This window comes from Streptomyces sp. NPDC046821 (assembly GCF_040645335.1).
Lineage (GTDB): Bacteria > Actinomycetota > Actinomycetes > Streptomycetales > Streptomycetaceae > Streptomyces.
The window spans coordinates 1-57,671 of sequence record NZ_JBEYYB010000017.1 but is presented as its reverse complement, the minus strand read 5'-3'; the positions used below and the strand labels follow the sequence as shown (position 1 = coordinate 57,671).

49 protein-coding genes (1 of these 49 running past the window's edge) are annotated in these 57,671 nt (G+C 68.1%); 13 read left to right on the top strand and 36 right to left on the bottom strand.

Translation table 11 applies throughout. The features are described from left to right. From ABZ893_RS30870 to ABZ893_RS30845, 6 genes are all read right to left on the bottom strand, one after another. Positions 1-790, bottom strand: the 5' portion of a protein-coding gene (locus ABZ893_RS30870; protein ID WP_361410357.1) for an NAD(P)-binding domain-containing protein. 323 nt of this gene lie to the left of the window's left edge; 790 of the gene's 1,113 nt are visible here — the first part of the coding sequence; its start codon is at positions 788-790; the stop codon falls past the left edge of the window. 119 nt (positions 791-909) lie between these two features. After that, positions 910-2,091, bottom strand: a complete 1,182-nt coding sequence (locus ABZ893_RS30865; RefSeq protein ID WP_361410354.1) for an LLM class flavin-dependent oxidoreductase — start codon at positions 2,089-2,091, stop codon at positions 910-912. Between the two features lie 2 nt (positions 2,092-2,093). Continuing rightward, positions 2,094-3,137 (bottom strand): ABC transporter substrate-binding protein, encoded by a 1,044-nt coding sequence (locus tag ABZ893_RS30860; protein ID WP_361410351.1) that lies wholly within the window; start codon positions 3,135-3,137, stop codon positions 2,094-2,096. Positions 3,138-3,177: 40 nt separating this feature from the next. Further along, positions 3,178-3,948: an ABC transporter ATP-binding protein gene (locus ABZ893_RS30855; protein WP_361410348.1), complete on the bottom strand. Its 771-nt coding sequence runs from the start codon at positions 3,946-3,948 to the stop codon at positions 3,178-3,180. Continuing rightward, on the bottom strand, positions 3,921-4,760 hold the full coding sequence (locus tag ABZ893_RS30850; RefSeq protein WP_361410589.1) for an ABC transporter permease: 840 nt from the start codon (positions 4,758-4,760) through the stop codon (positions 3,921-3,923). The genes ABZ893_RS30855 and ABZ893_RS30850 overlap by 28 nt, the downstream gene beginning before the upstream one ends. Positions 4,761-4,943: 183 nt before the next feature. Continuing rightward, on the bottom strand, positions 4,944-5,027 hold the full coding sequence (locus tag ABZ893_RS30845) for a putative leader peptide (protein WP_349817350.1): 84 nt from the start codon (positions 5,025-5,027) through the stop codon (positions 4,944-4,946). Positions 5,028-5,130: 103 nt separating this feature from the next. On the opposite strand from ABZ893_RS30845, the gene ABZ893_RS30840 reads away from it, so the two are divergent. Continuing rightward, positions 5,131-5,553, top strand: coding sequence for a secondary thiamine-phosphate synthase enzyme YjbQ (locus tag ABZ893_RS30840; RefSeq protein WP_361410345.1), 423 nt, complete (start codon positions 5,131-5,133; stop codon positions 5,551-5,553). Between the two features lie 220 nt (positions 5,554-5,773). Here ABZ893_RS30840 and ABZ893_RS30835 read toward each other — a convergent pair whose 3' ends face one another. The 8 genes from ABZ893_RS30835 to ABZ893_RS30800 form a co-directional block, all read right to left on the bottom strand. Continuing rightward, entirely contained in the window at positions 5,774-7,636 is a 1,863-nt protein-coding gene (locus ABZ893_RS30835; RefSeq protein ID WP_361410342.1) for a family 20 glycosylhydrolase, read from the bottom strand. Between the two features lie 290 nt (positions 7,637-7,926). Continuing rightward, on the bottom strand, positions 7,927-8,253 hold the full coding sequence (locus tag ABZ893_RS30830) for a DUF202 domain-containing protein (protein WP_361410340.1): 327 nt from the start codon (positions 8,251-8,253) through the stop codon (positions 7,927-7,929). Then, positions 8,250-8,633 (bottom strand): DUF202 domain-containing protein, encoded by a 384-nt coding sequence (locus tag ABZ893_RS30825; protein WP_361410337.1) that lies wholly within the window; start codon positions 8,631-8,633, stop codon positions 8,250-8,252. Before ABZ893_RS30825 ends, ABZ893_RS30830 begins: the two co-directional genes overlap by 4 nt. Before the next feature lie 104 nt (positions 8,634-8,737). Beyond that, on the bottom strand, positions 8,738-9,601 hold the full coding sequence (locus ABZ893_RS30820; RefSeq protein ID WP_361410334.1) for a 3-hydroxybutyryl-CoA dehydrogenase: 864 nt from the start codon (positions 9,599-9,601) through the stop codon (positions 8,738-8,740). Between the two features lie 279 nt (positions 9,602-9,880). Beyond that, positions 9,881-10,873 (bottom strand): LysR family transcriptional regulator, encoded by a 993-nt coding sequence (locus ABZ893_RS30815; protein ID WP_361410331.1) that lies wholly within the window; start codon positions 10,871-10,873, stop codon positions 9,881-9,883. Positions 10,874-10,882: 9 nt separating this feature from the next. Then, positions 10,883-12,127 (bottom strand): acyl-CoA dehydrogenase family protein, encoded by a 1,245-nt coding sequence (locus ABZ893_RS30810; RefSeq protein WP_361410328.1) that lies wholly within the window; start codon positions 12,125-12,127, stop codon positions 10,883-10,885. A gap of 17 nt (positions 12,128-12,144) precedes the next feature. Continuing rightward, positions 12,145-13,332, bottom strand: a complete 1,188-nt coding sequence (locus tag ABZ893_RS30805) for a CoA transferase (RefSeq protein WP_361410325.1) — start codon at positions 13,330-13,332, stop codon at positions 12,145-12,147. Beyond that, complete coding sequence (locus ABZ893_RS30800) at positions 13,329-14,684, bottom strand: MFS transporter (RefSeq protein WP_361410322.1); 1,356 nt, start codon at positions 14,682-14,684, stop codon at positions 13,329-13,331. The genes ABZ893_RS30805 and ABZ893_RS30800 overlap by 4 nt, the downstream gene beginning before the upstream one ends. A 779-nt stretch (positions 14,685-15,463) precedes the next feature. Here ABZ893_RS30800 and ABZ893_RS30795 point away from each other — a divergent pair. Together ABZ893_RS30795 and ABZ893_RS30790 are read left to right on the top strand one after the other, a co-directional pair. Next, positions 15,464-15,601 carry a hypothetical protein gene (locus ABZ893_RS30795; protein WP_361410319.1) on the top strand — a complete coding sequence of 46 codons (138 nt, stop codon included), beginning with the start codon at positions 15,464-15,466 and terminating at the stop codon, positions 15,599-15,601. A gap of 731 nt (positions 15,602-16,332) precedes the next feature. Beyond that, the gene (locus ABZ893_RS30790) at positions 16,333-16,893 is read left to right on the top strand and encodes a hypothetical protein (protein WP_361410316.1); all 561 of its coding nucleotides are present in this window, start codon (positions 16,333-16,335) and stop codon (positions 16,891-16,893) included. Positions 16,894-17,105: 212 nt separating this feature from the next. Here the strand turns inward: ABZ893_RS30790 and ABZ893_RS30785 are convergent, their stop codons facing one another. Then, positions 17,106-17,996: an aminoglycoside phosphotransferase family protein gene (locus tag ABZ893_RS30785; RefSeq protein WP_361410586.1), complete on the bottom strand. Its 891-nt coding sequence runs from the start codon at positions 17,994-17,996 to the stop codon at positions 17,106-17,108. Between the two features lie 159 nt (positions 17,997-18,155). On the opposite strand from ABZ893_RS30785, the gene ABZ893_RS30780 reads away from it, so the two are divergent. After that, entirely contained in the window at positions 18,156-18,284 is a 129-nt protein-coding gene (locus ABZ893_RS30780; RefSeq protein WP_361410314.1) for a hypothetical protein, read from the top strand. 523 nt (positions 18,285-18,807) lie between these two features. Here ABZ893_RS30780 and ABZ893_RS30775 read toward each other — a convergent pair. Genes ABZ893_RS30775 through ABZ893_RS30755 form a run of 5 tightly spaced genes read right to left on the bottom strand, consistent with a single transcriptional unit; the run spans position 18,808 to position 23,779 of the window. After that, positions 18,808-19,932: an acyl-CoA dehydrogenase family protein gene (locus tag ABZ893_RS30775; RefSeq protein WP_361410311.1), complete on the bottom strand. Its 1,125-nt coding sequence runs from the start codon at positions 19,930-19,932 to the stop codon at positions 18,808-18,810. 1 nt (position 19,933) lies between these two features. After that, positions 19,934-20,743, bottom strand: coding sequence for an enoyl-CoA hydratase-related protein (locus tag ABZ893_RS30770; RefSeq protein WP_361410308.1), 810 nt, complete (start codon positions 20,741-20,743; stop codon positions 19,934-19,936). A gap of 20 nt (positions 20,744-20,763) precedes the next feature. Beyond that, positions 20,764-21,708, bottom strand: coding sequence for an acyl-CoA dehydrogenase family protein (locus ABZ893_RS30765; RefSeq protein ID WP_361410305.1), 945 nt, complete (start codon positions 21,706-21,708; stop codon positions 20,764-20,766). Then, positions 21,705-22,634 carry an acyl-CoA dehydrogenase family protein gene (locus ABZ893_RS30760; RefSeq protein ID WP_361410303.1) on the bottom strand — a complete coding sequence of 310 codons (930 nt, stop codon included), beginning with the start codon at positions 22,632-22,634 and terminating at the stop codon, positions 21,705-21,707. Before ABZ893_RS30760 ends, ABZ893_RS30765 begins: the two co-directional genes overlap by 4 nt. A 2-nt stretch (positions 22,635-22,636) precedes the next feature. Beyond that, positions 22,637-23,779: an acyl-CoA dehydrogenase family protein gene (locus ABZ893_RS30755; protein WP_361410300.1), complete on the bottom strand. Its 1,143-nt coding sequence runs from the start codon at positions 23,777-23,779 to the stop codon at positions 22,637-22,639. Between the two features lie 307 nt (positions 23,780-24,086). Here ABZ893_RS30755 and ABZ893_RS30750 point away from each other — a divergent pair, with 307 nt between their 5' ends. The 3 genes from ABZ893_RS30750 (at position 24,087) to ABZ893_RS30740 (ending at position 27,789) form a co-directional block, all read left to right on the top strand. After that, complete coding sequence (locus ABZ893_RS30750; RefSeq protein WP_361410297.1) at positions 24,087-25,652, top strand: class I adenylate-forming enzyme family protein; 1,566 nt, start codon at positions 24,087-24,089, stop codon at positions 25,650-25,652. A 145-nt stretch (positions 25,653-25,797) separates the two neighbouring features. Further along, positions 25,798-26,853, top strand: coding sequence for a TIGR03617 family F420-dependent LLM class oxidoreductase (locus ABZ893_RS30745; RefSeq protein WP_361410294.1), 1,056 nt, complete (start codon positions 25,798-25,800; stop codon positions 26,851-26,853). 192 nt (positions 26,854-27,045) lie between these two features. Further along, a complete protein-coding gene (locus ABZ893_RS30740; RefSeq protein WP_361410291.1) occupies positions 27,046-27,789 on the top strand; it encodes an FCD domain-containing protein in 744 nt (247 codons plus the stop codon). Positions 27,790-27,898: 109 nt separating this feature from the next. On the opposite strand, the gene ABZ893_RS30735 is transcribed toward ABZ893_RS30740, so the two are convergent. Continuing rightward, complete coding sequence (locus ABZ893_RS30735; RefSeq protein ID WP_361410289.1) at positions 27,899-28,777, bottom strand: cyclase family protein; 879 nt, start codon at positions 28,775-28,777, stop codon at positions 27,899-27,901. An 85-nt stretch (positions 28,778-28,862) separates the two neighbouring features. Continuing rightward, positions 28,863-29,156, bottom strand: coding sequence for an SDR family NAD(P)-dependent oxidoreductase (locus ABZ893_RS30730; RefSeq protein ID WP_361410286.1), 294 nt, complete (start codon positions 29,154-29,156; stop codon positions 28,863-28,865). A 200-nt stretch (positions 29,157-29,356) separates the two neighbouring features. Here ABZ893_RS30730 and ABZ893_RS30725 point away from each other — a divergent pair, with 200 nt between their 5' ends. After that, entirely contained in the window at positions 29,357-30,928 is a 1,572-nt protein-coding gene (locus tag ABZ893_RS30725) for an AMP-binding protein (protein WP_361410283.1), read from the top strand. Positions 30,929-31,281: 353 nt separating this feature from the next. Then, a complete protein-coding gene (locus ABZ893_RS30720) occupies positions 31,282-32,346 on the top strand; it encodes an SMP-30/gluconolactonase/LRE family protein (protein WP_361410280.1) in 1,065 nt (354 codons plus the stop codon). 691 nt (positions 32,347-33,037) lie between these two features. Here the strand turns inward: ABZ893_RS30720 and ABZ893_RS30715 are convergent. Beyond that, entirely contained in the window at positions 33,038-33,595 is a 558-nt protein-coding gene (locus ABZ893_RS30715; RefSeq protein ID WP_361410277.1) for a hypothetical protein, read from the bottom strand. A 100-nt stretch (positions 33,596-33,695) separates the two neighbouring features. On the opposite strand from ABZ893_RS30715, the gene ABZ893_RS30710 reads away from it, so the two are divergent. From ABZ893_RS30710 to ABZ893_RS30700, 3 genes are all read left to right on the top strand, one after another. Next, entirely contained in the window at positions 33,696-34,187 is a 492-nt protein-coding gene (locus ABZ893_RS30710) for a GNAT family N-acetyltransferase (RefSeq protein ID WP_361410274.1), read from the top strand. A gap of 246 nt (positions 34,188-34,433) precedes the next feature. Beyond that, positions 34,434-35,339 carry an arginase family protein gene (locus ABZ893_RS30705; RefSeq protein ID WP_361410271.1) on the top strand — a complete coding sequence of 302 codons (906 nt, stop codon included), beginning with the start codon at positions 34,434-34,436 and terminating at the stop codon, positions 35,337-35,339. A 970-nt stretch (positions 35,340-36,309) separates the two neighbouring features. Next, entirely contained in the window at positions 36,310-36,546 is a 237-nt protein-coding gene (locus tag ABZ893_RS30700; protein ID WP_361410583.1) for a UBP-type zinc finger domain-containing protein, read from the top strand. Between the two features lie 217 nt (positions 36,547-36,763). On the opposite strand, the gene ABZ893_RS30695 is transcribed toward ABZ893_RS30700, so the two are convergent. Next, complete coding sequence (locus ABZ893_RS30695) at positions 36,764-38,437, bottom strand: FAD-dependent monooxygenase (protein ID WP_361410268.1); 1,674 nt, start codon at positions 38,435-38,437, stop codon at positions 36,764-36,766. Between the two features lie 229 nt (positions 38,438-38,666). Next, positions 38,667-39,059: a DUF2267 domain-containing protein gene (locus ABZ893_RS30690; protein WP_361410265.1), complete on the bottom strand. Its 393-nt coding sequence runs from the start codon at positions 39,057-39,059 to the stop codon at positions 38,667-38,669. Positions 39,060-39,510: 451 nt separating this feature from the next. On the opposite strand from ABZ893_RS30690, the gene ABZ893_RS30685 reads away from it, so the two are divergent. After that, a complete protein-coding gene (locus ABZ893_RS30685) occupies positions 39,511-40,020 on the top strand; it encodes a VOC family protein (RefSeq protein WP_361410262.1) in 510 nt (169 codons plus the stop codon). Between the two features lie 850 nt (positions 40,021-40,870). Here the strand turns inward: ABZ893_RS30685 and ABZ893_RS30680 are convergent. The 11 genes from ABZ893_RS30680 to ABZ893_RS30630 all read right to left on the bottom strand — a co-directional run bounded on the left by ABZ893_RS30680 (position 40,871) and on the right by ABZ893_RS30630 (position 57,541). Beyond that, positions 40,871-44,668: a beta-propeller fold lactonase family protein gene (locus ABZ893_RS30680; protein WP_361410259.1), complete on the bottom strand. Its 3,798-nt coding sequence runs from the start codon at positions 44,666-44,668 to the stop codon at positions 40,871-40,873. 544 nt (positions 44,669-45,212) lie between these two features. Further along, on the bottom strand, positions 45,213-46,586 hold the full coding sequence (locus ABZ893_RS30675) for a tryptophanase (protein ID WP_361410257.1): 1,374 nt from the start codon (positions 46,584-46,586) through the stop codon (positions 45,213-45,215). Between the two features lie 58 nt (positions 46,587-46,644). Next, positions 46,645-47,814, bottom strand: coding sequence for a tryptophan dimethylallyltransferase family protein (locus tag ABZ893_RS30670; RefSeq protein WP_361410254.1), 1,170 nt, complete (start codon positions 47,812-47,814; stop codon positions 46,645-46,647). Positions 47,815-48,171: 357 nt separating this feature from the next. After that, a complete protein-coding gene (locus ABZ893_RS30665; RefSeq protein ID WP_361410251.1) occupies positions 48,172-49,521 on the bottom strand; it encodes a cytochrome P450 in 1,350 nt (449 codons plus the stop codon). Continuing rightward, on the bottom strand, positions 49,518-50,123 hold the full coding sequence (locus tag ABZ893_RS30660; RefSeq protein ID WP_361410248.1) for an ATP/GTP-binding protein: 606 nt from the start codon (positions 50,121-50,123) through the stop codon (positions 49,518-49,520). The genes ABZ893_RS30665 and ABZ893_RS30660 overlap by 4 nt, the downstream gene beginning before the upstream one ends. Beyond that, positions 50,098-50,481: a DUF742 domain-containing protein gene (locus ABZ893_RS30655; RefSeq protein WP_361410245.1), complete on the bottom strand. Its 384-nt coding sequence runs from the start codon at positions 50,479-50,481 to the stop codon at positions 50,098-50,100. Before ABZ893_RS30655 ends, ABZ893_RS30660 begins: the two co-directional genes overlap by 26 nt. Next, positions 50,478-50,876: a roadblock/LC7 domain-containing protein gene (locus tag ABZ893_RS30650; RefSeq protein WP_361410242.1), complete on the bottom strand. Its 399-nt coding sequence runs from the start codon at positions 50,874-50,876 to the stop codon at positions 50,478-50,480. Before ABZ893_RS30650 ends, ABZ893_RS30655 begins: the two co-directional genes overlap by 4 nt. After that, positions 50,873-52,075, bottom strand: a complete 1,203-nt coding sequence (locus ABZ893_RS30645; RefSeq protein ID WP_361410239.1) for an ATP-binding protein — start codon at positions 52,073-52,075, stop codon at positions 50,873-50,875. Before ABZ893_RS30645 ends, ABZ893_RS30650 begins: the two co-directional genes overlap by 4 nt. A gap of 849 nt (positions 52,076-52,924) precedes the next feature. Then, the gene (locus tag ABZ893_RS30640) at positions 52,925-54,253 is read right to left on the bottom strand and encodes an acyltransferase (protein ID WP_361410236.1); all 1,329 of its coding nucleotides are present in this window, start codon (positions 54,251-54,253) and stop codon (positions 52,925-52,927) included. Positions 54,254-54,515: 262 nt separating this feature from the next. Next, complete coding sequence (locus ABZ893_RS30635) at positions 54,516-56,240, bottom strand: styrene monooxygenase/indole monooxygenase family protein (protein ID WP_361410233.1); 1,725 nt, start codon at positions 56,238-56,240, stop codon at positions 54,516-54,518. 80 nt (positions 56,241-56,320) lie between these two features. Then, positions 56,321-57,541: a styrene monooxygenase/indole monooxygenase family protein gene (locus ABZ893_RS30630; RefSeq protein WP_361410580.1), complete on the bottom strand. Its 1,221-nt coding sequence runs from the start codon at positions 57,539-57,541 to the stop codon at positions 56,321-56,323. Between the last annotated feature and the right edge of the window lie 130 nt (positions 57,542-57,671).

Genomic DNA, 57,671 nt, shown 5'->3' with positions numbered 1-57,671 from the left:
GCGCCTTGCGGATCGCGTCGTTCAGCGGCAGCCCCGTCACCGAGACGACGCTCTGCGGAGGCAGCCCCGCCCGGACGCGTTCGTCGACCAGGGCGACGGCGGCGCGCCCGCGGATCTCGTCGAAGGGGCCCTCGTTGTAGACGGGCGGACGGCGCGTGACCCAAGTCGTCTCGGCCGCGTACGGCGCGATCTCCATCAGGTGCTGCGTCCCGGAGGCGCCGCCTCCGACCACGATCACCCGCTGTCCGCGAAACGTTTCAGGGCCCGGGTAGATCGCCGTGTGGAGCTGACGCCCGAGGAAGGTCTCCTGCCCCGGGTAGCGCGGCCAGAACGGCCGGTCCCAGGTCCCGGTCGCGTTGATCAGAGCCCGCGCCGACCACACCCCGGCGGAGGTCTCGACGAGCAGCCGCCCGCCGTCCCCCTCCCGCACGGCACGCACATCGACGGGACGCCGAACGCGCAGGTCGAAGGTCTCCTCGTACGAGGTGAAGTACTCCGCGATCACCTTCGACGACGGGCGGGACGGATCGGCGTCGGTCAGTTCCATCCCCGGCAGCGAGTGCATTCCGTGCACCTTGCCGTAGGTCAGCGACGGCCAGCGGAACTGCCAGGCGCCACCGGGGTGCGGCGAGTGGTCGAGTACGACGAAGTCCCGGTCAGGCTCGAAGCCGGACCGGCGCAGGTGGTAGGCGCTGGACAGGCCGGCCTGGCCCGCGCCGATCACGACCACGTCGATCTCATGCACGTCTGCTGTGTCCTGCACCGTGTCCTGCACCCCGATATCGTTCACGCTTCCACTAACTCCACCGGGGTCGTGGATCTTCCCGCGCCCTCCGCGAGCGCGGAACGGGACCCGTCGCAGGACGGCGAACGGCCTCAGCGCCCCCCCCCGCAGGACAGCGAACGGCCTCAGCGACCCCCCGCCACCAGCAGTGGCGCCCCCGCCGAGCCAGGCCGGGGAAGCGGCGACGGAGCCACCCCCGGCAACAGCCCCCGCGCCGCCAGATCCGGAATCACGCCCTCACCGAACCAGTACGCCTCCTCCAGATGGGGATAGCCCGACAGGACGAAATGTTCGACGCCGAGCGCGTGATACTCCTCGATCCGGTCCGCCACCTCCGCGTGGCTCCCGACGAGCGCCGTACCCGCGCCACCCCGCACAAGCCCGACCCCCGCCCACAAATTCGGCGAGATCTCCAGCCCCTCGCGCGAGCCCCCGTGGAGCGCGAGCATCCGCTGCTGGCCCACGGACTCACTGCGGCCGAGCGCCTCCTGCGCGGCAGCGACCGTTTCCGGCGACAGATCGTCGAGCAGCGCGTTCGCCGTGGCCCACGCCTGCGCCGACGAGTCACGCGAAATGGTGTGCAGCCGGATCCCGAACCGGACCGTGCGCCCCTCCCGCTCGGCGAGCGCCCGGATCCAGTCGATCTTCTGCTTCACCTGCTCCGGCGGCTCACCCCACGTCAGATACACATCGGTGTGCCGAGCCGCGACCGGACCGGCCGCGGCAGACGAACCACCGAAAAAGATCTCCGGGAGCGGATCCGGCGGCAGCGCGGTGAGCCCGCCCTCCACCTGATAGTGCTCACCGGCGAAGTCGAACGGCTGCCCGCCCCACACACCCCGTACGACGGAAAGGAACTCGTCGGTCCGCGCGTAGCGGCGGTCGTGGTCCAGGTGGTCGCCGAAGCGCCGCTGCTCGATCGAGTCGCCGCCGGTCACCACGTTCAGGAGGAGCCGACCGCCCGTGATGCGCTGATACGTCGCCGCCATCTGCGCGGCGAGCACCGGCGAGATCACCCCGGGCCGGAACGCCACGAGGAACTTCAGCCGCTCGGTGTGCTGGGCGAGAGCCACCGTCGTCAGCCAGGCGTCCTCGCACCACGTGCCCGTCGGCGTCAGCACCGCCTCGAAGCCCAACTGCTCGGCTGCCTTGGCGATTTGGATCAGATAGCCGATGTCGGGAGCCCGTACGCCGCTGACCGGAGTGATCCGCGAACGCCGGACGCCTCCGTCGGTGTAGGCGTGCCGGTCCACGAGGGTGCGGCCGTCGCCGCCGGTCGGCAGGAACCAGTGAAGGTGGACGCTCATGGTCAGGACTCCTTGCCGAAGGTGCGGGGTGCGGTCGTCGAGGCGGGCAGGTCACCGTTGAACCGGGTGTCCACGAACGAGCCGAAGTCGACCTTGCGGGGGATGAGCTTCAGGTCCGTGAACGCGTCGGCGATGGCCTGCTCCGACGCGATCGCGGACTTGTCCACGGCGACGGAGACACGAGTTCCGTTCGACCGCTTCACGGCGTCCAGGGCGACGTCGTAGGGCAGTCCGGTGTCCTTCGACCACACCTTGGCCCAGGCGTCGGGGTGCTTGAAGACCCAGTCCTGGGCGCGCCGGAGCCGCTTGAGGTAGTCGCCGATCGCAGCGGACTTCCGGGCGTCCTTGAGCGACGCGGGCGCCGCCACCTGGAACCCGAGCCCGTTGGTGATCCCGTCCCCATCAGTGATCACCCGCCCCTGCTTCCCGCGCAGCACCTGCGAGGTGTACGGGTCCCAGACGGCCCATGCGTCGACCTTGCCGCTGGTGAACGCGGCGAGCGCGTCGGCCGGCTGGAGGTACTTGACCTGGACGTCCTTCAGGGACAGGCCGACCTTCTTCAGGGACGCCACCAACTGGTAGTGCGCGGAAGACCCTTGAGCCACGGCGATGGACTTGCCCTTGAGCTCGGCGACCTTCTTCAGCTTCGAGTCGTTCGGGACGAGGATGGTGTCGCCCTTCGCGGCTCCATGGGTGGCCGCGACCACCGTGATCTTCGAGTCGGCGCCGGCCGCGAAGACGGGCGGGGTGTTGCCGACCCCGCCGATGTCGACGGCCTTGGCGTTGACGGCCTCCAGGAGCGGGGGACCGGACGTGAAGGTCGACCAGTGGATTTTGTAGTCGAGGCCGTCGAGCTCTCCGGCGGCCCGTAGTACGGCTTCCGAACCACCCTTCTGGTCACCGACGTTGAGGGTGACGTCCCCCTTTCCGTCGGTCCCGCCTCCGGATCCGCCGCCGAGAGACGTGTCGGCGGAGGAGGAGCCGGAGCAGGCGCTGAGCAGCAGAGCCAGGGGAAGCAGCAGGGCGGGAGCGAGGCGTCGTCGCATGACGATTCCGTTCGTGAGAGGTGTATAGGTATGTGGGCGGTCAGGCGGTGGGGGAGGGTGCTTCGACCCCGAGGCGGCGCAGCAACTCCGCACGTATCTCGGCGAACCGCGGGTCGGAGATCCCGCGCGGACGCTCCAGGTCGATCTCGGTCTCGTACGCGATGACGCCCTGGTCCATCACGAGTACGCGGTCGGCGAGCAGGACGGCCTCCTCGACGTCGTGCGTGACGAGCAGGACGGCGCAGCCGCGCCGCTGCCACAGCTCGTCGACGAGACGCTGCGCCTTGATGCGGGTGAGCGCGTCGAGTGCGCCGAACGGTTCGTCGAGCAGCAGTAGATCGGGCTCGCGCACGAGGGCACGGGCCAGCGACGCGCGCTGGGCCTCACCGCCGGACAGGGTTTTGGGCCAGGCGTTCGCACGATGCCCGAGGCCGACTTCCTCCAACGCCCGCTCTGCGACGGCCCGTTCCGGCTTTCCGGCAAGCCCGAGCAGTACGTTGCGCCACACCCGCTTCCACGGCATGAGACGCGGCGCCTGGAACGCGACGGCCTTGCGGCGCGGCACGAGCACGGTGCCGTCGATGTCACGGTCGAGCCCGGCGAGAACACGCAGCAGAGTCGACTTGCCGCAGCCGCTGCGGCCGAGCAGCGCCACGAACTCGCCCGGACGGATGTCCAGATCGAGCCGGTCGATGACGGCCCGCCCGCCGAAGGAACGAACAAGCCCCTCGACGTGCACAGCCGAACTGACATGTGTGGCCGTCGACTTGGACTCGACGATGTCTACCGGCCGGTGAATGTCGGTCGCCATTGCAGCAGCAGCCTTTCGAGAGTACGGACGACGAAGTCGGCGAGCAGGCCGAGGAACGCGTAGACGACGAGGCAGACGACGATGACGTCGGTCCGCAGGAAGTCGCGGGCCTGCACCATCAGGAAGCCGATGCCGGCGTCCGCGTTGATCTGCTCGGCGAACACGAGGGCCAGCCAGGCCACCCCGAGCGAGAACCGCAGCCCCGTCATGGCGCCGGGCAGCGCACCCGGCAGGACCACATGACGTACGAGACCCCAACGCGACAGCCCCAGCGACTCGCCGGCCTCGATCAACTGGGCGTCCACACCACGGATTCCGGCGTACACGTTCAGATAAAGCGGGAACGAGACGCCCAGCGTGATGATGGCGATCTTCGGCGCCTCACCGATCCCGAACCAGATGATGAACAGCGGGATGAGCCCCACGAACGGCACGGTCCGCAGCATCTGCACGCTCGCGTCGACGAGGTCCTCGCCGACCCGGAACAGCCCCGCCGCGAGCGCGAGCCCGGTCCCGACGACGACACCGAACAGCAGGCCGACGGCGACGCGTTGCAACGAGACAGCCATGGCGTTCGGCAGCGAACCATCGGCGATGAGATCGCCGGCGACGCGGGCGATCGTGCCGGGCGACGCGAGCACGTCAGCGGTCAACACCCCTGTACTGCTGAGGAGTTGCCAGACGGCAAGCAGCAGAAGAGGCCCGGAGGTACGCCGCAACCAGCGCGGGACGCGGGTACGGCGAGTGGCGGAGGCGACGAGACGTTCGAGTTCGGGAGGCGAGGTGTCCAGCGGCGGCGGGGCATGACTGATACTCACGGGTGCTCCACGCGGAGGGTAGAAGGCAGCACTGCGCGACGGCGGAGGTGCGCAGGTGAGGGGGAAGCGGGTACGCGTAGGCGTCAGCGCCCCCGCGCGAGGTCACGCGGGGTGGAGGCGTACGGGTACAGGGCTACGAGACGTGGGCGTAGCCGGAGAAGAAGTGGTGAAAGGGCGTCAGCAGCCGCGGCGACACGCGGCGGAGGCCACCCGCAGCAGGTCGATGTGACCGCGCGTGGTGAGAAGGGCTGAACGCAACATGCAGCAGAAACTAGCCACCTTGTCGGCGCATGGTCAACGCCGTCTCGCTGGATGGACGCGCCGGACGGGCGCGGACGACGCCCGATGCGTGAGGATGGGGCGCATGTCCACCCCCTTCACCACGCGCGTGCTGAACGTCTCGACCGGCTCCGTGGAACGGGTCGTCGACCTGACCCGCGACTGCGAGAACTTCCTGAGCGAGGTCGCCGCGGGCCGCGACGGCCTGCTCAACATCTTCGTACCCCACGCGACGGCCGGCATCGCCGTCATCGAAACGGGCGCGGGCAGCGACGACGACCTACTCGCCGCCCTCCACACCCTGCTCCCGGCAGACGACCGCTGGCAACACCGCCACGGCACCCCGGGCCACGGCCGAGACCACGTCCTCCCAGCCCTCGTCCCACCCCACGCAACGCTCCCGGTCATCGGAGGCACACTGGAACTGGGCACGTGGCAGTCGGTTTGTTTGGTGGATACCAACAAGGACAATGCGCGTCGGGAGGTTCGGCTGTCGTTCCTTGGATGATGACGGTGCCCGACTGTAGGTCGGAAGTCCGGCCGGACCAAATGAGCCTGGCTTGAGCCATGCGTTCCGCGCGTGACGAGGGCTGGGAGGTGTCGGTCTTGGGTGGGTGATCGAGACGCCCGTCTCCTCGACGCCGCTCCTGCTCCTGTCCGTGTGCCCCATCCGCCATTCATCCGCCGCGCTGCCGCTCCAGCCTCAGCTCGCTCTCCGGCGCCACGGGTCAGCCCTGCGTGAGGGTCCAGGTCGTGGGAGTCTCCTGGTCGGGCGGGTACTGCACGAGCCGCGCGTCGGCTGTTGCGTCCAAGGTCATGCGCGTGATCGCGCTGGTGATGCGGTAGCCGGCGTCGGCGCGGGTGAGCTGCCAGCGCTGGAGGGTGTCCTTCGGGTCGCAGGTCTCCCAGGTGACGGCGGATCCGGGCTCCAGGGGGACGTTGAGGGTGAGCTTCCCGCTGTGTGTCGCCAGGCACGTGGTGCCGTCCGCGGAAGCGATCGTCACGTAGCCGTCGGGGGTCCGTGCCAGCCGGGCGCCGGCCGGTGCCGTGCGGTGGCCGCGATCGGCGAGGGTGTACGTCCCGTCGGCGACTGGTATTCGGGTCGTGTCCCGCCATCCGGGCGCGTGGCCCACCGCCTCGGCGCGGGCCGTGAACTCGGCGTAGGTGGCGTCGGGATGGGGGTCTCCCCAAGTGACCTGGGCGATGTGGTTGAGCGGCATGAAGGCGGCCGTGGCGACCTCGTTCTCGGTCTCGCCGCGCCCGTTGTCCGGCCAGAGGCTGATCTTCGCGCCGGTGATGCCGTCGCGCGAGGCAAGCTTCTCCCCCTCGAAGCTGCGCGGGTCCCACTGCTCGTCGTACAGCTTCCGCGTGTTGGTGTGGAAGCCGCCGCGGACGAGGTAGAGGGAGTACGCGGCGTTCATCACGGGGTGGCCCTGCGCGATGAGCTTGCTGGGGGGCACCTTGACGTTGAGCCAGTGCTCCACCGTCGTCCCGGGTGTGACGGGCACGGTGTTGGCGCCGGTCAGGCCGTCGTTCCAGATCCGCAGGTGCTTGCCCTTGCTCGCCGCGTAGTCCCCGACGCGGTTCACGAAGTCGACGAACGCGTCCTGGGGTGTGGCGTTCTCCCCGTACCTGGCCTTCGCGTAGGCGAGGACCTGCGGGTACCGGGCGAAGTCGGAGCCGAGCATGTACTCGTCCGCGCCCATGTGCCACCACTTGGCGGGGAACACCTCGCCGTACTCGTCGATGAGGCTCTTGTAGTAGGCGAACGCCTCGGGCTTGGTGATGTCGAGGCGGGAGGGCTGTGCCTTGCCGTCGGTGTCGACGAGCTGGAGGTCGGGCCTGTGCTGGATCCAAGGGTCCATGTGGCCGGGGGAGTTGATCTCCGGGATGATCGTGACGTGGTACTTCTCGCCCAGGGCGACGAGCTGCCTGATCTCGCTCTTGGTGTAGTAGCCCCAGGAGTTGGCCTGGGGGTGCGTGTCGCTCTTCACCTTGATCTCGACGAGCAACTGGTTGAGTTTGCGGTACGCCATGTCGCGCACCAGGTTCTCCAGCCAGTCCGTGGAGATGTGGATGTAGCAGGCGCACACACCGACGCCGCGTTCCGCGTACTGCGGCACGTCGACCGTGCGTCCCGCGGGTATCTCGGCGCTGTGAGCGAGGAGTTGGAGGAGCGTACGCGTGCCGTAGAAGGCCCCGGTCTCTGCGGCTCCGGTGATCTCCAGGCGCTTCCCGGCCCGCAACTCGTAGCCCTCCGCGCCGAGCTGCTTCCGTGCGGGCTCGACGTCGATGACGATGTCGCCCGTACGGGACGGGCCGCCGGTGACGGGCACCGCGCCCTTGCCGGTGGAGCGCAGGTCGTCGGCGAGGGTACGGGCGACGCGCCGGGACGCGGCGTCGTCGGCGACGAGACGGGCTCCGGGGCGGTACGCGTAACTACCTTCTCCGGGCGACCAGTTGGTGAGAGCCGGCACGGTTCGCGGGGTCGCGGCAGGCGAGCCGTCGGCGTGTGCGGCGGAGACCGGGACCGCGGCGAGCAGGAGGGCGAACGCGGCGCCGAGCAGCCGGCGTCTTCGGTACCAACTCATACGCAGAGCACCCCTTTGATCCGGACTGAAGCCTGGAATTCATCGGAGGTCTGATGATGGTGGGGGTACTTGGAGGCGTCAATGGGTCGCGCAAGGGTGAAGGGCGGTGGAGTGATCCGACGACTGCTCGACGGTGCGGTCATCGCCACCGATTCGACCACGCGAGAAGGGGCGCTCGACGATTCGGAGGGAGGAGGCGTCGTGCGGGGCTGGACCTCGTGGCCAGGCGGCACGGCAGGCCGGTGGTGTGCGTCAAGCTCCGGAGGTGCTGATGATGTCGTCAGGAGTTCTTATCCATGAGAGAAAAGAACGATGAGTTCGACCATGCCTATGGCCGCGGTCAGGCAGGCCACCGTTGCTGGAAGCGTGGAGGCAGGCAGGGCACGCTGGGCATGCAGTGCTTGCTCGGCGCGGGTGTAGCGGCGGCGGGCCACGACGATCAGCCACGGCACCACCGTCACCGACGTGAAAGCAAGCGCCGTGGCGGCGACCGATGCGTCCGCCATTGCGACCCGCGAGGTCAGCAACGCCGCGACGAGCAGCGAGAGCAAGGTCCGCTGCCAGGCGAGTGCGGTGCGCTCGTTCTGCAGGCCCGGATCCCAGAGGCGGTCTGTCATCGCACGACCACTGCTACGAGCAGTGCGGCGCCGAGCAGGGTGAGTCCGTAGGTGAGCACCGGCGCTGCGCCTGGCGTGGGCAGGGGGCGCTCCAGCCGCAGCGCCCGCTCACTGCTCAGCCAGCGCCGGAACGCAAGGGCGCTGCAGAGGATCCCGAGGCCGACCATGGCGCCGGCGAGCGTACGACGCGGGGTGTCCCCGAACGACGTGGCGAAGGAGTCCAGCGCGACGCCGAGGGCCATGAGCGCGAGCGCGGTGCGGATCCACGCGAGGAACGTGCGCTCGTTGGCGAAGGTGAACCGTGGGTCGGGGTCGTTGCCGACGGCGTACACCTTCCGAGGACGGCGGCCGTCGAAGAGCGCGTCGGGTTCTCCGATCATCACAGGGTCCTGTCGGTGAGGTTGCTGCTCATCTGTGTGTTCGTCTCCGAGAGGGCGGGTGAGGGGCAGGGCAGACAGATGGCCTGGGCATTGCGGGAACGTTGTCATTTGTCGTAGGGGTAGAAGCCCCGGCCGGTCTTGCGGCCGAGCGTGCCGGCGGCGACCATGCGGCGGAGCAGCGGAGGCGGTGCGTAGAGCGGCTCCTTGAATTCCTCGTACATCGAATCTGCTACGGACTGTGCAGTGTCCAGGCCGATCAGATCGAGCAGGCGCAGAGGTCCCATGGGGTGGGCGCAGCCGAGAACCATGCCGTTGTCGATGTCCTCCGCAGAGGCCGATCCGGACTCGAGCATCCGGACCGCGGAGATCAGGTAGGGGATCAGGAGTGCGTTGACGACGAAGCCGGAACGGTCGCGGGCGCGGATCGCGGTCTTGCCCAGGCTGGTGGTGACGAACACGGAGGCGCGTTCGTCCACGTCGTCGGAGGTGAGCTGAGTGGGGATGATCTCGACGAGCCTCTGCACCGGGACGGGGTTGAAGAAATGCACGCCCACGACGCGCTCCGGTCGCTGGGTGAGCGCCGCGAGTTCGATGATGGGAATGGAAGAGGTGTTGGAGGCGATGATCGCGTCCGGAGAGCGGAGAACCTTGTCGAGGGCGGTGAGGACGGAGGCCTTCACCTCGAGCCGTTCGGCAACGGCCTCGATGACCAACTGGCAGTCGGCGAGGTCACCGAAATCCCCTGTGAAGGTGAGCCTTGAAAGTGCCGCGGCCCGATCGTCCTGGGAGAGCTTTCCGCTGCGCAGCCCACGGTCGAGGGAGGCGGTGATACGAGCTCGGCCGACCGCGGCGGCATCGGTGTCGATTTCATTGACAACGACGTCGAAGCCCGCACGGGCGCAGACCTCGGCGATTCCGGAACCCATCAGGCCGCAGCCGACAACTCCTACTTTGGTGATCTCACCCATCGCGCGGGCAGTCCTTTCTCGTGGACGTGACGGCCGGATCGGCCGGTATCACGCGGGCTTACCGTTTATCGCCGCAGGGGATCTCACAGGGTCAGAATTAGTTTTCCGCAGGCCGGTTCCCCGCATCTCAGGCGAAATCCTTCGCTCAGGTCGATGGGCCTCGGCCGCGCCGATGAGTGCTGGATCCACTCCACTTCATCGACAATTCAGGAAGGCGACAAGGGGGAATTCCGTGTCACCGTCATAGCCAGAGGCAATGAATCAGCGGCTGCCGTGGTTCTACTCGGTGCCCTTTGTCGTGATCGGGCGATGGACGTCGTCGTAGGAAGCGTCTGCCGCGTCAATGAGGCCGGCTCCCTCGGCCTGGCGGCTGCGGATGGCGGCGTACCAGGTGTCGAGGGTGGCCTTGCACTCGCGGATCACTTCCTCGGCCGCGGGGCTCAACGCCGCGCGGCGGTGGAGCACGCCGAACGGTACCGACACCAACGGGTCGGTCTCGATCACGACAGCCCCGAGCCGCCGTGCCTGCACAGCCATCCGGAGAGGGAGGAAGGCGTGTACGCCTCCGCCGAGAACGAGCGTGAGCTGTGCATGGCGATTGGGCATGCTCGCCATCAACCGCGGCTCGACCCCGGCGTCCCGCAGGGCCGATCCGACCCGGTCGTTCTCCCGCTGGGCGAGTGAGGAGACCGTCAGAGGCATGTCGCCGAGGGCGTCGAGCGGTAGCCGCCCCGCCTCCGGTGCCGGCGACCCAGGAGGCATCACCAGCAGCAGTCGTTGTACGCCGAGCTGGACGAAGTCGAGCGCGTCCGTGGGGACGGGCTGGGTGGTGAAACCGAGTTCGCATCGACCGGCGACGACCTCACCGCACAGTTCCCGGACGCCGGCAACCTCGGTGATGTCCAGCCGTACGTCGGGATTCCGGGCCCGGAACGTCGTGATCCAGGAGGCGACCGCGTCGCTGGACATCTCCGGCATCGTGCCGATCGAAACGGAGCTGGTCCTGAGAGCCCGAGCCCGGCTCATCGTGTCACGCGCGGCGACAACGCCGTCGAGGATCGCCTGGGCCTTCGGGACCAGGAGTGCCCCCGCGGACGTCAGGACAAGATTGCGCCGTGCCGCACGCTGGAACAGCGCCACACCGAGCTCGCGCTCGAGGGACTGGATGGCCTGCGAGACGGTCGGCTGGGAGACGTAGAGGCGTTGCGCGGCCCGGTTCAACCCCTCGTGCTCGACCACAGCCAGGAAGTACTCGAGCTGGCGCAGTTCCATCGTCACTCCTCAGGTCGTCCGGCCGCCTCGCGGCTCGTCGGACGACGCGTCCCGTACGCGGTAGCTGTCCGGAAGTACCCCCTCCGCAGCGACCGACCGGACCATCGCGCGGCCCAGATTACGCTCGTGGACCGCCGAGGCGCCCTCGTAGATGCGCAGCGTACGGACGTCGCGCCACATCCGCGGGACAGGGTGCGGGCCGACGATGCCCTCTCCGCCGAGCAACTGCACGCACCGGTCGGCAACCCTGCCGACCATCTCCGAGCAATACAGCTTCGCCGCCGAGATCCGCTGGCGGGGAACGGTCCCGCCGTCGAAGGCGCGGGCGGCGTCCAGGGCAAGGGCCCGTCCGGCCTCCATCTCCGCGTAGCAACGGCCCAACTCGGCCTGGACGACACCCAGATCGGCGAGCGGGGCACCGAACTGGTGCCGCTCGGTGACATGACGGGTGGTCTCCTCGAGCATCCGGTTCGCCTGTCCGACGCAGGTGGCGGCAACGTGGAGCCGGGCGTGGTTGATTCCGCGCATGGCAGCCGCGAGCCCGGTGCCGGGAGTGCTGCCGAGCAGTCGGTCGCCGGGTACGGCCACTGACTCGAGGTCGATCTCGGCGACAGGTCCCTCGGCGTGGCCGTTCATCAGGTCCGGGATCCGCGTCGACACGCCGGGCAGGGTCGTGTCGACGACGAACGCCGAAATCTCGGGGGCCTCGGCGGGGCTGCCCTCCGTGCGCGCGAAGACGATCAGAGTGTCCGCCCAGTGGGCGTTGGTGATGTAGCGCTTCGTTCCGTCCAGGACCCATCCGTCCCCGACGCGCCGGGCGACGGTCTGGACGTTGGTGGCGTCGGACCCGGCCTCCGGCTCGGTCAGTGCGAACGAGGTCACCCGTCGGCCGGCTGCCATGGCCGGCAGCATCTCGCGGCGCTGCTCCTCCGTGCCGTGGTCGAGAATCGCCTGCGAGCAGAGTCCGATCACCGTCGAGAAGCGAGACCGGTAGACGCACGACGCCCTCGTGAACTCGAACGTCAGGAGCACCTGCTGTTCCATGGTCCAGCCGAGCCCGCCGTAGGCCCGCGGGACGGAGATGCCGAACAGCCCGAGCTCGGCCATGCGTTGAACGATCTCGTCCGGGACCCCGCCCGAGGTGACCATTTCCGGCTCGCCGGGGATCAACTCGTCGTCCGTGAACGCGGCGATCATCCGCAGATAGGTGTCGAAGTCGACAGCGGCGAGCGCATGGTCGGCCGTCACAGTCATGGTGTCTCCCTTGATGGTCACGATTGCTTCGAGAGCGCGACGACGCCGCTGTCGACGAGCCGGTCGATCTCGTCCTCGCCCCGCCCGAGTTCGCGCAGTACGTCCCGGGTATGGGCGCCGAGGCTGGGGGCGGCGGACGTCCGGCCGCGAGCCGCGCCGTCGACCCGGAAGGGCGCGGCCGGGGCGTCGAGCCCGAACTCGTCCAGCTCGACGATCAGCCCCGACGCGGCCAGGTCGGCGTCCTTCACGAACTCGTCGAACGACCGCACCGAGCCACAGACGATCCCCCGCGAGGCCAGCAGCTCTATGCACTCGGCGCGGGTGAGGTGGCCGAGAGCCGCATCGAGGGCTTCCTTCAGCGCCGCCCGGTTCGCGACTCGCGCCGCGTTGTCGACGAAGCGTGGGTCGGCCTCGAGTTCGGGCCTGCTGATCGCGGAGCACAGCGCGGACCACTTGGCCGCGGCGTAGGCGGAGACCACGACAGCACCGTCGATGGTCTCCACGAGATCCGCGGCCGGGGCCACCGCCGGCTGGCCGTTGCCCGTCCGCCGGGGTGACTCGCCCGTGAGCCGGTAGCCCGCCCACTGGGTGGCCTGGGCCGCGACAACCGCCTCCATCAACGAGGTCTCGACGACACCGCCGACCCCGGTCCGGCCCCGCCGGACGAGGGCGGCCAGCACCCCGGCAGCCAGGGCGTTCGCCGCCAGGACATCGGCCACGGTGAAGCCCACGCGTTGCGGATCGCCGGCGGCCTCGCCAGTGGTGTGCATGATCCCGAACTCGGCCTGCGCCGCGATGTCCAGGCCGGCCCGGTCGGCCGACGGTCCCCGGCTCCCGAACCCGGTGACGAAGCCGTAGACGAGGTGAGGGTGACGCGACCGCATCTCCTCGGGGCCGATCCCGAGGCGCTGGGCGGAGCCGGCGAGGAAGTTGTGCAACAGCACGTCCGACTCGGCGCACAGCTCGTCGAGGATGCGCAGGCCCTCGGGATGCCGCAGGTCGATCGCGATGCTGCGCTTCCCGCGGTTGTTGGCGTGGATCATGGCCGTACCGAACGGGCCGACGGATCGCGCCTGATCACCCGTCAGGCTCTCTGCCTTGATCACATCGGCGCCCAGGTCGGCGAGCTGCTGGCCTGCTCCAGGAGCGGCGATGTACTGGCCCAGGTCGACCACCCGGACTCCGGTCAGCGGAGCTTCGGTCACGACGTCCTCCCCGCCGTTGTCGCGGCGTGCAGGCGGACCGTATCCGCCTCTAGGCGCCGACGGGCCCCCTCCGGGTTCAGCAGGCACCCGCCGATCGCGGCGAACACACAGATGGCCACGCCGACAAGGAGGAATCCGTGCGCATAGCCCTGGGAGGCCGTCGCTCCGGCCTCGACGACGATCCCCAACACGTACGGCGCGACGATCCCCGCGACGCTGTACACGGCGATGACGCACCCGAAGAAGGCTGCGCGCTGACGCTGCGGCAGGAAGTCGGACGCGCCCGCGAAGGCCACCGAGAACGCGACGCTGTTGATCGAGAAGGTGCAGATCACCAGCACCAGCTGCAGCGGGCCCGGCTCTACCAGAGTGAAGGCGATCATGCTGAGCCCGGCGAAGACGAGCAGTGCCGCAGTGAAGTAACTGCGCGCGGCTCGGGAGCTCCAGCCCCGCGCGAGAAGTCGGCCCGAGAGATATCCGGAGGAAAGGAGAACCACGACCGCCGTGGCGTACGGCACCGTGACCAGCCAGCCGACGGTGCTCGGCGCATAGCCGAGGCCCTCACCGAGGAAGGCCGGCAGCCACGCGACCTTCAACGAGGTGATGAGGTAACCCGCGAAGGACAGCAGGCTGAGCCCCCAGAAACTCGGCAGCCGCAGCAGTCGGCGGAACGGGACGTTGATGTGGCCGTTCGGGTCCTCCGTCGCGACGGCACGTTGCCCGTCCACCGGGCTCTTCCGCAGGGGCTGTCGCTCGACGTAGAGCAGCCACACGACCAGCCAGGCCAGTCCCACCACGATCAGCACGCGGAACGACATGTGCCAGGAGTGCGAGACGATGACCCAGGTCAGTGCCGGTGCGGAGAGCAGCGGGCCCACCGACGAGCCCGCGTTCACCATTGCCCCGGCGAACGCGCGCTTCTCTTTCGGGAACCGGTCGGCGACGACGCTCTGACACAGGGCGTGTGCCGGGCCCTCGAAGAAACCGAGGGCGATCCGGGCCGAGAGCATCACCCCGAACGTGGTGGGCATCGTGAGTGGCAGCATGCTGGCGAGCCAGGTGACCATCAGAATGGCCGCCGCCCACTTGTAGGAGATCCAGCGCATGGCGGCTGACAACCCCACCGCGCCGACGGCGAACAGCCAGAAGAACGCGCTCCCCACCAGACCGAATTCTCCGGCGCTCAGACCGAGATCCCGGCGAATCTGCTGCGCTGCCAACCCCACGGCCGCCTTGTCGGCGAAATTGAGGGTGAAGAAGACGAAAAGCAGGATGACTACGCCCCAGGCCCTACGATCCGGGCGGGTGAGTTCCGGTGACGCTATAGGCGTCCCGATTTCGGCTGATGCCATGTGAGCCTCCCTCGGCGGACTTGACCTCACTGATGTGCGCTGCGCCACACCCAACTTCATCGAGAATTCATGAGGCCAACAAGGGCGAATCCCGTGTCACGGTTATAGCCAGAGCCAATGATCTGCGGACCTGCCGCGGCTTGATCGCGGTGCGGGGCCCGGAGCCAGGCTTGGGCTGTGTGGAACTCGGTATCTTCCTCCGAGGTACTCGCCGGTTCTGTTGCGCCGCCCACCTCCGAAGCCCGGCAGGCCGAGCATCGGCCCGGCGAGGCGGGGACGGGATCGGTGATGAGCGGCATGACGCTGGAGATCAGTTCATTGGCCCGTCGGTTCTCCTCCCACGTGGAATGGCCAGGGGAGGAGTAGCCGTGTGCACCGGACCGGGCGGACAGTGCCCGCCGGGATTCCTGCACCACGAGACGTGCTTTCTGCCTCGTCCGAGACTTCGGGGACATGTACGAGGAGTGCGTGCAACCAGCCGAGATGACGCACGACCGGATAGTGCGAATCGGGGTCCGGCTCCCAGAGGCTCAAGGCAATAAGGGAGATGGTCGCGAACCGGGTGCCGAGGGCGGCGACGAGCTCTTCGGACGCGAGCCATTCCCGGGGCTGTCCGAGACGCAGGGCCTCGCTGGGGTTGAGGAGGAACCGCCAGGTTTGCCTGCTTGCACGCTCCGCCCAGGCGGCAGCGGAGCGGCAGGGCCACGCTGCGCCCGCCGCCGGACACATTTGCGAAAGCTAGATTGAAAAGCTCAGTTGTGAAAGTTCGCCTTCCAATCATGGTTGATGATCTGGATGTGGGCGTGGTCGCCTCGGAGTTGCAGGCGAGCCTCGGTCTGTTCGTGCGGCGGCTTCGCCAGCCGGTCCAGGGCGAGCTCACACTTCCCGACGTGTCGGGAATGATGTCTTCGACTTGATTGGGCAACTTCTGAGTGAATGTGCTCGCTTCAGTATCTGGTTCGGTTCTGAGGGTAAAAGAAATGCTCCCTCGCCCAAAGATCTGGCCGTGATGTCTCTCACTCAGAATGATCAGCTTCAGCGTGTTTATGAAGCCTGGGTGTCATATTCGAATGCCCACAGAAGGGCCGGTGGAAAGATGGGTGAATTCGATATCGAGGAAGGTGTGCTGAAGCAATCTCTGCTTGACGCGATCAGTAATTTGAAAGCTGCCCGGAGGCGTTTCAATCGCAGCAGTTGAGAGGGGCAGTGCAAGTGATGACTTGTGTTGGCTCGCCGTGTCTGCCCCGGGCACCGGCTGTCGTATGCCCGCGCTGGCGCACCCGGCTGCGGGCTCCGAGACAGGACGGGGACTGATCTTTGCCCACGGACTCGCGGCCGGATGGTCTGTCGGGCCATGTGCCGTCCAGGGCGAGACGGTTGTCGCGAGGGCCTCCCGCTGCACAATGATGGGTGACGCAGGTGTCACCGAACTCACGATCAAGGTGCCGGAGCCCTTGTCAGCCCGCCACCGTGAAGGACGCGGAGGCGGAAGGGGTAGCCGCCAAGGCGGCCGAGTCGGAAGGGGCCGGCTGTGCGCACAGCTTCTTGCCTTGTACCACGGTGCGGTTGGCGGATGGCTCATCCAAGCCGATCAGGCAGGTCAAGGTTGGCGACACGGTCCTGGCCACGGATCCGCAGACCGGTGTGAGTGCTCCGGAGAAGGTCCAGAGGGGCATCTTCACCACGACGGACAAGGACTTCACCACCCTCACCCTGGACACGGCCCCGGCCCGCGTCCCACCCCAGCACCAAAAGACCGACGTCCAGACCCTCACCACCACCTGGCAACCACCCCTTCTGGGACGCCACCCACCACCGCTGGACCGACGCCCACAACCTCACCCCGGGCACCAAGCTCCGTCAGCCGGACGGCACGACGGTCGTCATCCGCGGAGTGCGCAACTTCCAAAGGCACAGCACCACATACGACCTCACCGTCGGCACCCTCCACTATGTGTTGGCGGGCGAGGCGCCACTGCTCGTCCACAACTGTCCGACGGGGTGGTGCGGGCGATCTTCCAGACTTCGAGCCGAACGGCATCCCCCGTCACCAACCGGGTGCGCAGGCCAGCCGGAGCGGTCAACCCTCGGCGGAAGCGGAGGCTACGAGCGAGGAGGGCGCGGAGCGGTCCGAGCGTACGCAGGGGGCCGTAGAGGAGGCGGGTACTGTCGCCGGGAGCCGAGACAGCAGGCAGGTGTCACGGCGTGAGACGACCTGAGAACGCCCAGGTCACTGCGTCGCTGCATGACACGGAAGCTGAGAGTCTACATCCGGTCGGGGCCGATCTTGCGGAGCCATACGTCGAGCTGTCGTACGTGGATGCAGCACGGGAGTGTCCTCAGCTGATCTGTTCACGTTGGTGCTGTTTCGGTGGGGGCGGCAAGCGATCGTCTCTGTCACGGCCTCCGATCGGGGCGACATTACTTCGTCGACTCCAGAATGCGGTCGAGCGTCCGGCGTCCCAACCTGGTCATTGTCGGATTGCTCTCGACGTAGTACCAGACAAGACCCATCGCCTGTTCGAAGGCCCATGCCTTGCCGCGCTCCCACTCCAGATCGTCGCAGGCCAGTGTCCGCCGGAGCACTTCCCGCGGGCCCGGTTGCAACAGGTGCCAGGCGCTGACCAGATCCAGCGCGGGGTCGGCCGGGCCGAAGCCACCGGTGTCGAGTACGCCGCTGAGCCGGTCTCCCGTGACCAAGACGTTGCCGGGAATCAGGTCACCATGGTTCATCACGTCGGCAGCCGTGCGTGGCAACTCCCGGAAGTGATTCCACACTTGGCGAAGCCGGGGCACGTCGAGCAGCCCCTTGCTCTCCTCGAAGCACTTCGCCATCCAGTCGTCGTGGTGAGCGAGAACGCCGCCACGGTTCTCGCCGCTGAAACGCCGCCCCCGCGTTTCGGCGTCCCGCAGGGCTGCGATGAAGGCCGCAAGGTCCTCGGCGAAAGCGTCCGACCCACTTGGGTCGGCATCGACGGCGACCGTTCCCGGCAGCCATGTCTGGACCGACCACGGCATGGGGTAACCCGCTCCAGGCTTCCCCAGGGCGACGGGTTCCGGAACGGGGAACCGAGACACCTGTGCCAGCTCCGCGCTCGCCTGGGCTTCCCGCTCCAGAACCGCCAACGCCTCCGCGGCATCGGTCAGACACAGCGGAAAACGCGCGGAGAGGTCGTCCCCGATACGGAAGATGGCGTGGACCGTCCCGGTCGACGACAGGAGTTGGATCGCCTTGCCGCTCCACTGAGGGAATTGTTCTTGGATCAAGGTCGCAACGATGTCGGTGGTCACGTCCACTTGGTCATCGTGCATGGTCAATCTCGAAGGCCCTTCCACTAATCCAGTTCGAAACGACGGAAGCAGTCCAGATCAACTGAGACGACAGCCAGTATTCAGACGCCAGGTTCCAGATCAACTGAGATTTTTCGGCCACCCAGGAATCTCAACCGCTCTGGTCGCCCCAGGAGAACGGTGAGGGACCAGGACGCCTGGCTGTGCTTCGAGGACGAGGCCGGCCAGTCGTTGCGAAAGGGCTCCGGCGGGGTCAGCCTCGCCGGTCTGGTCTGGTCTGTACCCGGCCCGGCCACCGCACCCGCCTGATCTACCGGACCCTGGTCCACCACGGACGCATGAACGAGAAAAGGGCTTCAAAGAGCCGACTTCGCGGCTCTGCTGGATGCCGCGCACCGGCAGCTCGGCGGATCGATCGTGCTGGCGTGGGACAGCGACACCCAGCACAAGGACGCCGTGATGCGCGAGCTGCCCCAGACGCGAAGCGCGCGGCTGACCGTGTTCCGGCTGCCCCCGTACGCGCGCCGGACCGCAACCCCAACGAGGGTGTGCGGGCGCACTTGAAGAAGTCCTTGTCCAACCTCGTCGCCTGCACCACCAACCAACTCGCCACGCTCGCCCGGACCCGACTGAAGGAGATGCAGTACCGCCCCAGCCTCCTCGACGGTTTCATCGCCGAGACTGGCCTGATCATCAACCGCCGCCCCTCACCCCGACCAGACAACCTCAGAAGTGGTGCAGGGCTCGTTCTCCCGAGGGGCTTGTGGGAGAGCGAGCCGTTCAGCCGAACCGGGAACTCCTCTCCCGTGTCCAGCAGTTGTGCGATGACCGTTCAGGCCTTGCTCTCGAGGCCGAGCGCCTGTCGTGCGACGAGCCCGCGCATCATCTCCGACGTCCCGCCGCCGATGGTTTCCAGAATCGCCTGCCGCCACATGAACTCGACGTCGGTGCCTTTGACGAGCGCCTCGGGCGATCCGAACTCCATGGCGGAACGCGCGATCTCCTGGACGAGGAGTGTGCCGGCCAGTTTGTGATAGGCCGCTGGAACCGCCGATGGCTCCCCGTCGGTGATGTCACCGAGCAGTGCCAGCGCCAGCGCCTCCACCTCCGCCACCTTCACGGCGAGGTCGGACAGCCGCCGACGGACGAAGGGATCTCGGCTCAGACCCGTCGTCTCCACCCAGGTGATGAGGTCCTGAAGGTCACGCCGTAGCCGCTTCGGTGGGAACTGGACATGCCGTTCGACCGCGAGCGCGGAAGCGACCACCTGCCATCCCTCGTTCTCGTGGCCGACGCGATTCCCGACGGGCACCCGCACCCCGTCGAAGCGGACCTCGTTCAGGCGCCCGCCGTCATGAGTCGGGATCGGGGAGACCGTCACCCCTGGATGGTCCAACGGAACGATCAGGACGCTGAGTCCACGCGACCTGCTGTCCAGGGGGCCGGTCCGGCAAAGCAGCCAGATGCAGTCGGCCCAATGAGCATTGGACGTCCAGCACTTCGCGCCGTCGATCACGTACTCGTCGGAGATCAGCCTCGCCCGGGTGCGAACCGCCGCCAGATCAGAGCCGGCATCCGGCTCCGAATAGCCGAGCGCGAAGTTGATCTGCCCGAGCCGCAGCCCTGGAAGAAGACGTTCGCACTGCTCGGCCGTACCGTGTGCCATGAGCGCCTTGGCGACCAGACCGGGACCCATCGGTGGTCGGGCGACCCGCGCATAGGCCATCTCGTCCCACAGAATGAACTCATAGGCAGGCGGTAGTCCCATGCCACCGAACTCCACCGGCCAGGAGAGCGACAGCCAGCCACGTTCCCCGAGCACCCGGTAGAGCTTCCGCACACCCTCCGCCGTGTTCTCGCCACGATGGAAGTACCCGTTCAGTCCCTGGTGGGCCGCCAGGAACTCCAGTACCTCGCTGCGGAACTCCTCTTCCTCGCGGGTGAATCCGAAGTCCATGTCAGTCTTCCTTGCGGGCAGCCGTGGTCCACTTCGGTTCGCGCCGCTCGCTGAAGGCCCGGGGGCCTTCCTTGGCGTCGGGATGTGACCAGTGCATGCGCAGGAGCGACCACCCGTACTCGCACGCCTGGGAGTACCCCATTTCCAGTGACCCCCAGACGGCCTGCTGCGAAAGCGACACCGCGGCCGGCGAGTTCTTGACGATGCAGCCAGCCATTTCCTCCGCGGTGGCCATGAGCTGATCCGGAGCGACCAGTTCGTCGACCAGTCCCAGCTGGTACGCGCGATCCGCGGGCATCCGGTAGCTCTTGCCCATCAGAGTCATGCGCAGCGCGGACCCCAGCGGCAGACGTTTGGCGAGACCGATGTTCTCCATGGCGCCCACCAGGCCGACATTGACGTGCGTGTCCATGAAGCTCGCCCGGTCCGAGGCGACCACGATGTCGGCATCGACCACGAAGTGCAGCCCGGCTCCGGCCGCCAGTCCGTTGGCCGCGCAGATGACCGGCTTCCACACGCGATTCTGCCGCGGCGACCAGAAGACCTCGTCGGTCAAGGGGCCCGTGCCGGTGCTCATGCCTCCCCGGCCGGCGACGACGTTCACATCCGCGCCCGTGCAGAAGTGCCGGTCACCGGCGCCCGTGACGATGGCCGCGCGGATCCAGGGGTCGTCGCGGACCTCTGCCCACACCGCTTTCATCTGCGGCATCATGGTTCCGGTCAGGGAGTTCCCCTTGTGCGGCCGGTTGAGCGTTATGTAAGCGACGTGTTCGCGCTTCTCGAAGAGCACCTCAGGCTGCTCGGCGTCCACCGCTCGATCCTGGTCGTGTGTCATTCCTGTCCTCTTTCCGAGTACATCGCCAGTGCCTTTTCCCTCATGTCGTCCGCGTGCGCGGGCAGCAGGGAGAGTTGCCTGATGCGCTGTGCGATGTGGCCGATCGGCCCTTCGACGGAGTAGCCCAGCGCACCATGTGTCTGGTGCGAGACGAAAGCTGCTTCCATCGCCGCTCGCGATGCCGACAGCCGCGCCGCGACCGCGAGACCGCAGGCCTGAGGGTGCTGGTGGTCGATCGCCTGTGCGGCCACCTTGATCAGTTTGTCCGCGGCCTCGAGTCCGAGGCCGGCGTTCACGATCGGATGTGCGACGGCTTGGAAGGAGCCGAGGGCACGCCCGAACTGATGCCGTGTGCGTGCGTGCTCGACCGTGGCGTCCAGCACGCGCTTGCCGGCACCCCACAGGTAGCCCGCGAGCGCCATGTTCGAGAAGTTGGTTCCCTCCTGCACACGTTCCAGCGGCAGGACACGCTCCAGCGAAACCCGTCCCCAAGGCTCGTTGCCCAGGGTTTCCACCGGCTCCACCGTGCCGGTGGCCTGGGCGAGCCAGGCCCGGTCGCCGTCCGACTCGATGAACAGGTCGGCGATCGGTGCCCACGGCATCAGTGGTGGACGTCCGACCGAGACCAGACCCGCTCCGCGGGCGACGGTACGTGCGTGCGGTTCCGGCAGGGTGCGTGTCGCGAAGAAGGTCCCAGCCAAGGGTCCGGGGGCGCAGGCCCGTCCCAATTCCATGGACACGGCGGAAATCTCGCCCGCGCCGCCACCCTCCTCGGGTATCGCCAGCGACAGCACGCCGAGACCGGCCAGCCCTTGCCAGAAGGGCCGCGGGAACGAGCTGGAATCCGCACGCTGAACTTCTTCCGTGCACCTGGACCGGCAGTAGCGCCGGACGGACTCGGCGAGTGCTTCCTGTTCCGGGGAAAAGGCGACACTGCTCATGCTGCTGATGCTCCCCAACGCGACGTCACCACGGCACGCCGGTGTTCGCGCAGGCCCCCGAGCTCGGCTCTGAGCGCTTGCAGGCGAAGTGTCCAAAGGTGCAGGTCGTGTTCTCGGGTCAGCCCGATGGCGCCCATGATCTGATGGGTTTCCCGCGTCAACCGGTGCAGTGTGGCCATCGTGTGCGCGGCGGCGACAGCCGAGGACTCCGTGGGAGCGCCCCGGAACGCAGCCTCGTAGGTGAGCCAGCGTGCCCCTTCCAGGAGCACGCTCAGCTCGGCCAGGCGATGCTGCAACGCCTGGAACGAACCGAGGGCACGCCCGAACACTTTGCGGTCCTTGGCGTATTGGACGGTGAGGTCGAATGCCTTCTGCATCATCCCGAGTGCCTCGGCACAAACGCCGACACGCCACCAGTTCGTCAGGTTCGCGGCTGTTCCGGGAGCCAGCTCCTCCGGATGGCGCGGTACCACCCGGGCCAGCGGATAACCGTATGCCGACGGAACCGGTGTCGCCTCGTTCGGACGCAACTCCGCGACGGTGCACCGGTCCGCGCCGGGGATGAGGATCTGGCGGGCCTCGCCGCCGTACCGTTCGGGGCTCGAGTCCTTGCCGGTGGCCAGGACGACCGGGCCTTCGGGTACCGGCAGCCCTAGGGCGGGCAGCACCAGAAGATGCGGCACCGAAGTGATCGCGCCGAGCTCGGCGCCGATCTGTTCGACCACCAGGGTGGCTTCCAGCGGTCCTGCGCCGGCGTCGCCGAACAGGTCGAGGAACCCACCCGCGCGCAGCTCGGACTCGAGGGCCCGGTCGTACGCCCCGCGTTCGGTGAGTTCCCTGCACCGCTGCGTCCCGGCATGCCGGCTCAGCAACGTTCCCAGTGCGTCCAGCAGCGCGCGCTGCGTATCCGATCGTTCGAAATCCACGTCTATTCCTTCGGGAGTTTCAGGATCAGCCGGGTGATCAGGTTGAGCTGAACTTCGTAACTGCCCGCCGCGATGCCGGCGCCGAGCGAATTGCGGAACTGGGCATCGCCCAACGATTCCTCGACCAGAGCCTCGCTTCCCATGACGTCGAGGGCGAGGTCGCCGACCGCACGCTCGGCCTGGACCATCGCCGCCCGGGCCTGATTGGCCATGGGGGAGGGCTCCTTGGCCTTGGCCCGCTCGTCGATGACCCGGTAGACAAGGACCCGGGCGGCCTCGCACAGGGCTCTGGCGTTGCCCAGCTGTTCCTGGATCCCCGGATCAGTGAGCAGGCCGGCCGCTCGGCACCAGTCGGCGAGTCCGTCGAGAACCAGGGCCGCACGTGCGTAGCGCGGGGCACCGACCCGCTCGTACGCGAGTGTCCGGCGGACGATCTCCCAGCCCTTGTTCTCCTCGCCGAGCAGGCAGTCCTTGGGCACCCTGACGTCGGTGAGGAACAGTTCGTTGAACGAGTGCTCGCCGACGAACCCCTGGATCCTTCTGACCTCGACGCCCGGCGTCTTCAGGGGCAGCAGGAAGACGGAGATTCCGTCCCGGCCGTCCGACACCGAACCGGTGCGTGCGAGGAGGAAGCAGTAGTCGGCCGCGTTGGCATAGGACGTCCAGATCTTCTGGCCGTTGAGGACATAGCCGTCACCGTCCCATGTCGCGCGTGTCCTCATGGACGCAAGGTCGGTCCCGGCCTCCGGCTCGGAGAAGCCCTGGCACCAGAAGACCTCGCCTCGGGTGATCGGCGGCAGGAGGGCCTTCTTCTGTTCTTCCGTGCCGTACTTGATGACGGCGGGGCCGACCCAGTTCACGTTCATGTACTGCGGTCCGCGCGGCTCCCCCCGCTTCCACATCTCCTCGCCGAGCACGAAATGCTGCCACGCTCCCTGGCCGCCACCGCCGTACTCCTGTGGCCAGTGGGGGGTGAGCCACCCCTTGGCGGCCAGCTTGCGCACGAACTCTCTTGAGAAGTCGGTGTACACCGCACTGCCGAGACCGAACTCTGAACGGTCCCAGGCTTCGGGCAGTTCGCGGTCGAGAAAGTCGACGAGGTCGCTCCGAAATGCGGCGTCCGCTTCGCTGTGGGCGAACTCCATCAGTTCCTCCGTGTGATGCGGTCATGCGTCTCCAGCAAGGCGCCGCGATGAGGCGCAGCAGGGCTGGCCGTCCATCGAATCGATGAAGGTCCTTCGTCAAAAGAGTACACTCTTTCGCGTTGCTGGCAAGGTGCGTCGCACTCCCGGCGTGAGGCTTGGCATTGTTGCCGATACACCGACTGTTAGGTGCGGTGTCGATGCCCCTCCGTGATGGCCGCGGGGTGCCGCATCATCCATGAAATGGCGGATGAGTGTACTCAAATCAGTGTCGGGGCGATAGCCTGCGAGGGAACTCCTCGCACGGGCTGTGCCGGCCGACGACCAAGGGAGCAACTTCGTGGGCGATGAACTGACCCTGCCGCACTGGCTGCGAACGATCGGCGCCCAACGGCACGGGGCGCATCGGAGGGCACTTCGGGACGACTTCGGTCAACTGACGTTTGCCGAGCTGGTCGACACGATGGACACCGTCGCCGCCGGGCTCCGGCAGGCAGGTCTGAGCACGGGCGACCGAGTCGTGACGGCAATGGAGCCGTCCATTCCGCACACCGCGGTCATCCTCGGCGCCCTGGCCGCCGGTATGGTCGCCGCGCCGCTCAACGTGCGCCTGACCGGGCCGGAAGCGCGCGCTTACCTGGCCACACTGAATCCGAGTGTCGTGATCGCAGACCCCACCCATGCGGCCCTTGCCCGGGAGGCCGGCTATCGGGTCATCGAGCTGCCGGCGGCCGGCCGCGTGCCCATCGCGGACCGGATGGCCCCGCTGATCGGCCGCGGCGAAACCTTGCCGGCCCCGGCCGAGGACGCTCCGGCCATCGTCTTCGCCACCGGCGGGACGACAGGAACACCCAAGGGCGCCTTCCACACACATCGCAGCCTGTGGCTCTGGCTGAACACCTGCGCACACGGCAACCCGCGCACGCCCGGCGACATCGAACTGTTCTTCTCGCCGTTCTTTCACATCACTCTGGGGACGAACCTGCTGGCCCCGCTGTTCGCGGGTGGAGAGGTCTGGATCCAGCGCCGGTTCGACGCCGCCTCGGCGCTCGCGGCGATCGACGGCGGCGCCAGCCGTCTGATGGGTGCGCCGACGATGTTCACCGCGCTCCGCGCCGACCCGGCCTTCGCGACCACCCGCCGCGAGAACATCACGGCGATCCGCTTCGGATCCGCTCCGTCGACAGACGGCTTCGTGCGGGACCTGCTGCGAGACTTCCCCAACGCGAGAATCCGTGCCGGGTTCGGCGCCACCGAGTTCGGCTCGGTCATGGGGTTCGATCACGAGGACCTTCTGGCAGGCCGGTTCACCGGTGTGGGCACGCCGCTGCCGGGGGCGATCGTCCGGATACTCGACGAGGACGGGCACGACGTCCCCGCCGGTACCGTCGGCGACCTCGTGGTTTCCTGCCCCTGGCAGACCCATGGCTACTACGGACTGCCGAAGGAGAGCGAGGAGACGTTCCGGGCCGATGGCGTGCACATCGGTGACCGGGCCTCACGTACCGAGGACGGCTGGGTGTTCATCGCCGGCCGCAAGAAAGAGATGATCATCAGCGGTGGTGAGAACGTCTACCCGCGCGAGGTGGAGGAGGCCGTTCTTCATCATCCGGATGTCGGCGACGCCATCGTGTACGGCCTGCCCGACGAACACTGGGGGGAGCGCGTCGAGGTCGGCGTCGTGCCCGTCCCGGGCGCGACGGTCGATCTGGAAGGAATACGCAGCCTGTGCCGGGCGAGTCTGGCCGGCTACAAGATCCCCAAGAGCCTGCGCCTGCTCGACTCCGTCCCCCTCACCTCGAACAACAAGCCGGACCGCCGAAAGGTGCGCGCGGATGCCCTGGCCGGCGACGCGAACGCCCCCGCCGATCGCTGACGACCGGCCGCCGGTCCCTCGCCCCCATGCCCGACCGTCGCGCAGATCCTGAGCCGGGACCAGGCTGACGCGTCGCGCGGCCGTTCCGCCCGCCACACCGTTCGCTGCCCTCACCACACCGGGACAACCTGGGAGACTCCGTACGATGACCGCTGTTCCGCACGCCGTCGAGCCGCTGAAACTGGACGCCGCGATCGGCACTGCATCACAGATGATCGAGGCCGCCGTCACCGTCGAGCGGGCCGGTGTCCACCGGGTTCTCGTGCCCGAGACCACCCAGGACCCCTTCCAGCCGCTGGCCGTGGCCGCGTCCCGCACCTCCACCATCGAAGTGGCCACCGGTGTGGCCATCGCGTTCGCGCGTACACCGATGACCCTGGCCTCCAGTGCATGGACGCTGCAGCAGCTCTCCGGCGGTCGCGCCGTGATCGGTCTGGGTTCGCAGATCAAGGCGCACATCACCCGCCGGTACGCCATGCCGTGGTCCAGGCCGGCGGCCCGCATGAAGGAGTTCGTCACCGCAACCCGCAAGATCTGGGACTGCTGGCAGACCGGCGAAAAGCTCGACTTCCGGGGCGAGTTCTACACCCACACCATGATGAACCCGGCGTTCGACCCCGGTCCGCTGGAGCAGGGTGCGCCACGCGTGCTCATCGCGGCCGTGGGACCGCTGATGGCCGCCACGGCCGGCGCGGTCGGCGACGGTGTCATCTGTCACCCCTTCAGCACAGCGCCGTACGTCGCCGAGCGGCTTGCCCCAGGGGTGCTGGAGGCGCGCGCCAAGACCGAGGCCGAGGGCGCGCCGTGGACCAGGCGGCCCTTCGAGATCACCGGCAGCGTGTTCACCGTCACCGGCCGGACCGAGCAGGAGTACGAGCACAACCGCGGGGGCGTCTGCGAGCGCCTGGCCTTCTACGGCTCCACACCGGCGTATCGGCCCGTGCTGGAGCACCACGGCTGGGGCGCACTCCAGGAGGAGCTGCACGCGCTGTCGTTGCAGGGCCGCTGGAAGGAGATGGGGCAACTCATCGACGACGACGTGCTGCGCGCCTTCGCCGTGGTCGCTCAGACGCCCGCGGAGGCGGGTCGGCTGATCCGTGAGCGCTATACCGGCGTTTACCACAGGGTGTCGGTATCGCTGGCCGCCGAGTCCGACCTGGGGCTGGCGCTGGAAATCCTCGACGGAGTCCGCGAGGGCTGACTCCCGGCCGGCTCACCGGTCAGTGGTGATGCCGCAGCCGTCGGCCGAGAATGAGGCCACTCATTCGGCTATGCGGCGATCGGTTGCGCAAGTCGTTGCCGAGGCAGAGCTATCATGCTCGAAGAAAGAGTGTGCTCTATCTGCCTCGGTGTGTGCCGGGGCATCGATACTCAGACGGGGACAGGTCTGTCCATGACGGATAACGGCAAGAACGGCTCCGCGCATACGGGGCGGGGGAGTCAGCGACTCGCCGAGACCGTGGCGGGGCTGATCGAGAAAGACATCATGAAGGAGGGTTGGCGCACCGGGGCGGTTCTCGGGTCCGAACGGGACCTGATCGAACGCTACGGCGTGAGCCGAGCGGTGTTCCGTGAGGCCGTGCGGCTCGTCGAGCATCATCAGATGGCGCGCATGCGGCGTGGGCCGGGGGGCGGCCTCGTCGTCACCGAACCGGATCCCGGCATCGTCCGCGACGCCGCCCGAGTCTTTCTCCGGCACGCGGCCGTCAGCCGTCGGCAGCTCTTCGAGGCGAGGATGGCCCTGGAACTCGCCGGTGTCACCACCGCGACCGAAATGCTGACCGAGCGGGGAATCGCCACCCTGACCGATGCGCTGGACACCGAGCAGGAGCTGATGGACCGAGGTGTGACACTCGGGCACGCGCGGAACCTCCATCGCGTGATCGCCGAACTGGCCGGCAATCCGGCGATCACGCTCTTCGTCGAGGTGCTGGCTCAGCTCGACGAAGACATGGTGCAGCACGAGTGGGAGTCCGACGAGGAACCGGGCCAGGGGCGTCGCGACGCCGCGGCCGATTCCCATGCGGCGCACCAGGCGATCGTGGCGGCGATCGTGGCGGGTGACGCCCCGCTCGCGCAGCACCGGATGCGTCGGCACCTGCAAGCCATCGCGACGCTCCTGGAGGACGAGTCGTAGGAACCTCCTGCACTGCGTGGCAACGGCTGCGGGCCGTCATCCCGAGCTCGACTGGCCGCAGTTCATGTCTTTCACCCGGGGCTGCGTGGTAACGAGCCCGGTCGCACGGTCACGCCACGGCGACGGGCCGAAGCGGGGATCCGGTGCCGCCACTGATGGTGAGTGGCAGGCCCACGAAGAGGAACTGGGAGACCGCGTCGGCGGCCAAGCCTTCGCAGTTGACCCACTCCATGATGTGGATGCCCTGTTCATGGAGGAGGTACAGGTGTACCGGGAGCTGATTTCCGGGCACCGAAGACGGCCTCACCTCGAAGGACATGGTGTCCGCGCCCACGTAGCGAGCACCCTGCGACACGAGCCACTGTGCTCCGTCCAGTGCGACACCGCTGCCACCGCTGTACTTCTGGATCCGGTCGACATCGGGCCAGAACTTCATCTGTCCCGTCCGGACCAGCACGACGTCCCCGTCCTGGATGGAGAGCTCGGCGGCATCCGCAGCCTGCCGAAGGTGCTGTTCACCGATCGCGAAGTGCGGCGGAAGAACCTCCAGGCCTAGTGCTGCGGGGACGTCCAGCAGCACTCCCCTTCCGATGACGGGGGGCAAGTGCGAGGCGTCGTCGCGTTCGGCACCGTGATCTCCCAGTGCGTCGTGCGCCGAGACGCCGCCATGCCATTCATCGTTCGCCCCGCAGGTGACATGGCAGAGCGCGTCGATGTGAGTCCCGGTGTGCAGACTCCCCGACACGAGCTCGGAGACGTAGCCGAACTCGACCTCGTTCTCGGCAGGGTTGTCGAACGGAAACCGCTGACTTACCCGCTGGCCCTGCGGCGAGTTGTAGGTGACGACCTCGAAGCGAGGGTAGCCGTCGAAAGTGGGCATGTGCCGCCACCAGCCCGATGAGAGGTCATAGACCGCGCCCTTGGTGGGGATCCCGAGGACGCGGAGAAGGTCGTCTGTGTCGTGGTGCGGTCGTGTCGGGGAGTTCATGGGGCGTCCTTTTCGCGAGTTGCTGGAGAGACGGGTCCGAACGCTGCTGCGGATCAGACCGTGATGGACATGCCGGCATCGACGGTCAGTACGTGCCGGTGATCGCGCTGGCCGGCGGGGACAACAGGAAGAGCACCGGGGCGGCGATCTCGTGGGGCTGGGACCGACGGTCCGACACGTCCACCCGGACCGCAAGCGCCCGCCCGCCCGAGTTCTCGACCGTTTCGGCCACGCCGGCGGCGGAGTTGTCGTCGAGGTCCCGCACTGCTGCAGCGATCCCCAGCTCAGCGGCGCCGAGCGCCACGACCCTGCCGATCCGGCTGCCCGCACCAGAGATCACCACGCAACCGCCCCCTGTGAATCCCATGTTGCTCAGCATCAGTTCAGTGTACTGATTACTTAGTGACCAGGTCCAGGTCTGACGCGACGGTACCTTCATCGCCAGTATTGATGCCTGCTATGCGACTGACTCATTGTGTCGCCCCTATAAAGAGGATACTCTTTCGGCCATCTCGGATCCGACTGAAGGCAGCGCAACAGCGATCTCCCATGAAGGACGGACCAGGAACGATGAACGGGATGGCCTTCTCTGAATTGACACCGGTGGCCTTCGCCGAGCGTGCCGCCAAGGTGTTCGCGGACCGGCCTGCGGTCGTCGACGGCGAACTGCGTTACTCCTACGCCGAACTGTGGCAACGCGTACAGGCGTTGGCCGGAGTGCTGGCGGGGTACGGAGTGCAGCCGGGGGACCGGGTCGCGGTCCTCGCACCCAACACCCATGTGCTGCTCGAAGCGCACTACGGGGTGCCACTGGCCGGCGCGGTGCTCGTGGCGCTCAACACCAGGCTCGCGCCCGCCGAGATCGCCTACATCCTCGACCACAGCGAAGCGCACGTGGTGATCGTCGACGCCACATGCCGTGACGTACTGACCGAGGCACTGAAGCACAGCGCGATCCGACCCAAGGTGATCGACTCGGGGCAGCCGCAGGACGAGTACGAGTCCTTGCTGACGGACGCCGTCCCGCAGGCGAGGGAAGTGACGGACGAGAGATCCCTGCTGTCCATCAACTACACCAGCGGTACGACCGGGCGCCCGAAGGGCGTGATGTACCACCACCGCGGCGCCTACCTCCAGGCGTTGGCGATGGCCTACCACGCCAAGCTGGACACGTCCGCACGCTACCTGTGGACATTGCCGATGTTCCATACCAACGGCTGGTGCTTCCCGTGGGCGGTGACCGCGGCCGGAGGGGTGCACCACTGCCTGCGCAAGGTGAACCCGCCCGACATCTGGCGCGCCATCCGCGAGGGCGGTGTGACTCACTTCTGCGCAGCGCCCACCGTTCTGGCGATGCTGGCCGAGGACCCCGGCGCGGCGGCACCCGTCCCCCATCCGGTTCAGGTGTTCGCGGGAGGCGCCCCGCCCTGGCCGGCACTGCTCGCCAGGATGAGCACGCTCGGCATCGAAGTCCGCCATCTCTACGGACTCACCGAGACCTTCGGCCCGGCCGTCGTGTGTGACTGGCAGCCGGAGTGGCGGGATCTGCCGCTCGAACAGCGCGCACCGCTGATGGCGCGGCAAGGCATCGCGAACATCGTTGCCGTACCACTGCGGGTCGTCGATTCCTCCGGCACCGATGTGCCGGCCGACGGCATGACGCTCGGCGAGATCGTACTGCGCGGCAATGACGTCATGCTCGGCTACTACCGGGACGAGGAGGCGACCGCGGCCGCGACGACAGCCGACGGCTGGTTCCGTTCGGGCGACCTCGGCGTCATGCATCCGGACGGTTACGTCGAGCTGCGCGACAGAGCCAAGGACGTCATCATCTCCGGCGGGGAGAACATCACCTCGGTGCAGGTGGAGAACGCACTCGCCGAGCACCCGGCAGTGCTGGAGGCCGCGGTCGTCGGCACACCGCACCCGAAATGGGGTGAGGTGCCGATCGCGTACGTCACCCTCCGGGCCAACGCCTCGGTCGAAGAAGCAGAACTCGTCGCCTTCGTGCGGGACAGGATCGCGAGATTCAAGGCACCGCACCGAGTGATCTTCGGTGAGCTGCCCAGGACATCGACCGGGAAGATCCAGAAAACGCTGTTGCGGGAACGAGCCGCACGTGTCCCGCACGATCAGCCCCGCCGCGAGTGACCCGAGGCCGTCGCACGTGGCCGGTTCGGCGCGCCCCGTGCAGCAGGCCGACTCCGCGAGGCCTCCGTTCCGCCCGCACCGCGGTGGCGTCCAGCGCGGCCCGTGCGGCCGCGCCCCATGCACCCACGACGGCAGCACGGTTCCACCCGCTCCCCCGGGTGCCGGGACCGGCCGCTGCGACCAACAGGCCCCCGAAGAGGGCCGACCATGCCGGAGAACAACAACCCGCCGCCATGCGCGAGGCGCGTCCAGCGCGGGCGAAGCCACAGGCCCGCCGGCGTTCCGGCCGCGACGGCGCCCGATACCGGATCGGGCGCCGTCGCTCGGAGCATGGCTGCGGATCGGGAGGAACCATGATCAAGACAAGAAGACCACTCGCGCTCGCGGCCGCCTTCGCGGTGACCCTGCTCATCGGTGGCTCGACGGTCACGGCCGCTGCGCCGGCGACCGAGGACCGCGGCGCCGCCCCGGCCTCGGACGCGGGGCGGGGAACCCCGCCGGTGCCCGTGATCCGGGCGACCGAGGTCGCCAAGGTGGCGCCTTTGGACCCGCCGTCCGTGTTCGGGCACGCGACCGTGCTGGAGGGGCCCGCCTTCGGGCCCAACGGCCACCTGTACTTCGTGGACTTCACCGCTCCGGCGGGGAAGCCCAAGATCCTCGAATACGACCTGCGCACCAGGGCCGTCAAACCTGTCTACACCGACGCCACGAGCCGATTCTCGTCCCTGCAGTTCAGCCCCGCCGACGCGAAGATGTACGTCACCGACTTCGACAACGGGAAGATCGACCGGCTCAACCCCGACGGCACGGGCTTCACGACCGTCTTCTCGGGCCCGGTGGACGGCCGGAAGATGGTGCCCGACGACATCGCCTTCGACAAGGCGGGGGACATGTACATCGCCGACTACCAGGGCTCCCCGTGGGACCCGACCGGCCGGGTGGTGCGTCTGAGCGCCGACGGCACCGACCCGACCGTCGTGCAGGGCGGCCTGTCCGCTCCCAACGGCATCTCGTTCACCCCGGACTTCTCCGGTCTGTGGGTCAGCGAGTACAGCCTCGGCAGGGAGGACCAGTTCATGCTGGCGCCCGACGGCAAGAGCGTCGTCGCGGGCAACGTGGGGATGTCCGCCAATACCGGTCTCCGCGGCTTCGATTCGAACACCGTCGACGCGGCGGGCAACGTCTACCAGGTGGTGATCGGCGCCGGGAAGATCCTCGTGTGGAACCAGGACGGAGACCAGATCGCCACCATCGCCATCCCCCAGGAGCCCAAGCCGGAGCCGCTCGTCAGCAACCTGGTGATCAAGCCGGGCACGACCGACGGGTACATCACCGTCGGCGGCGACAACGGCGGCTACATATACAAGTTCCGTTCCCTCGCGCCGGGGATCCCACAGTCCAATGGCGGCGGCGCCTGAGCGCGTCATGGCAGACGGCAACCCTGCTCGACGGACGGCACTTCCCGTCCTCGCACCGTGATCGCCGGGCGGGGGAGAGGGGGCGGCACATGCGGGTCCAGGCCGCGGCGACGGGGCGGGTTGCAAGATCCTCCCTTCGCGGGACCGGGGGAGGCCGCTCGCCCTCGATCGGTCGCCCGGCTGTGGCGGGAGGCGGTCCTCGACGCGCTGCCGAGAGAGCGTCAAGGGTGACGTTCGGGGGGTCGATTTTCTTGATCCACTCCCCATTCACTCCCCGAGGACCCTGTGGAGCGAGTCAGGGCCGGTTTCCCGTGAAGGGAAACCGGCCCTGGCCTGGTATTTCAGCTGTAGGGCTGGCGGGATTTGAACCCACGACCCCTTCGTCTCGAACGAAGTGGCAGCCAGGAGAGCCCAGTTCAGGGGCTAGGGTGACGGTTGTCTTAACGGAGTTTCGCGGATACCAACAAGGACAATGCGCGTCGGGAGGTTCGGCTGTCGTTCCTTGCCTGACGACGGTGCCCGACTGTAGGCCGGAAGTACGGCCGGACCAAACGGGTCTGGATGCGGGTCGGCTCCCGGATGGCTCCTGAGGAGCCACTCGTCCGGGCCGCGCCGTTGACGTTATCCATGTACGTGGCGAGGCATTCGGGTATCACGTCCACGCGACTGAGTCCGATCGACATGACTGCCGTCATCGCCCCGGCGGAGGTGTCAGCCATACGGTCCCTTTGGCTGCCGCGTCGAGGAGGTCGTCGAGCCGATGCCAGGCGCCCGGGCTGGCGTGCGGCATGGGACTCGCCGCGAACCGCTGCCACGCCGCGTCACTGTCTCCGAGGGCCTCGGCGACGTAGGCGGCGACTGCGGGATGAGTGGTGTCGTAGTGCGGGCCGCAGGCCTTCGGCGCTGACCACGCAGGCAGCAGCTGGAGCAACTCCGAAGGGCGCTCGGGCCGGGCCGGCATGATCTCGGCCCAGCTCCCACGAAGGTCTGGTCCGCCGCCCAGGCGCTTGCGCAGGTGCAGCGTGAGATCGACCGGTGTCTGCTGTGGGGCGGAGTGGCGGGCCAGTACGTCGTCGAAGGTGTTCCGGTAGGAGCGGGCGGCGAAGGAGAGCGGGGCCTCCTCGAAGAGCGTGTCGTTGCCCGTGTGCCGGTCCAGGTAGCCGACGAGAACGTTCTCGTCGGCGTCCGCCGGCTTCTTGAATCCGATGCCCTGTGGGTCGCTGAGGGAGGCCGTGCGTCGGCCTGGCAAGGCGGGGATGGCTCTGTGAACGAGTTCCGGTTCTGGCTCAATTTCCGTGATGTCGTAACTTCCGCCAAGCGCGCTTGCAAGGCGACTTGGAGAGTGACTGATGGCCGATGGGGTGGTTCTCGACGGAGTGCTGACCCGTCTTGTCTCGACGACCGAGGATGATGTGGACCTGTTGGCCCAATGGTTCGCTTCCTCAGAATTCGTCGAGCACTGGGGCGGCGTACCGATATCGCGTGACGAAGTGGCCGAGAAGTACGCCGGGCGGCGCCGACCGCGTGTGGAGTCCTTCCTTGTACTGGAACAGAGCACACCGGTGGGCTACGCGCAGTACTGGCATGCCGGCGTGGCCGAAGGTGGCATCGACATGGTGTTGGGACCGGAGGCGCGAGGCCGGGGCTTGGGGCCGGACGCCGCTCGGACGCTCCTGGCGCACTTGGGCGGGACTCTTGGATGGCGGCGTGTGACAGTCGATCCCGTGAGAGGGAACGCGCGGGCAGTGCGCGCCTGGGAGAAGGCCGGCTTCCGGCAGGTACCGAGCGAAGCCGAGAACCTCGTGATGGAGTTCAGGTTTCCCGAGGGTCGCCAGGACTGACCGCCGTCCTTCGTCACTCACCGGGCGCTCCTCACTGCAGTTGATCCTGAGCCAACTCGGGTTCTGGCTCAGGTTCTGTGGTCTGGCCACGTTCAGCGACTGTGGACGATGAGGAGGCGTCCGTCCCACTGTGCCGTGTCGAGGAGGAGGCGCGCGAGAGGTACGTCGGCCGGCGCCGCGGGTGTTGACCCGCTGTCGGATCCTGGTCCGTTGCGTCCGCGCAGCGGATTGGTGAGGATGGCCCGCATGCGGAACTCCGTGATCGTCGACGCCCCCTCCAACCTCGGTCTGCGTCCGCCCGCCTCCGGCACCGTGCCTGGCTGCTACAAACTGGCCGGAGCGCTGCGCGAGAACGGCATCATGAGACGGCTCGGCGCGCTCGAGGGCGGGGTGGTCGTGCCTCCCAGATACGACCGCGGCGACTGGCAGGAGGGCGACGGAGTCTTCAACGCGGCCGCCCTCGCCACGTATACCGTGCGACTCGCCGACCGGATCGAACGCCACGTGTCGGCCGGGGACTTCACACTCGTCCTCGGAGGAGACTGCTCCATCCAACTGGGCGCCGCGCTCGCCCTGCGCCGGCTCGGCCGCTACGGCCTCGCCTCCGTCGACGCCTCCCCCGACTTCCGCAACCTGGAGAACTCGGACCGGATCGGCGCGGCCGGCGGCGAGGAGCTGGCCCTGGCGACCGGTCGCGGCCAGAGCGACCTGACCGACCTGGAGGGGCTGCGCCCCTACCTCCGGGACGAAGACGTACGTGCTCTCGGTACCCGGGACGCGTACGCGGACGACCCCGAGATCACGCAGCTGCGGCAGCTGAAGATCCCTGTCGTGACCGTCTCCGAACTGCGCGAACGGGGTCCGGGCGAGCTCGGCTCCGCGACCGCCGTCAGCCTGGAGACCCCGGCCCTGGACGGTTTCTGGGTGCACCTGGACGCCGACGTGCTCGACCCCACCGTGATGCCGGCCGTCGACAGCCCCGACCCGGACGGACTGCTGCCGGACGAGCTCACCGCACTGCTCCGGCCGCTCGTCCGCTCGCCGCGCTGCATCGGTCTCAACGTCACCATCTACGACCCTGACCTCGACCCCGAGGGCACGGCCGGCGCCTTGCTCACCGACCTCGTCGTGACGGCGCTCACCGACCGCTGACGTCCCGCCGTGGCGTGAGGGATACAGCTCGGGGTGGAGGACTGCCCGCAGGCCGTCACCACCGCCCACCTGCCTTCGGGGTTTTCAGGGGCCGACGGTGTGCTGGAGCCTGTATGCAGGCGCACCAGCAGTCGCAGGAAGTAGTCACACCACGAAAACTGAGCCAGAAGCCCTTCTCGCGTACAGAGCCAAGGTTCTCTTCGGCGAGGGCGTGCACTCCGCCAGGACGCCTTGAACTGCGTCCGCTCCATGGCGTGTGGGTCGACGGCGGACCATATGGGAGGTGGGGCGAGTGGTGGGATACGTCGGGCCCCAGGTGCGCCGAACCTCTTGGCGGTGAGTTGGCCGCCTGTTTTGCTTCGCGCATGATTACGGGCCTCTGTGGTGCCTTCCTCGGTGGGGTGATCGGGAGGATCCTCCTGGCGCGGCGAACGGTCACTCAGACCGAAGCAGGCGAAGTGGTCTTCTTCGAGGTCGGGGCCAACCTGCCGGACGCGGGGCGCCGGTACAGCCTCGGCCGGGTACGCGCAGGAGGCAGGTTCCGATGGACGCCTCGCCGGTCGAGGACACACCTGCGTGAACACCCGCAAGATCTGCGCTATATCCGCGCCCGCCGAGCGACCGTCCGCGAAATGTTGTGGGTTCCGACCAGAGCGCTGGTGATCGAGTGCGCATCGTCCGCGGTGCCGGTACGGCTATGGGTCTACCCGGAGCAGGCGGTTCATGTCGTGGAGATGATCCGGCGTGCCGGTGGTCCGAACTCGGCGAGCGCCCCTGTTCCTCAGGTCGGTAGCTGACACCAACAAGCACGAACAGGGGCGGTCGACGCTGCCCCGTCCCACAAACGCGCCGGATCGCGCGGGGATGATCGCTCGGCGAGTACGAGTTCAGCGGTGCGGTGTCGGTCTTCGTAAGCGTCGGAGCTGAGGTGGCCGTAGCGGGTGTTCCCGCGGGTCAGCCAGACCTACACATTCACTCGGAATGTTGCAGCACTTGGGTGCATCTGCGTGCCTGTCTGACCTGCGGACGCGTGGGGTGCTGCGACAGTTCCCGCAGGAGGCACGCCGCAGCGCATGTCAGGGAATCCGGGCATGCGCCGGCTCGGTCGATCGAGAGGGGCGAGACATGGGCGTGGTGTCACGAGGACGAACTGTTCCTCACGCCGGACGGCAAAGGGCCGGAAGCTGACCGGCGAGGCCTGTCATGAACGATGGCACCGGCCGACAGGCACCTGGGTGGGCAGGCGATTACTGGCCTGCGCCGCAGGAACGCCGCGTCGATGGCCCTGCACCAGCCACCTCGCCGACCTTCTCACGTGACAACACCCGCCGACAGGCTGACTGCCTGTCGGCGGGTGTCCCTCACTCTTCGGGGGCGCGCCCGTAAGACCGTCACCGGCGGCGCGCTACCCGCGGCAGGGTGAGTCAGACGAAGGTTCGGCGCAGATGCTCCGTCAGGTGTTCCGGTACGGCCGGGTGGAAGCGTCCGGAGAGGTAGCCGTCCGGGCGGATCAGGATGGCCTCGCCGTCACGGGGCGCATAGGCGTCGCGGAACTCTCCCGCCGCGTCGCGCACCCGTGGCGGGCGCAGGCCGACTGGGCGGGCGTCCGCCGGTACCTCCGCGGCGGTGATCAGATAGGCGTCGAGCAGGCCGTGGGCGGCACGTTGTGCCTCGGCGGCGCAGGCTTCGAGCCGGGCGGCGCCGTCGCCCGATGCGTGCTCCGAGCCCGCGAACAGCAGCAGGACGTGCCGCGGGGTCCGCAGCAGGTCGAACAGCCGTCGCGGGTAGGTGGCGAGGTCGCTCAGCAGGCCGCGGCAGTCCGGTGCCCGCTCGCCGGGTGCGGGACCGGCCTCGGGTGTGTGGTCCGCCGTCTGCGCTTGGGTCAACGGACTGTCCGGGTAGGTGACCATCAGCTGGGCCTGGCGCCGCAGCGTCGTCTCGGTGTCGGCGCCGTTGTTGATGGGGCCGGCACCGGCCTTGCGGACGGAACGGGCATGGTGGACGGTGCGGCCGACCACTTCCTGCGCGACCGGGTGACGTTCGGCGTGATAGCTGTGGAGCACGTCGTCCGTGGCCAGACCGCGGACGGCCAGGGCCAGTTTCCAGGCGAGGTTGTGGGCGTCCTGTACGCCGGTGTTCAGACCCTGCCCGCCGATCGGCGGCTGGATGTGCGCGGCGTCCCCGGCGACGAAGACGCGGCCGTTGCGGTATTGGTCGACCAGGCGGTGGCTGGTCCGGAAGGCGGACGACCAGCGCAGCGTGGAGGCGGTCGTCACCTCCGGAGACAGCCGGTCGAGCACGGCCTGGATCTGGTCGAGGTCCAGTCCCTGACCATCACTCAGGCCCAGGACGTCACCGCCCTGAGCGCTCGAGCCGCCTTCGCCCTCGACCTGGTCGTCTGAGCGCAGCATCGACAGCCAGTACCGCCGAACGCCCGGCATCGGAATGCAGACGAGCATGTCGTCCACCTCACCGTTCGCGTCCAGCTTCACGGAGCGAATGCTGTAGCCGGCGGGCAGTTCCCAGTCGACCTCGACGTCGCCGATCATGTACTGCTCGGGGAGGGCGTCGCCCTCGAAGGTCAGCCCGGCTGCCTTGCGGACCAGGCTGTGCGCGCCGTCGCAGCCTACGACGTAGCGCGCGTGCAGACGTTCGATCCGGCCGTCGCTGTGCGCGAGAGTGGCTTCGACCTCGTGCGGGCGCGTCTCCAGCGAGCGGAGCTCGGTCGACCGCTCCACTTCTGTGCCGAATCCGGCAAGGTGCTCGGTGAGCAGCCGCTCGGTCTCGTACTGGGGCAGTGTGGCGAAGGGGTAGGGGATCTCGGGCGGCAATGTGAGCTCGACCCGGGGGCGAGGCTTGCCGTCGATGTAGACCAGCTGCCCCAGGTGTGGCACCGCTTCGTCCAGAGCTTTGCCGACCAGGCCCATGGTGTCCCACACCTCCAGTGTGCGGGGCACGATGCCGATGGCTTTGGCATGGGGCTCCGGGGCGGCCAGCCGATCGACGATGCGGCAGTCCACGCCGTGCCGCCGCAGTTCGGCCGCCGCCGTCAGGCCCACTGGGCCCGCGCCCACCACGAGTACGTCGATATCGGCCATGTTCAGGCTCCTTCGTCGTCTGGATCGCTTTCCGAGTCGGTGTGCTTCATCAGATTGCGCCGAATTGAAAGAGTTGAGGTTCCCTCGCGGTGCGGAACCGGGAGAATCTATACCTTTCCTTTACCAATTGCCTACCGAGTCAATTGAGCTGACGCCTTAATTCCTGGATCGCGTCCGCCTGCCGGTGCCACTGCGCCCGAGGCGCGGCGTGTATGGCGCCATCGGTGTTTCACACCGGGTCGGTTCGGCCGAACAGGCCTGCATGTCCCGGCGGGAGCTGGGTGAGGATACGGCGCAGCAGTGCGTCGTCGGCCACATCCGCGACGGTGGTCAGCACTGCGGTGACGGCGCGGCGAGCTTGCCCGACCTCGAGGTCGTCGCGTGCGGCGACCGCTTCGACGAATCCGGACGGCGTGAGAGGTTCGCTGGCAGGTACGACGTCGATGAGCAGCGGGCTGCACGGCAGGGGCAGGAGTTGAGCCAGGTCGGTACGGTCATCGCCCACCAGATGCGCCCCCAGTACCTCGAGCACGCTCTGCACCACACCGGCCGCCTGCTGCCGAGCTGCGTATCCGCCTCGGTCCTGGACCCGCTCAAGCATCAATTCAACGGTCGTGTCCATAACCGCGCCTTCTCTCAAATCTCTTTGGCTGCGGGAACTCCCGACCCGGCGCCGCGTGGGGTGATTTCCCCAATATCCGGCGTTGCGGCTCATAGTCCCTGCCCTCCGCACGGTTTAGTCCAAATGGCTGCCAGGCCGACCTGAATTCCGCCCCGCCCCGCCGCCGATGCTGTATCGAAATTTGCCGCTCTCCATCCAGAACGCTGTCAAGGTCGCGCGCGGTTTTGATCACGGACCAGAGTCTCCCCACCTGACAGTCTGAGATCAACTAAAGTATTGGTGGCCGTCTACGAGTTGCTACAGCCCAGCGCGCCCGCCATGCCCATGCCCGCAATCAGTTGTTGGGTCTGTTGCAGGTTGGGGAGACGCTTTCGGTAGGGCGGCGGGCCTTGACCCAAGGCCGGGTGGTTAACGAACTTCCTCTGGTTGCAAGGCTGTTGGTGTCCAGGTCGTGGCTGCGAAGAGCCCGGGGCCGATCTTGTGGATGAGTCCGCCGTCGGCCCATCTGGAGAGTTACCTGTACATGGTGTCCAGCCGGATGTCGCCGAAGCGGGCTGCAATTTCTGCGACTCTCCACAGGCGGGTCGGGTCGTCCTGGAGTCTCGAACAGCTCACCACTGTGGTCGTCGACTGCGCCAACCCGCTTGCACTCGCCGATTTCTACCAGAAGGCCACCGGTTGGGAACTCACGAACAGAGACGAAGACTTTGCCTCTCTCGACGCGGGCAGCACGGTGCCGGGCCTGGCTTTCATCCGCGTCGAGGGCTACGAGGCGCCGCAGTGGCCGGAGGGGAGCAAGCACCTGCATCTCGACTTCACTGTCACGGATTTGGACGGCGCGGTCGAGGAACTGCTCGCTCTCGGGGCCTCCCGGCCCGCCTTCCAGCTGGGCGAAGGCCAGTGGGTCGTCCTCATCGACCCCCAGGGCCACCCCTTCTGCCTCATTCCCGCCACCGCCTGACCGTCCGAGAGAAACGGAGAGCCTTCCATGGTGACCGTCCACCGAGATGTCCCGATCCATGCCGCTCCCGAGGAGGTCTGGGCGGCGCTTCGCGCGTGGGGCGAGGTCCACCGCAGGCTCGCCCCGGGCTTCGTTGCCGACACCCGCGCGACCTGGCGAAGCCCATCGCCGCGATGGTCGACCAGGGGCTACAGGTGATCAGGCGGACCCTGAGCGCCCAAGCCGCTCCGGCTTCCTGACACCTTCGAGGACTGCGTCGGCCGAGCGCCACGTGGTCCGCACGTGGCGCCGGCCCTGTTCATCGCCGGCGCCGCGACCGCCGACGGGTTGAGAGCGGGCAGTGGCTCATCGAGCCCGGCGCCCCGTGGCGAGTTCTGCACTCGTGACCCTTGGCCTCAGGCACTCAGACGAGGTGCGGCGGACGATTCGTGGTCGACTTCCCTGCGCCCCGCCAGCGCCCTATTCGCCGTGGCCATACCGCGGAAGCAGTCGAAGGAGGCCGAGGAGACGCAAGAGGCCTTCATCAACGGGGTGTTGAGTCCGCTCGCGAGGCCGGCAGCCCGACGGCGACAACCCTGTGTGGATCGCCTCAGTGGCCGTACCGGGGCCATGGCCAGACCCACCCGGGTCTGATGGAGTTTGATCCGCTCCAGTGCCAGGGAGACGAGGCAGCCGAGAGTGCGCAGGAGCTCTTGGACGCTGTCGGCCGGATTGGTGCGGCGTTCGCGCATGACCGCTCCGGGATCCCTTGCGCTCCTTGTTTCATGCCGGCCACAGACGAGGCGCCGCACTCTCCTGGAGCGCGGCGCCTCATCCTTGCGGCCAGTACTGCGAGGTCAGTGCCGAGGGGTCAGTCTCCGGCCCCGGGCACGTTCCCGTAGATGTGATGCTGCGGTGCGGGCATCTTGCTGTGCTGCCCGCGGATCGCCTTCCAGATCTCCTCGTTGAGGGCCGCGGAGCCGGCCTGGTCGGGGGATCCGGCCATCTCCTGCGGAGTCATGGCCAGGGAGGGGAAGACCGACGGGTCGGCGGCCGGGCTGGTCTGGCTGAGCGCCTGCTTCCGCAGGGCCGGCTGGGAGCCGACGGCGGGGGCGTACGACACCCAGATCGGGTAGCTGCCGACCTGGATCGGCGTACCGGCCTTGCCCGTCGAGGTCGACAGGGGCACGAGCGTGCCCTGGCCGGCCGCGGTGGCGAACACCGTGGTGCCGTCGGGCGAGACCGCGACACCGCTCGCGGCGGAGCCGGCGGTCAGCGCGGGCTCGGCCGTCCCGGTCGCGGTGTCGATCGGGGTGACCTTGTCGCTGCCGGTGTTGGCCACGTACGCGGTCTTGCCGTCGGCCGAGACGCTGATGTTGAACGGCGTCGCACCGGTCTTGATCCGGTCGCGCGGGGCGCCGGAGGCCAGGTCGATCGGCGTGACGTCGCCGGATCCCATGTCGGTCACGTACGCGGTCCTGCCGTCAGGGGTGACGGCGATGCCGAACGGCTGGCTGCCGGTCTTGATCGCCGCGCCGGCGGTACGGGAGTCCGTCCTGACCGGTGTCACGGTGTCGCTCCACTTGTTCGCGACATAGAGGGTGGAACCGTCCGGGGTGAGCGCCAGGTTCTCCGGGCCGCTGCCCACACCGATCTCCGCACCGGGCTTTCCGGTCGCGATGTCGACGGGCTGCACGGCGTTGTCGCCGTAGGCGCTGACCCACAGGGTCTTGTTGTCAGGGCTGACGGCGAGTCCGGCCGGGGTCTTGCCCACCGGGATGGTGGACACCACCGCGTCGGCGGCCACGTCGATCACGCTTACGGTGTTCGAGCCCTGGTTGGCGACGAACGCCCTGGTGTGGTCAGGGCTGACGGCGATCGTGCCGGGGGCCGATCCCACCTGGATGTCGGCGAGGAGCTTCCCGGTGGACACATCGACGGCGGAGACGCTGTTGCTGGAGTAGTTCGCCACGAATGCCTGCGGCACCTGCGCGGTGTGCGGGTCCGGTACAACGGTCGCGACAGTGGCCTTTTGCGAGGCTGTCATGTGCCCGTTGACCGGATAGTCCGCCTGCACGGTGAACCGCTGCTGGCCGTACGTCGCGCCCGAGGGCACCGCGACCTTCCAGGTCAGCGTGGAGTCAGCGCCGGGCGCGAGCGTGCCGAGGTCGGACGGGGTGTCCGGGGTGGCCTTCCAGCCGTCCGGCGTGGTCAGCCGCACCTTCGCGCCGGTCAGCGGGGTGCTGCCGGGGTTGGTGACCTTGCCCGTGACCGTGAGGGTCTGACCCGGCTTCACGATCGGGTCGGAGACGGTCGCCGTGACGCTCGGCGGCGTGACCGTGCTGTACGGGGTGAAGTCGGGCTTGTCGGTGAAGGAGTAGATCATCGGCAGCGCCGCGGCGTCGTACTGCGACATCGGATCGACACCCAGGAACAGCTCCATGGTGCGGAGCATCGACACCTGGCTGTAGAAGTGCGAGTCGACCTTGCCGGTCTGCGTGTACGGGCTGATCACCGAGGCGATCGTGCGGTGGGCGTCGACGTGGTCGGGACCCGCCTGGGCGTCGTCCTCGACGACGAAGATCGCCGTGCTCTTCCAGTACTTCGAGTGCGACACGGTGTCGACGATCTTGCCGAGCGCGAGGTCGTTGTCGGCGACCAGCTGCTTCGCCGTCGCACCGCCCGCGGTGTGGTCGCGCGGCAGGTCGATGAACTGCATCTTGGGCAGGTTGTCGTGGGCGACGTAGCCCTGGAAGTCTTTGTTCCACACGTCGTAGCGGTGCTGATCGGTGACACCCATGTCGAACCACGGGTACGCGTGGTTGGTCTGGGCGTCCAGCAGCGGGTCGTGCGCGCAGAAATCGTCCTTCGCGCACTTGACCTTTTCGTCCTGCGTGATCCAGTCGTGCGGCACCACGAACTGGCCGTAGTTGCGGAACGGCACCTTCTGCTGCGCGAGCTTGTCCCACAGGTAGGCGTGGTCGGGGTCGGCGCCGGCGGCCGCGACGTCGGGGTGGTAGCCCTCGGAGTCGTACTCCGAGCCGTTGCCCGCGTAGCCCTGAGCGGTGGCCGTCTCGTTCTCGCCGTTGGAGCTGGCCTGGGTGGCCCACTGCCAGCCGTTCTGGCTGACCTCGCCGTTGACGTAGAAGTTGTCGAGGGTGACGAACTGGTCAGCGAGTTTGTGGTGGTTGGGCGTGACGTCCTTGCCGAAGATCGCCTGGGAGGGGTCTCCGTTGCCCTTGGGGAGGTCGCCGAGCACCTGGTCGTAGGTGCGGTTCTCCTTGACGACGTAGATCACGTGCTTGATCGGCGAGGAGTCGCCGACACGCCGCGGCACGATGGTGCCCGGGGTCTTGCCGTCGAAGCCGCGCACGTCGTTCTTGGCATCGAAACCGTTGTTCTCGCGCACCTGGCGGGTGTACTTCGCGAGCTGGCCGGCGTCCGGGACCGGGACGACGGAGAGGTAGCCCTGCAGTTGGTTCTCGATGTACGGGTGACTGTCCGGATTCGACGCGTCGGAGCCCTTGTTCGGGCCGGTGCCGAGCCCCTTGGCGCTGGTGACGAGCAGCCGTTTGCCGTCCGGGGAGACCTGCACACCTGTCGGGTACCAGCCGGTCGGGATCAGCCCCTTGACCTGGCCGAACTCGCCACGGTCGGAGACGTTGACCACCGCGACGTCGTTGTTGCCGCCGTTGGTGACGTACAGCGTGGCCCGGTCGGGGGAGAGCGTCAGGTTGGTGGGCTGCGCTCCGCCGTGCGCGCCCTTGAACGGGGCCAGCGAGATCGTGTTCGTGACCTGGTTGCTGTCGGAGTCGAGAACCGACACCGTGTCGTTGTCGCCGTTGGCGACGAACAGTCGGTGCTGCTTCGCGTCCAGCAGCATCGCGCCCGGATGGGTGCCGACCGTGACCGCGGGCCGCGCGGTGAGCTTCAGACCGTCGACCGAAAAAACCGAGACCGTCTTCGCGCCCTGGTTGCTGACGTACGCGGTGCGCCCGTCCTCGGAGAGCGTCACACCGTACGGGTAGAGGTCCACCGGCGCCTGATCGGTCTTGCCGGAGGCGACGTCGACGGCGATCAGAGCGCGGGAGTACTGGCCGCTGGCGTACACGGTCTTGTCGTCAGGGGAGACCGCCACGGTCTGCGGGTACGAGCCCTTCGGCAGCGGCAGGGACTTGTTCACGCTCAGCTTGCGCGCTGCCGAGTCCCAGTCCAGGACGAGGACCGCGTTCTTGCCGGCCGTCGCCAGGAAGGCGTGCTTGCCGTCGTGGCTGAAGGCCAGGCCGGGTGCCACACCCTGCGGCACCGAGGAGTTCGAGGTGTCGAGCTCCAGCTCCTGCACGAGCTTGCCGTCGCCGGCGTCGAGCACCTGGACGGTCTGCTTGCCGTGCGCGTTCCGCACGATGTTCGGCACGACCAGCGACTGGCCGTCGGGCGAGAGGACCGCGTTCGCCGGGAAGAAGCCGGCGGCCTTCTGCGCGCCGGCCGGGGTGACCCGCCAGCCCGCGGGCGTGTACGCGGTGCCGTCGCCCTGCGGGCCGGCGTGCTGGAACTCGTCGAGTGCGAAGGCCAGCCCGCCGCCCATGACGAGTGCGCCCGCGCAGACGGCGGCTGTGACCGACTTCCGTGACCTGCGTTTCCGTCCGTTCAGGAGTCCTGTCCATCTCACGGTTCATGTCCCTTCCGTGGACATCGATTCGCCCTTCGCCGTGCGAGGGGAGACCGGAGCGTTGCCTTCCGGCCGCAGCGACTCTGGTCGCCGCAGACGACCGGTAGGGCTGGTCATGCTGTCGTGCACATGAACAGGTCCCGACGGCTGGACTAGACACGTTATTGTTTTGTGACTTGACGAATGGCTAACGTACCGTCAATCGGGTGTTGCTTGTAGCAGTGTGGCGCGATTGATCTTGTTCTTGCTACGGCGTGTGGATTCACGGCGAGGCTGGCTGACCGCCATGTGCCGAATCGCCAGCGACGCGTCACCTTGCGAGACGTCGAGGAGGGCACCGGCCTCTCCCGGATGCGGTGTCCAATGCCCCGCCTGGTCTGCAGGTGCCGCCGGAAACCCACGTGACGATGGTGCCGCCCCCGCTTGCGTGATCGCGAGAGCAGCCGGCGCGGATGGTCGGCTGACGGCCAGAGGCGCTCCGTCAGCCGACCGGGGTGGGCGGCGTCGTACTGCTCGGCGGCGGTGGTTCGCGCGCCCGGGTGGATCAGCCGCCGGACTGCACGGGCTCCAGCTTGATGCTGAAGTGGCGGAGAATCGGTGACTGGCCCGTGACGCGGTAACCGCTCACCGATTCGGGGTTCTTGGCTATGTCCGCCAAGGTGGCGGCGACGTGGTCGTAGTGGCTTCGGGTGTAGACCCGTCGAGGAAGCGCCAGCCGCACGAGTTCGTAAGGTGCGGTCTTGACGGGGTTGCCGTGCTCGTCCTCTTCGCCGAGGTACAGCGAGCCCAACTCCGCCGAGCGGATGCCTCCGCGTAGGTAGAGCTCACAGACCAGCGCGGTGCCGGGGTACTGGTGCGGAGGAATGTGGGGCAGAAGCCGCCCGGCGTTGAGGTAGAGGGCGTGCAGGCCCGAGGGTTCCACGATGTCGACCCCGGCCTCGCGGATGCGTGCGGCGAGGTAGGCGGCTATGTCGGCGCGTTCGGCGAGATAGGACGGTTCGGTGACTTCGAGGAGCCCGCGGGCCATCATGTCGAGGTCACGACCGGCCAGGCCGCCGTAGGTGGTGAATCCCTCGGTGGCGATCAGCAGGCCCCCGCACCTCTCGGCGAGTTCCGGGTCCTTCAGGCCGATGAAGCCGCCGATGTGGACGATGCCGTCCTTCTTCGCGCTCATGACGCAGCCGTCCGCGAGCCGGAACGCCTCCTCGGCGACCTGGCGGGGGGTGCGGTTGGCGTAGCCGGGTTCGCGCTGGGTCACCAGCCAGGCGTTCTCCGCGAACCGGGCTGCGTCCAGGATCATGGGCACGTTGTGGCGGCGGCACAGTTCGGCGGTCCGGTGCAGGTTCTCCATCGAGACCGGCTGACCGCCGCCACCGTTGTTGGTGATGGTCATCAGGACGGCCGCCACGGGCCTCTGGTCCGCGTTCTCCAGGGCATGTTCGAGGGCGATCAGGTCGATGTTGCCCTTGAACGGATAGTCGCTGTCGAGGTCCTTCGCCTCGGCACAGGGCAGGTCGTACGCCTGGCAGCCGGTCAGTTCGACGTTGGCGCGAGTGGTGTCGAAGTGCGTGTTGGACAGCACACTCGTGCCGGGCTTGAGCAGCGCGGAGAACAGGATGCGCTCGGCGGCGCGACCCTGGTGTGCCGGCAGGATGTGGGGGTAGCCGGTGAGTTCGGAGACGACCTCGTGCCACCGGTAGTAACTGCGGCTGCCTGCGTAGGACTCGTCGCCGTTCATGCCGGCGGCGAGTTGGTCCGCGGAGATGGCGCCGGTCCCCGAGTCGCTGAGCAGGTCGATGGTGACTTCGTCGGAACGCAGGTCGAAGGGGTTGTAGGCGACCCGCTTCAGCGCGGCCTCGCGCTCCGCCCGGGTGGTGAAGGCGATCGGTTCTACGACTTTGATGCGGTACGGCTCCACGTGTCTTCCTTCTGTGCGGTGTGCTGGCTTACGTGGCCTGCGGCCTTGTGCCCGAGGTTCAGGACGCCCTGAGGCGTTGTGCGGGCACGAGGTCGGCCTGCGGATGCTGCTCCTGCGGCGGCCTGACGGAATAGGCCTCGGACGACAGGTAGGCGGTGATCCGGGGCTGCCGGCTTCGCTCGTACACGAGAGCGAGATAGGCGATCAGCCCCGCACCATCGGCAAGCTGTCGCTGCGTCAGAGCGCGCAGGCTCCGCTTCAGGACCGTGGGGTCCATGCCGAACCGGGTCAGCAGGGCCGTTGCCAGGGCGAGGGCCTCCTCGTCGTCGCGGACGTAGTCGCGTACGGGGATGTGGAGCGTGAAGCCGCTCGGGGCGGTCTCGCCTTCGGTGAAGGAATGGCAGGTGAGTGCGGGCCGCCGCAGAAGCCGCAGCGTGCCGTCCACACCCTGCCCGGACGGCGGGAGGGATCCCGCGGCCGCATGGAAGAAGTACCGGATGTCGGCCGCCGCGGCCCCGGAGTCACGGCTCAGCGCGCAGGCGTCGTCGGCCGACATGTGCGGGTGTTTCACGTACACCTTGGTGCGCGGTGACTTCCAGTCGCCGAGGTCCAGTGCGAGGAAGGGATACCCCGCCCCGGAGGGAAGCTCCGCGAAGGCCTTGTCGTAGCCGAGTCGGCGCAGCGCCTCTTCCACGGTGCGTGCAGCGTGCTCGGGTCCGGCGGCGGAGGGGTTCACATAGACCTTGACTCCGGGGGCCTTTCCCGCGCGCAGGTCGAGCGCGTACCACAGCGCCAGTGGCCCCTCGGCCCCAGCGGGGAAGAACAGGTCCTCCAGGGCGTCGAGTTGGTCGGTGGGGAAGCTCCAGCGGGCGGCCATCGCGCGGATGGCCGTGAGCCCGGCGCGAGCGCTGTCGCCCATGGTGCCGTGGGCCCAGCCGGGCTCCACGAGCACCCGCAGTGCCGGGGCGGCGTCCGGCGTGTGGGCGAGAGAGAACTCGACGGGTGTGTGGTCGTCGGAGAGGAAGCTGGGCGACGCCGGGGGCAGGGACAGCGGTCGCCGGACGGCGCCTGCGAGGGAGTCGAGCAGGACCTGTCCGTACAGCGCGATGTCCGTCTCGCTCAGGCCCACCGTGGCGCCGAGGCGCCGTAGTTGGCCGAGGACGTGGCCGCCGAGCGTTGCCTCACCGAGTCCGGCTGCCCGTATGCCGGTTTCCGGCAGGGTGCTCATCGCGTCCCTCGCGCTTCGTGGCGCCGAGAGTGTCCGCAGGATGCGGGAGAGCGGCCGTCGGCAGCGCCGGCGGGAGAGGAGACGAAGGACGATCCGCCGGGAGAGGCGGGTATTCGGTCCTGCGAAATACCCGGGTCACCGCCCCCGCACGGATTCCTTCTACTGGATGTGGTGCGCCGATGGCCCGGCTGGTTGCCTGCGGAACGGGGCGCGGAGGTTGCGAGGTGCACTGCCTCTCCTTCATCTTGTGCATCTTGTGTCACTCCAGACACTCCGCGCTGTCCTACCCGAGTTACTGAACCGTCATGCAGGCTGCAACAACTCCCCGTGTCGCCTGCGTCACAGGCCGTTCGGCGGCTACTGGCCCGTCAGCCACCTCACGAAGCTGCTCCAGCGCCCCGACTTGCCGACGGTGGACTGCGACGCCACGGGCTCGGGCGAGCCAGGAGCGTGCGCCTGGTCGTCTCGTGGCACGGCCGTCGGCTGCGGCCCCGCCGCAGGGCGAGGGGTGACCACGCCGAAGCGGACGGGCAGCGCGGCCAGCGCCCGGTTGAAGGGGCCGGGCCGCCAGACGAGGCTGTCCGCGGGGACCGCGAGCTCGACGTCGGGCAGCGCGTTGAACAGTGCCTCCAGACCGGTCAAGGCGATGAGCCGGGCCGGTTCCTTCGACGGGCATGAGTGCGGGCCCGCGCTCCAGGCGAGGTGCCCGCGCGTGTCGGCCCCCTGGTCCGCCAGCGCCGTGTTGGCGGCACCGAAGGACACCAGGACCAGCTCGCCGGCGCGCACCTTGTCGCCTGCCACGTCCGTGTCGACGACCGGGTAGTGCGGCGCGTAGTTGGACATCGGGGGGTTACGCCACAGGGTGTCGTCAAGGGCCTTGTCGAACTGCCCGTTGCGCGCGTAGTCCTCGTTGGTCAGCATCGTGTAGAAGCCGTTGCCGATGAGGTTGCCTTCCGGCTCACCGCCTGCGCCGAGGAGCAGTACCAGCGTGTGTGCCAGCTCCTCGTCGGTCAGCTGCGCCGGGTGCTGCATCAGGTAGGACGTGATGTCCTCCCCCGGCTGGGCGCGCTTGAGTGCCACCAGTTCGCTGACCGCCTGGAGCAGGACCTGGCTGGCCTGCTCGGCGTTGACTCCGTCGAACATGCCGGCGATGCCGAAGAGCACTCGGTCGCCGATCTCCGGCGGGCAGCCGAAGAGTTCGTTGAACACGTACAGGGGGAGCTGCTGGGCGTAGTCCCTGAGCAGGTCGGCCGATCCGCGCGCGCTGAACTGGTTGATGAGGAACTGGGCGGCCTGGTTGACGATCCGGCTCAGTCGGCTGTTGCTGATGCGGGCGAAGGACTCGGTGATGGCCTGACGCAGCCGCAGATGCTCGGCGCCGTCGGAGAACATGCAATTGGGCCGGTAGGCCAGCAACGGCAGGACCGGGCTGTCGGGGCTGATCAGGCCTTCACTCAACGCACGCCAGCGGCGTGAGTCCTTGCGGAAGGTCGACGGGTCCTGCAGAAGATCGAGGGCTGCGCCGTAGTCCGTCACCAGGGTCGCGTCCACACCGGGTGCGATGGTGACGGGCGTCGTCGGGCCGAACTGGCGCATGTACCGGTAGTGCGCGTGCGGGTCGGCGGCGAACTCCGGTGTGTCGAGGGGTATGCGCCGGCCGCTGCCGTGCGCGGGGCAGCCGGGCGGGGGTACAGGGGGCGTTGTCATGCGTGCTCCAGGGCGGCGCGCTCAAGAAGGTAGTGGACCATGGTGATCAGTGCGTTCACGGACGAGCCCTTGTCGCGGGCGTCGATCGTGACGACAGGGGTGTCGGGAAGCAGGTCCAGCGCCTCCCGGACCGCCTCGGGGGTGTGCTCCACGCCGCCGTCGAACTGGTTGATGGCCACGGCGTAGTCGAGGCCGTAGCGCTCGACCAGGTCCATGACCTCGAAGCTGTCCGCCAGACGCTCGGGGTCCACCAGCACCAGGGCCCCAAGGGATCCGCGGGCCATGTCGTCCCACAGATCGACGAACCGCTGCTGTCCGGGTGACCCGAACAGGTACAGCACGATGCGCTCACTGAGGGTCAGACGACCGAAGTCCAGGGCGACAGTGGTAGTGGTCTTCCCCTGTACTCCTTTGAGGTCGTCCACGGTCTCCGAGAGGCTTGTCATCTGCTCCTCGGTGGACAGCGGCGCGATTTCGGAGAGCGAGCCGATCAGGGTGGTCTTGCCGACGGCGAAGTGCCCGACGACCAGGATTTTCACCGCAGTCTGCTGCGCACCGCTGCGCACGTACGCGTCCTCAGACAGGGAGGGCCTTGAGACCATCGAGCACCTCCTGAAGAAGAGATCTTGTGGCGAGTCGAGCCGAGGGCACTGGTGCACGGGTGACCAGATAGCCACCCTCGGCGAGGGAACTGAGCAAGACCTTGACGACGCCGAGCGGCAACTGGGAGTGCCCGGCGATCTCGGCGACCGACAGGTAGCCGCTGGAGCACATCTCCAGGACCTGCCGCTCCTCGGGCGAGAGCCGCTGGGGGCGCTGCCGCTCATCGGACGCCGTCGTGACGAGGGTGATGAGGGTGAACTCGTTGTCGTCGAGCAGGTCACGCCCACGGGTGATGACGTAGGGCCGGACTAATGCGCCGGTCTCGATCTCGGGGTCGGTGCGGCCAGGATCCGTCATGAGGTGACCGGCTCGGCGCGGAGGCCGGTCGACATCGCCTTGCCCAGCCGGCTGACCAGCTGCTGCATCCGGTACGTGATGTCCCCCATGTCGACCTCGGCGGACGCCGCCACGGCGAGGTAGGAACCGCCGCCCGCCGCGTTGAGGAAGACCCAGCCACCGTCGAACTCGATGAGCGTCTGACGCCAGGCGTCACGGTCGTCACCACAGAAGAACCCGACGGACCGGCTGAGCGACTGCAGACCGCTGACAGCGGCGGCCACCTTGTCGGCATCGTCCCGGCCGATCTCCGCTGTGCGGGACATCTGCAGGCCGTCGGCAGAGATCAGAACCGCGTGGAGGGCATGGGGAATCGCCAGCGCGTCCTCAAGCATCCAGGACAGGTCGTCGCTCACGGGGCATCGGTTCCTTTGTATGAATCGGCAGGACTGGACTCTCGTTCGACGGGCGGTACCCCCGCACTTCGGCCGTTGACGGTGCCGCGCTGGAAGGCCCCCATCACCGCCACCCGGGCCTCCGGCGACCGGGCGGGCGGCGCGGAGGAGTTGGCGGTCTGACCGTCCGTCACGAGTGCCATCCCGCGTTTGTTCCGTCGCTGAGGCAGTCCGTCAGATGTCGTCGTGGGAGCCGAACCGCTCCCGTCCGACCCCGAACCGGCCTCTCGCGCTGCGCTGGGCTTCTTCGGCTCCGGCATGTTGGTCAGCATCTCCTTCGGCACCATCACCACCGCGCGGACGCCTCCGTACGGAGAGGTGCTGTCGATGGTGACCGTGAACCCGAAACGCGCGCACAACGCACCGATCACCGCGAAACCGAACGCCGGAGGGTTGCCGAGTTCGGAGACGCTCACCGCGGACCCACTGGACAAGAGGACCGAGGCGTTCGTCTTCTCCTCCTCGCTCATTCCGACACCCGCGTCATCGATCACGATGCAGATGCCCTTGGGCACCGTCCGCACGTTGACCTCGACCATGGATGTCGGCGCCGAGTAGCTGGTGGCGTTGTCGAGCAGTTCGGCCACCGTCAGCGCGACCGGCTCGACGGCCCGGCTGGTCACCGCGAAGTCCACCTGGGACAGGACGTCGACGCGCTGGTAGTGCCGAATACGGCCCTGTGCTCCGCGGATCACGTCATAGACCGATGCCGCCTCACGCTGCCGGCCGAGCCACCCTCCGCACAGCACAGCGATGGACTGCGCCCGCCGGTTGAACTGCGCGTTCATGTGGTCGACATCCAGCATGTCCCGCAGCACCTGCGAGTCGCCGTACTTCGTTTGCAGCCCGGAGATGGCCCGCTGCTGCTCCGCCGCGAGGCCCTGGAGCGTCTGCATCGCGGACTTCAGTACGGTGTTGGTGGCGTTCTCCGCCTCTTCCTTGGCCTGCCGGACCACCTCGGCGTAGCCGTTCCGCAGCTCTTCGAGGGTGGATTCGAGACGCGTGTGGCTGTTGTGCAGCTCGACCAACTCGCTCTCGACGCCCAGCTTCTGACGGCGCAACGACTTGATCGTTTTTCGCTGGCGAACGACAACAGTGGTGGCGACAGGGACGCCGGCAGCAAGCGCCCAGACTGTCGGATCCTGCCAAAAATTCGTCATGTGACTCTCTTGTGAGCGGCTGGATTCCAGCTCTCGGAATCTGTCTGGGCGGACCCTGGACCGTGGGCAGCCTTCACCACCCGGAGGGCCCCCCTGGCTGTAGCCATGCCGAGGAGAAAGCTCACGTGGCATGTGCCCGGAACCTTATCACCGGGCGATCATGATGCCGTGTCAAGTCTGCCACGCCGTAACTGCGTTGGCGAGAAATCTACGCTGGGGCAAGTGAAGGAGATGTGATAAACGGCGTACGGACTCGCAACGGAGGTTCCAGCGCTGAGCTGATGGCCGATTGAGCGCCAGGGATCGGGCCGGCCGCTCCGCCGCGTCCAAGCACTCCGCCGTAGGTGTGGCTGTCGTGACCTGAGGTCCTGGACGGAACTCCTGCGTCGCGGAGGCTGCGCCGGGCACCCGGCAATTGCCCGCCGACGGCCTGAAAGTGGCGTTCTCGCGGAGGACCTGGAGGGCGTCAGGCAACAACTGGCTGCTGGTGGTGCCCCGCTCTCGACGAGTGGCGGACGCACTTTCTGTGGGTGCTCACGCCGGAAGGGGCACGGCGTCACCCTGATATGCGAATGCCGCGCGGCGCCCCCGACACCCCCTGCGATGACGACACCCGGTTCCGGTCCGTTACTACTTCGCCCTCAGGCTCCCACGGGGGGCAAAGGGCTGTTCCGTATGGTTCCGGCCGTCTCCTGGTAGGCCAAAGCCCCACGTCTCGGGGGCGTGGGGCTTTGGCGGACCTTCAGGTCCTTGCCGCGGGTGGCTGCTTCGGGTTCCTCGGCTGCTGGATGCGGGGCCCATCGGCTCGGGTGCCGGGTCGGCCGCGGGCGCCTGCGTGAGCGGAGGTGGCTACATGGGATTGCGGGCGCGGGCCGGAAGCGGCAACCGGGCCGTCTCCAGGAAGCGGCGCAGCCACCTGCCCACCGGCTTCTCCACCCAGCGGGCCACCGCGTAGGACACCGCGAGCAGCACCGCCACCAGCGCGATGAGTAGCGGCCACCTCGGGACGTCGTGATGGAACGCCCGGATCGCGGTGTAGCCGATCTCGTCGTGGAGCACGTACAGCGGGTACGTCATGGCCCCCGCCGTGCTGAGCCAGGGGATGTCCAGGCGGGCGAGCGGGCCGATCACTGAGAGCACGAGCACCGTCAGCAGCACGGTGAAGACCGTGACCGAGCCGAGCCAGGAGACGTGCCAGCCCAGGGAGTCCGAGGTCCACGAGGAGCGGCGGGCCAGCTCGTGGGCCTCGACCAGCCAGCTGAAGCCGAACACCGCCCACGTCTCGGGGCGCGAGCCGAAGCGGTGTATGAGGTACAGGCAGACGCCCATGATGAACGGCTGGCTGTAGGACGGCTCGAAGACCATGTCCCACACCGCGGAGTCGGAGAGCTCGGCCGGGATCGACAGCAGTGTCCACGCCAGACAGAACAGCAGCACCCGCAGGTACGTCGCACCGAAGAACAGCACCACCATGAACAGCAGGTAGAACCGCATCTCCGACCACAGCGTCCAGTACACGCCGCTGACCTCGGGAACACCGAGGGGTCTTTCGAACATCGTCAGGTTGAACAGCACAGCCTGGTGCGACTTCGGCTGTATGACGGTGGGTGACAGGGTCAGCACAATCGTGGTGACCAGCACCCCCAGCCAGTACGCCGGGTACAGGCGAGAGATGCGGGAGGCGGTGAACTGGCGCATCGTGCGCCCCCACCCCGACATGCAGATCGCGAACCCGCTGACGGCGAAGAAGATCTCGACGCCGAGGTAGCCGTACTGCGCGAGGTGGTGCGCCGCCGGGAACGCCTTGGTGGTGGACGTCTCCCAGGCGCCCTGTGTGCTCCCGGCACCGGAGGCGACGAAGTGGTACGTGACCACCATCAACGCGGCGACCAGGCGCAGCCCGTCCACCGCGCGCAGGCGGCCGCCGTTCGAAGGGGCGCGTTCCGGCGGGTCGAGGTAGCTGTGGAGGCGCCGGGCGAGGCGGGCGAGCGGCTTGTCGGGCGGGCACCCGGGCGGCGGGGCGCCTGGGCGGGAGGACACCCGGTCCGGGGCGGCGGGGCTGGGGGGCGCCCCGTCCGGGGTGGCGGGAGGGGAGGGCGCCAGTTCCGGAACGGTGGGGCGGAAGGGCGCCTGGTCCGGGACCGTGGATGATGCGTGGCGGTCGTTCGCTGAACTCATACGCGAGCTGTGTTCACTCCTCGGGCGTGCGTGTTGCGTCTCACCCGGGCGTGCCGCTCGGGCCCGACACGCTGGCGGACGGAGGTAAGCCGCCGACGTGGTGAAGGTCAGAACCGGGTGAGAACCGCCGGACGCCACCGCAATCCGGCCAAGATCTTCATCGGGCCGGACGCATACTCGCTCACATATCCGGATGCTTCGCCCTCGCTCGCGGATCCGGATACGGCGTCCTCGCTCACGCATCCGGACGCTTCGTCCTCGCTCACATATCCGGATGTTTCGTCGCCACGTGGTAGTACCCCGAGTGGAACACCAGAGGGGCGCCGCCGTCGGACTCGTACTGTTCGACCTCGCCGATGAAGATGATGTGGTCGCCGGCGTCCAGGCGCTGGACCGTGCGGCACTGGAAGCGGGCGACGGCGCCGTCCAGCAGAGGGGTGCCGGCGATGCCGGCGGTGGTGGGCGTGCCGCGGAATTTGTCGTCGGCCGGGGTCGCGAACTGGCGCGAGAGATGGTGCTGGTCGGCGGCCAGCACATGGACGGCGAAGTGCGAGGCGTCCGTGAAGTCCGGGAGGCTCGGGGCGTTCTTGCCGGGGCACCACAGGACGAGGGGCGGGTCCAGCGAGACGGAGGTGAAGGAGTTCGCGGTCATGCCGACGTTGCGGCCGTCGGGGGCGCGGGCTGTCACGACGGTCACGCCGGTGGCGTACTGGCCCAGCGCGCGGCGCAGTTCGCGGCCGTCGAAACGAGCGGCGTGCTGGGTGCGCTTCTCGGCGAGGAAACGGTGCGCCTCGGCCTCCTCGAACCACCAGCGGTAAAGGGTACGCGGGTCGTCGAAGCCGGCGGCCAGGGCACTCGCGACCGAGGGGATGTCGGCCGCCGCGGAAAGGAGTTCGCGGTGGTGCGGGCTCAGGTCGGTCAGGAGGGAGTTGGTCCAGCCGACGGCCCACTGGGCCCAGCCGCGCCAGAAGTTGTCGAAGGTGCGCTGCATCCACTGCGGGGTGAATTCGCCGGTGCCGTGGCGGAGGATGCTGTCGAGGTAGTGGGACGCGGCCTGGGCCGCGTTGTTCGAACCCTGGCCGGTGATCGGGTCGTTGAGTACGACGGCGTCGGCCATGCCGAGGACGTGCCGGCCGGAGGCGAGGCGGGCGACGGGATGCCGGACGGTCGGGGTGACCCGGCCGCGCAACACACCTCCGCTGTCGGTGAGTTGGGCGTGACGGCAGCGCTCGTACTCGTCGGGGAAGTACCGGTGGAGGATTTCCAGCGAGCGCGCGAGGTGCTCCTCTGGCGTGCGGATGTCGTCCCAGCAGTCCATCGGGCCGCCGGGGACGCCCTCGAAGACCATGATGTCGCAGGGTCCGGTGGTGGTGAGGGCGGGGAAGGTGAAGTATTCGCCCACGCCGGGGACCATGCGGTAGTGGACGGCGGCCTCCCCCTCCCGCGGCGCCGTTCCCGTGACGTACGTCAGAGCCAGCGCGCGGCGCGGCCGGTCGTACGGGGAGAGCTCGGCGTTGCGCGGGAAGAGGCGGCTCAGCTCGCCCTTGCCCGTGGAGACCACGACGAGATCGTGCGTACGGGCGTACCACTCGAGGTCGTTGACGCCCGCCTCATGCAGCACGATCTCGCCGCGACCGTCCTTCGCGAACTGCTCGAGCCAGGCAGCGCACTTGACCCGCTGGTCGACGGAGTGAGCCGGTCCCTCCAGCTGCGCGCGCCAGGAGACTTCCGGAGTGCCGTGCGGACCGATGAGAGAGAGCGCGATGCCGGTGATGTCCGGGGCCTGGTCCTCCCAGTGGTGCAGGCCGAGCTCGCGCTCGCTCTGCAGCGCGGTGTCGAACATGCACTGACTGGACATGACCGGGCCGCGACGTATCTCGTCGGGGCCGCGGTCGCTGACCAGGGTGACGTCATAGCCGTGCGCCTGGAGTCCCAGGGCGAGTTGGGCACCCGCCTGCCCGGCGCCGATCACCGCGATCCTTCTCATGGTCCTGCTGTCCTGCTCTCGTTACGTACGTACTGCTGATGTGCCGTCAGATTGGCTGTTTAAGGAACCTTGACGGAACCTCAGGAACTGACCTCGGTCAGGTAGTTCTTCGCCGAGACCGGGTCCATGAACCAGTGGAACAGGTCGCGCGGGTCGTCGAAGCCGTTGACGAAGCGGGCGGCGATACGGGAGTTGACGCTCGCCGCGCCGAAGAGCTCCAGGACGTGTTGCGGCGGGGCGCCCAGCATCGCGTTGGTCCAGCCCGTGGCGGACTGCGCGTTGTCCCAGAAGCGGCCGAAGGCCAGCTGCATGAACGCCGCGTCGTACGGGCGCTCGCCGTGGTCCAGGATGGTGGCGAGGTAGGAGGCCGCACACTTCGAGGCGTTGTTGGAACCCTGTCCGGTGATCGGGTCGTTGAGGACGACGACGTCGGCGAGGCCGAGCACCTGCGCGCCGGACGGCAGCGTGGCGACGGGCTTGCGGACGGTCGGCGCGAAGCGGCCGGCGAGGGTGCCGTTCCAGTCGGTGAGCGCGATGTCGGTGCAGCGCTCGGCCTCCCACGGGACGTACGTCCGCAGCAGCTCCTGGAACTTCGCGAGCTGCTCGTCGGGGGCGAGACCGTCGAAGCAGTCGAACGGGCCGCCCGGGACGCCCTCGAAGAACATGATGTCGCAGGGGCCGCTGGTGGTGAGGCTGGGCATGGTGAAGTACTCGCCCACACCGGGGACGACGTTGAAGCTGACGCCGGGGCGGTGCGGCAGCGGCGCCATGCCGGTGACGTACGCGAGGGCCAGCGCGCGCTGCGGAGCGTCGTACGGGGAGCGCTCGGCGTCCCGCTCGAACAGTCCGGCGATCTCGCCCTTGCCCGCCGCGACGATCACCAGGTCGGACTCGGCGGCGTAGCGCTCCAGGTCCTCGACGCCGGCCTCGTGAATGTCCAGACGGCCGCCGCGCCGTGCGAACTCGCCCATCCAGATCGGCATCTTGACGCGCTGGTCGACGGAGCGGGCGGTGGCGTCGAGGCGGGCGTCGAAGGAGAGCGCCCGGCCACCCTGGCCGTCCGCGATGCTCACGCCGAGCCCGGCGATCGGCGGGCAGGCGTCGCCCCAGAAGTCGAGGGCCAGGTCACGCTCGTGAGCCAGGGCGGTGCCGAACATGGCCTGGCTGGACATGACCCGGCCCTCGCGGATCTCGTCTCCGGTGCGGTTGGACACGATGGTGACGTCGAAACCGTGGCCGAGCAGACCGATGCCGAGCTGGAGGCCGGCCTGGCCGGCTCCGACGATGGTGATCTTGCGCATGGGGGGACCTCCGGGGGTCGGTTCGTGCGGTGGTGTGAAGCCGTGGCGCAGCACGTTCAGTGTGCCGCCACCGTTCTCCATGTCGATCGTCAGTAACTTCACCAGCCGGTCTAGGACCTGATCTCGCTGC

What these genes read in the sequence shown, in the direction of transcription:
- ABZ893_RS30865 (WP_361410354.1), bottom strand. Translation starts at nt 2,091, where the DNA reads ATGAGCGTCCACCTTCACTGGTTCCTGCCGACCGGCGGCGACGGCCGC.
- ABZ893_RS30860 (WP_361410351.1), bottom strand. Translation starts at nt 3,137, where the DNA reads ATGCGACGACGCCTCGCTCCCGCCCTGCTGCTTCCCCTGGCTCTGCTG.
- ABZ893_RS30855 (WP_361410348.1), bottom strand. Translation starts at nt 3,948, where the DNA reads ATGGCGACCGACATTCACCGGCCGGTAGACATCGTCGAGTCCAAGTCG.
- ABZ893_RS30845 (WP_349817350.1), bottom strand. Translation starts at nt 5,027, where the DNA reads ATGTTGCGTTCAGCCCTTCTCACCACGCGCGGTCACATCGACCTGCTG.
- ABZ893_RS30840 (WP_361410345.1), top strand. Translation starts at nt 5,131, where the DNA reads ATGTCCACCCCCTTCACCACGCGCGTGCTGAACGTCTCGACCGGCTCC.
- ABZ893_RS30835 (WP_361410342.1), bottom strand. Translation starts at nt 7,636, where the DNA reads ATGAGTTGGTACCGAAGACGCCGGCTGCTCGGCGCCGCGTTCGCCCTC.
- ABZ893_RS30830 (WP_361410340.1), bottom strand. Translation starts at nt 8,253, where the DNA reads ATGACAGACCGCCTCTGGGATCCGGGCCTGCAGAACGAGCGCACCGCA.
- ABZ893_RS30825 (WP_361410337.1), bottom strand. Translation starts at nt 8,633, where the DNA reads ATGATCGGAGAACCCGACGCGCTCTTCGACGGCCGCCGTCCTCGGAAG.
- ABZ893_RS30820 (WP_361410334.1), bottom strand. Translation starts at nt 9,601, where the DNA reads ATGGGTGAGATCACCAAAGTAGGAGTTGTCGGCTGCGGCCTGATGGGT.
- ABZ893_RS30815 (WP_361410331.1), bottom strand. Translation starts at nt 10,873, where the DNA reads ATGGAACTGCGCCAGCTCGAGTACTTCCTGGCTGTGGTCGAGCACGAG.
- ABZ893_RS30810 (WP_361410328.1), bottom strand. Translation starts at nt 12,127, where the DNA reads ATGACTGTGACGGCCGACCATGCGCTCGCCGCTGTCGACTTCGACACC.
- ABZ893_RS30800 (WP_361410322.1), bottom strand. Translation starts at nt 14,684, where the DNA reads ATGGCATCAGCCGAAATCGGGACGCCTATAGCGTCACCGGAACTCACC.
- ABZ893_RS30795 (WP_361410319.1), top strand. Translation starts at nt 15,464, where the DNA reads ATGGTTGATGATCTGGATGTGGGCGTGGTCGCCTCGGAGTTGCAGGCG.
- ABZ893_RS30785 (WP_361410586.1), bottom strand. Translation starts at nt 17,996, where the DNA reads ATGCACGATGACCAAGTGGACGTGACCACCGACATCGTTGCGACCTTG.
- ABZ893_RS30775 (WP_361410311.1), bottom strand. Translation starts at nt 19,932, where the DNA reads ATGGACTTCGGATTCACCCGCGAGGAAGAGGAGTTCCGCAGCGAGGTA.
- ABZ893_RS30765 (WP_361410305.1), bottom strand. Translation starts at nt 21,708, where the DNA reads ATGAGCAGTGTCGCCTTTTCCCCGGAACAGGAAGCACTCGCCGAGTCC.
- ABZ893_RS30755 (WP_361410300.1), bottom strand. Translation starts at nt 23,779, where the DNA reads ATGGAGTTCGCCCACAGCGAAGCGGACGCCGCATTTCGGAGCGACCTC.
- ABZ893_RS30745 (WP_361410294.1), top strand. Translation starts at nt 25,798, where the DNA reads ATGACCGCTGTTCCGCACGCCGTCGAGCCGCTGAAACTGGACGCCGCG.
- ABZ893_RS30740 (WP_361410291.1), top strand. Translation starts at nt 27,046, where the DNA reads ATGACGGATAACGGCAAGAACGGCTCCGCGCATACGGGGCGGGGGAGT.
- ABZ893_RS30735 (WP_361410289.1), bottom strand. Translation starts at nt 28,777, where the DNA reads ATGAACTCCCCGACACGACCGCACCACGACACAGACGACCTTCTCCGC.
- ABZ893_RS30730 (WP_361410286.1), bottom strand. Translation starts at nt 29,156, where the DNA reads ATGCTGAGCAACATGGGATTCACAGGGGGCGGTTGCGTGGTGATCTCT.
- ABZ893_RS30725 (WP_361410283.1), top strand. Translation starts at nt 29,357, where the DNA reads ATGGCCTTCTCTGAATTGACACCGGTGGCCTTCGCCGAGCGTGCCGCC.
- ABZ893_RS30720 (WP_361410280.1), top strand. Translation starts at nt 31,282, where the DNA reads ATGATCAAGACAAGAAGACCACTCGCGCTCGCGGCCGCCTTCGCGGTG.
- ABZ893_RS30710 (WP_361410274.1), top strand. Translation starts at nt 33,696, where the DNA reads ATGGCCGATGGGGTGGTTCTCGACGGAGTGCTGACCCGTCTTGTCTCG.
- ABZ893_RS30705 (WP_361410271.1), top strand. Translation starts at nt 34,434, where the DNA reads ATGCGGAACTCCGTGATCGTCGACGCCCCCTCCAACCTCGGTCTGCGT.
- ABZ893_RS30695 (WP_361410268.1), bottom strand. Translation starts at nt 38,437, where the DNA reads ATGGCCGATATCGACGTACTCGTGGTGGGCGCGGGCCCAGTGGGCCTG.
- ABZ893_RS30690 (WP_361410265.1), bottom strand. Translation starts at nt 39,059, where the DNA reads ATGGACACGACCGTTGAATTGATGCTTGAGCGGGTCCAGGACCGAGGC.
- ABZ893_RS30670 (WP_361410254.1), bottom strand. Translation starts at nt 47,814, where the DNA reads ATGAGCACCCTGCCGGAAACCGGCATACGGGCAGCCGGACTCGGTGAG.
- ABZ893_RS30665 (WP_361410251.1), bottom strand. Translation starts at nt 49,521, where the DNA reads ATGACAACGCCCCCTGTACCCCCGCCCGGCTGCCCCGCGCACGGCAGC.
- ABZ893_RS30660 (WP_361410248.1), bottom strand. Translation starts at nt 50,123, where the DNA reads ATGGTCTCAAGGCCCTCCCTGTCTGAGGACGCGTACGTGCGCAGCGGT.
- ABZ893_RS30655 (WP_361410245.1), bottom strand. Translation starts at nt 50,481, where the DNA reads ATGACGGATCCTGGCCGCACCGACCCCGAGATCGAGACCGGCGCATTA.
- ABZ893_RS30645 (WP_361410239.1), bottom strand. Translation starts at nt 52,075, where the DNA reads ATGACGAATTTTTGGCAGGATCCGACAGTCTGGGCGCTTGCTGCCGGC.
- ABZ893_RS30640 (WP_361410236.1), bottom strand. Translation starts at nt 54,253, where the DNA reads ATGAGTTCAGCGAACGACCGCCACGCATCATCCACGGTCCCGGACCAG.
- ABZ893_RS30635 (WP_361410233.1), bottom strand. Translation starts at nt 56,240, where the DNA reads ATGAGAAGGATCGCGGTGATCGGCGCCGGGCAGGCGGGTGCCCAACTC.
- ABZ893_RS30630 (WP_361410580.1), bottom strand. Translation starts at nt 57,541, where the DNA reads ATGCGCAAGATCACCATCGTCGGAGCCGGCCAGGCCGGCCTCCAGCTC.